This is a genomic window from Neobacillus sp., from assembly GCF_031988165.1.
GTDB classification, from domain to species: Bacteria; Bacillota; Bacilli; order Bacillales; family Cytobacillaceae; genus Neobacillus; species Neobacillus rhizosphaerae.
On record NZ_DALZYO010000002.1, the window covers coordinates 67,564 to 125,234 of the forward strand.

The window sequence follows — 57,671 nt, forward strand, 5'->3', positions numbered from 1 at the left end:
GAGCAGGTCTGGAGATTTTAGACATTATCTTACAGCCGCTAGCAGCAGGTGATTATGCCCTATCGAAGGATGAAAAAAATCTCGGTGTTGCCCTGATTGACATTGGCGGCGGGTCTACTTCTATAGCAATGTTTGAAGAAGGATTTTTGAAATCGACAAGCGTCATCCCAGTTGGTGGCGATCTTCTTACGAATGACCTTTCAAAGGTTCTACATACTTCAACCGAGGATGCCGAAAATATCAAGATAAAATATGGACATGCCTTCTATGACAATGCTTCAGAGGAGGAGTTCTTCAGTGTTCCAATTATCGGGAGCGACCAGCATCAGCAATTTAATCAGCTATATGTTTCCGAAATTATTGAAGCTAGAATGGAAGAAATTTTTGAATTAATCGCCCATGAAATGAAACGGTTAGGTGTGACTGATTTACCTGGTGGTTTTGTTTTAACAGGCGGAACGGCAAAAATGCAAGGTGTACTAGAGCTCGCACAGGATATTTTCCAAACTCCAGTCCGCATTGCGTCACCCGACTATATTGGTGTAAGAGAACCTCAATATACGACAGCGGTTGGCTTAATTAAATATGCTTACAAGAATGCTAGATTACCAGGGGGAACCATGAGCGGATCCTCTGCGGTATCAGAGCCAATCGAAAAAAGATTACCAAAGCAACATCAACCAAAAGCAAAGCCCGAAAAACATCCGGAAGAAAAGATGTCATCAAAAGTAAAAAAATTCCTTGGTTACTTTTTCGAATAAACTTCATCGAAAAGGAATATCGACGAATTAGGAGGATTTGTCATGTTAGAATTTGATACAAATTTAGATTCTCTTGCAACAATAAAAGTTATTGGAGTAGGTGGAGGCGGTAATAACGCGGTTAACCGAATGATTGAACATGGTGTTCAAGGTGTAGAATTTATCGCCGTTAATACAGATGCGCAAGCCTTAAATCTTTCAAAAGCAGAAGTGAAAATGCAGATTGGTGCGAAGCTGACTCGTGGTCTCGGGGCAGGGGCTAATCCAGAGGTTGGAAAAAAAGCTGCAGAAGAAAGTAAGGAACAAATTGAAGAAGCACTTCGTGGCGCAGATATGGTATTCGTAACAGCAGGTATGGGTGGTGGAACAGGCACGGGTGCTGCACCTGTTATTGCACAAATTGCCCGAGATTTAGGGGCATTAACAGTTGGTGTTGTCACACGCCCGTTTACGTTTGAAGGCAAAAAACGTTCAAACCAAGCATCTGGTGGTATCGGTTCCATGAAAGAAGCCGTTGATACGTTGATTGTCATTCCAAATGACCGCCTACTTGAAATCGTTGATAAAAGCACTCCAATGCTTGAAGCATTTCGTGAAGCAGACAATGTCCTCCGCCAAGGTGTTCAAGGTATTTCAGATTTAATTGCAACACCTGGATTAATTAACCTTGATTTCGCAGATGTAAAAACAATTATGTCTAATAAAGGATCTGCGCTAATGGGTATCGGAGTGGCTGCTGGTGAAAATCGTGCTACGGAAGCTGCCAAAAAGGCGATTAATTCTCCTTTATTGGAAACATCTATTGACGGGGCCCAAGGTGTGTTAATGAATATTACGGGCGGAACCAATTTAAGCCTTTATGAAGTCCAAGAAGCAGCGGATATCGTCGCAACTGCTACTGACCAAGAAGTAAACATGATTTTTGGCTCGGTTATTAATGAAAATCTTAAAGATGAAATCATCGTAACTGTAATTGCAACTGGTTTTAATGAAGAGGTTGCACAGCCTAAAGTAACTCGTCCTTCATTTGGACAAACGAAACCTCCTGTTGGCACTGTCAAAAGGGAGCACAAGCGTGAAGAAACTCCGCAAGAACCAGTACGGAACACGAATGTATCGCAAGAAGAGACGTTAGATATACCAACCTTCCTACGCAATCGTAATAGAAGAGGTTAAGAGACTTTACTGAAAAAGGCATGCTCCCATCGGGAGCATGCCTTTTTCAGTTTTGAGTTTTGAGACCATGTGACAAAATCCGTTGTGAATAGTGAAAATTTCTGTTTTTTTGAATACAGAAAGTGACACACTTCAGCCTCTTATCTACGTTATACTTTTTCCTAAACAGAAAAGAAAAGCGGAAGCGCAATAGTTAGCAGCAATAAAGGAGGAAGCAGATTGATAGTTTATTTGGATGTAATCTGGGCTCTTAATTTGTTATTTGATAGCCTTCTCCTTTATTTAACAGCTATTTTTCTAAAAAGAAGAATCAGGCTATGGAGAATACTTGCAGGGGGATTTATTGGTTCATTGATTATTTTATTATCGTTTACACCATTAAATGTCTATACAAGTCATCCAATTTCAAAACTTATCTGTTCAATCATGATGGTGTTCATAGCCTTCGGATATAAACGGTTGACTTTCTTTATTAAAGCTTTAATGACGTTTTATGTTTCTACTTTTTTAATTGGAGGAGCAATAATAGGGGCCCATTTTTTTATTCAATATGATTATGTGCTGACAATAAACGTACTAAAAGGATTTGGCGATCCTATTAGTTGGCTGTTCGTTTTTATTGGCTTTCCGATTGCCTGGCACTTTTCTAGAAAAAATGTAGAAAGAATGGAGATGACCAAAATTCAATTCGAACAAATCGTCAATGTGAGATTGAATATTGAGGGTGAAAGCTTGATTTTTAAAGGATTAGTGGATAGTGGGAATCAACTATATGATCCGTTGTCTAGGCTGCCAGTGATGTTTGTCTCAATAAAGAACGACATGGAAACGATCCCTGAACCAATTAGAAAGCTGGCTTCCGACCCTGAACCACTCTTAATGGGAAGCTTTGTATTCCCTGATGAATGGCAAAATAGGTTAAGAATTGTTCCATGTCGCGTGGTTGGACAAGAGCATCAGCTCATTGCTGCGATTAAACCCGATCTTATTTTAATCGAACATAACGGAACACAATATCTTTGTGAAAAGGGTCTTGTCTCCTTTACGATGCAGCAGCTATCGGTGGATGATGCATTTCAATGTATTGTTCATCCGAAAATGCTGACGGGTTCTAAGCGGCAAGGGGGGGCTGAGAAAGTGAGTTAATAATACTATACTCAGTAAAACATATTTTAGAAGGAGGAACATGCATGAAAAAATGGCGACTTCGCTTATCCTATTACTGGTATAAAATATTAATAAAAATGGGTCTGAAAACGGATGAAGTTTATTATATTGGCGGAAGCGAAGCTTTACCGCCTCCTTTAAGTAAAGAAGAAGAAGAGATATTATTAAAAAAACTGCCCGGCGGTGATAAGGCAGCAAGATCCATTTTAATTGAACGAAATCTCAGACTTGTTGTTTACATTGCCAGAAAGTTTGAGAATACTGGGATTAATATTGAGGATTTAATCAGCATTGGTACAATTGGATTAATTAAAGCTGTCAATACCTTTAACCCTGAGAAAAAAATAAAACTTGCTACATATGCCTCAAGATGTATCGAAAATGAAATACTCATGTACTTACGGCGAAACAATAAAATAAGATCTGAAGTGTCATTTGACGAACCGTTAAACATTGATTGGGATGGAAATGAACTATTATTATCTGATGTATTGGGAACGGACGAAGATATTATTACAAAGGACCTTGAAGCTAATGTGGACAGAAAACTCCTGACCAAGGCATTACATCAGTTGACAGATCGTGAAAAGCAGATCATGGAGCTCAGGTTCGGTCTGACAAATGGGGAAGAAAAAACACAGAAGGATGTCGCAGACATGCTGGGTATTTCTCAATCCTATATTTCACGTTTAGAAAAGAGAATCATAAAGAGATTACGGAAAGAATTTAATAAAATGGTCTAGAAAAGAAAATTTTTACCATCATAAAACCTAAGAATTTAGTGTCTTAATTACATTTTTCGACATTTATACACTTATCCTCGATTGGGACAAGTGCATATTTTTCCTTCTCAAGGAGATACTGTTTTTTGTACAGCAGCTCCTGTGAGGAGGGAAAAGGATTGACTCGTAATAAAGTTGAAATTTGCGGTGTGGATACATCAAAACTTCCTGTATTAAAAAACGAAGAAATGAGAATACTCTTCAGGCAAATGCAAGCGGGTGATATAACCGCCAGAGAAAAACTTGTCAACGGTAATTTACGCCTCGTATTAAGTGTCATTCAACGGTTTAACAACCGAGGAGAGTTTGTTGACGACCTGTTTCAGGTTGGCTGTATTGGACTAATGAAATCGATTGATAACTTTGATCTAGGTCAAAACGTAAAGTTTTCTACTTATGCGGTACCAATGATTATTGGAGAAATTCGAAGGTACTTACGTGATAATAACCCAATTCGCGTCTCTCGTTCCTTGAGGGACATCGCTTATAAGGCCCTTCAGGTTAGGGAACGATTAATGAGCGAAACCTCTCGTGAACCAACTGCTGAAGAGATTGCCAAGGTTTTAGAAGTGCCACATGAGGAAATTGTCTTCGCCTTAGATGCTATACAGGACCCAGTGTCCCTATTTGAGCCGATTTATAATGATGGCGGCGACCCTATTTATGTAATGGACCAATTAAGTGATGAGAAAAATAAAGATATCCATTGGATTGAAGAAATTGCTTTAAAAGAAGGAATGCGAAGATTAAATGAACGAGAAAAATTAATTTTACGAAAACGGTTTTTTCAAGGAAAAACGCAGATGGAAGTGGCGGATGAAATTGGCATCTCCCAGGCCCAGGTTTCACGTTTAGAAAAAGCAGCTATTAGGCAAATGAATAAAAATATTCAAAGTTAAAGAGGATATCTCAAAAGTGTTTGGCCCCTCTCTCTAGTGGTAAAGGGGTCAGACACTATCTTGAGATATCCTCTTTATTTTTTCTTTACTAATTTGACGAATGTTATCATATATTTCTAATAAATGTGACTGGGAGTGGTGTGTGTGGTCAAGATTTCCGAATTCCAAATAAAAGATGTTGTCAATGTATCGGATGGTAAACGTCTTGGAAATATTGGTGATATTGAGATTAACTTAACGACAGGAAAAATTGAAGCGGTCGTAATCTCCGGTAACGGTAGAGTCCTTGGTTTTTTTGGAAAGGATGAGGATATCGTAATTCCTTGGAAGAATATAATAAAAATTGGGCAGGATGTCATTTTGGTTAGGTATAAGGGTAGTGTAGAGAAAATAGTTGAAGAAGCAGAAGTTTGATAAATGCTATTTACGGTGACCATTTTTTCTTTTCATGTTAAACTAAAGAAAAAACATAAGAGGTATTGAAATGGAGCCCTTTGTTTTATTAAATCATTCTTATTTTACACTTGAAAGCTGGACCAAGTCATTTCCGGGATTGATCGCCGGATTTACAGCCAAATGTGGAGGAACGAGCAAAGGGAGTTTTGAGTCCCTGAATTTGGGCTTTCACGTTGGAGATGAAGTAAGTGCTGTTCGTTTAAATAGAGAAAAGGTTTCTGAGTTGCTAAATTTCCCGCTAAATTATTGGGTCGGAGCAGAACAAACACATGACATTGTTCTTAAAAAGATTACCAAAGCAGACCGAGGGATAGGTTCCGATTCCTATGAACATTCATTTAAAGGCACCGATGGTTTTTATACGAATGAAGAGGGCATCCTGCTAACGCTGTGCTTTGCCGACTGTGTCCCTCTTTTTTTTATTGCTCCCGAAAAAAAGATGATTGGAGCGGCCCATGCGGGATGGAAAGGAACAGTGGGGAAAATTGCTAACGAAATGATACAAGCATGGGGAAGGGAAGGCATTAAGCCTGAACAGATTTTTGTCGCAATTGGACCATCCATTTGTGAAAAATGTTATATCGTTGATGACCGTATAATTAACTTAGTTGAAAATACACTAGAAGATAACGAAATATTACCATATAATTTAATTAAAGATGATCAATATTCTTTAGATTTGCGAGAATTAAACAGGCAAATACTCTTGAAATCCGGTGTGCCGGATCAAAATATCCTTACTACAGGACTTTGCTCCAGCTGCAATCATGAGGAGTTTTTTTCGCATCGCCGTGATCAAGGTAAAACAGGAAGAATGGTAAGCGTTATTGGCTGGAAGGAGATTGCGAATCGTTTATGAGGGTAGCAGTAAAGCTTGAACACATTAATCAACAAATAAATGAGGCATGCCTTAAGGTAAATAGAAATCCTGACGAAGTGAAATTAATCGCTGTCACAAAATATGTAAGCATTGAAAGAGCATCTGAGGCGTTTGAAGCAGGGATAAAAAATCTTGGTGAGAACCGCGATGAAGGCCTCCTGGAAAAGTGGGAGGTTTTAGGGGACAAGCCTAACTGGCATTTTATCGGAACACTGCAAAAACGTAAGGTGAAAAATATTATTGATAAAGTTGAGTATATTCATTCTTTGGACAGGCTTTCACTTGCTGAAGAAATTAATAAACGTGCGGGCCACAAGATAAAATGTTTTGTACAAGTAAATGTCTCTCAGGAGGATACAAAGCATGGATTATCACCAAAAGAGACAATTGGATTTATTGAATCGCTTCGCCCTTTTGATAATATTAGCGTAGAAGGTTTAATGACAATGGCTCCGCTTACGAAAAATGAACAGGTGCTTCGTGATTGTTTTCGCAAATTAAGGGAACTTCGCGATCAAGTACAAGCCAGTAATTTAGATTTTGCCCCCTGCAGGGAACTGTCGATGGGAATGTCGGGAGATTTTCCAATTGCTATTGAAGAAGGGGCAACAATGGTAAGAATAGGTACAGCCCTCGTTGGTGAAGATGGTTAGGAGAGGAAAATATGACGATTAAATCGAAATTAAAAACATTTTTCTTTTTAGATGATGAATATAATGATAACAATGACGACCATGTAGTGGCGAATGAACCAGTAAAACAAAAGCTACCGCCAGTGAAAAGCAAAAATGTTGTCAGTCTGCAAAGTGTTCAAAAGACTTCAAATTCTACAAATCCATCAAAGGCTTCCAAGGTAATATTAGTAGAACCACGAGCCTATTCAGAGTCAACGGAAATTGCTGATCATTTAAAAAGTCGCCGAGCGGTAGTAGTAAATCTGCAGCGTATTGATAATGAGCAAGGCAGGCAAATTGTCGACTTTTTAAGCGGTGTAGTTTATGCACTTGGCGGAGATATTCAAAAGATTGGTTCAAGTATATTTTTATGTACTCCTGATAATGTAGAGGTGTCAGGGAATATTTCAGACCTTATTCCTGATTATGAAAATCAAACTACGAGGTGGTAGAATTTAATGAATTTAATTTTTGGTATTTTACAGCAAGTAATTACTATTTATTCATACGCATTAATTGTGTACATTTTAATGTCATGGTTTCCTAATGCTAGGGAATCCTCGATTGGTCAACTTTTGGGAAGAATTTGTGAACCATATTTGGAGCCATTTAGAAAAATCATTCCTCCAATTGGGATGATGGACATTTCTCCTATTGTTGCTTTCCTTGTTCTAAACTTAGCACGTAGTGGTTTAGACAAAGTTTCTCTTTGGCTCACATAAGATATTGAATTAGGTTGTGTATATATTAATGAACATTTATCAGCATTTCCGGCCTGAAGAACGGGAATTTATCGACCAAGTCTTGCAATGGAAGAATTATGTGGAGACACAATATACCCCTAAACTGACTGATTTTCTAGATCCAAGAGAACAGCATATTCTTAAAATGATAATTGGAGAAAATGGCGATGTAAACTTTCAACTTTTTGGCGGCAGTCTTAATGTTGAACGAAAAAGAGCATTGATTTATCCTGATTATTTGATAACAAATGAGGACGAATTTCAAATTAGTCTGTTTGAAATTAACTATCCAACCAAGTTTGTGACGATTGAACACCGTCAGGTTTTAGGGACGCTCATGTCTTTAGGGTTAAAGCGGGGGAAATTTGGTGACATTCTTATTAAGGATGGAAGAATACAATTTTTTGCTGCTAAGGAAGTCATTGAGTTTATTAAAAGCAATGTCGAATCAATAGGCAAGGCAGGCGTAAAATTAGTTGAAACGAGTTTAGGGGAAGCGATTTCTGCAAAAGAATTATGGGAAGAAAATGATTTAACAGTAACTTCTTTACGTCTGGATACTGTCATTTCTGGTATCTATCATATATCGCGGCAAAAATCGCAAACTTTTATTCAACAGGGATTAGTGAAAGTAAACTGGGCATTATCCGAAAACCCTGCGTTTCATTGTGAAATAAGTGACATGATTTCTGTTCGAGGTTATGGAAGAGCAAAAATTATTGGTATTGATGGAAAAACAAAGAAAGAAAAATGGAGAATTATCGTCGGAAAGCAAAAATAATTCAATTTATTGAAGGGTTTTCGAAAAACATGTCGAATATTTCCTTATACATATAGAAGTACAGACCGTATGGAGGTGGCATTAATGCCGTTAACGCCGTTAGATATTCATAATAAAGAGTTTAATAAAGGTTTTCGCGGGTACGATGAAGATGAAGTGAACGAATTTCTCGATCAAGTCATCAAGGATTATGAATTAGTACTTAGAGAAAAGAAAGAAATAGAAGAACGATTAAATGAAATGAAGGATCGCCTTGGCCATTTTGTGAATATTGAAGAGACACTCAACAAGTCAATCATCATTGCTCAAGAAGCTGGTGAAGACGTAAAACGTAATGCCCAAAAGGAAGCAAAACTAATAATTAAAGAAGCTGAGAAAAATGCAGACCGGATTGTCAACGAATCCCTTTCAAAAGCGAGAAAAATTGCACTTGAAATTGAGGATTTAAAGAAGCAGTCAAAGGTGTTCCGGACTCGTTTCAAAATGTTGATTGAAGCACAGCTTGATATGCTGAACACAGACGATTGGGATCATTTACTGGAGTATGAAGTGGATGCAACAGAATTAAAAATTCACGAAAAAGAAGATTCCTTAGCTTGACGTATTGGTATTATTTCGCATATAATTTTTTAATAAGTTAAATTAGATTGTCATGACTATGATAGGGACAGTACAATTTTTCTATTGTTTTCTTAAGCGAACTGGGGAGGGTGAGAGCCCGGTAAAGCAGAAAAATTGGAAAATCACCCTTGAGTTCCGGACCGAATTCCACTAATGGATAGTAGGCTCTGGCGTGTTATTCACGTTACGAATGGTAAAGAGGATAGTATGTTACATCGTACTATTTATCAGGGTGGTACCGCGGGAATTAAACCTTCTCGTCCCTATTTTGGGATGAGAGGGTTTTTTTATTTGCCGATAGGAAAGTATTACTTTCCCATCAGGCATAAATGCAATTACACCTCAGTCTTCGCCATCGGCGAGTTTTCTTTAGAAAAATGGTCATTCTGTTCAATAGCAAGATATACAGGAGGAAGAAAAAATGGAATACAAAGATACGTTACTAATGCCGCAAACGGAATTTCCAATGCGAGGAAACCTTCCGCAAAGAGAACCTGAGATTCAGGCTAAGTGGGAAGAAATGAATATTTATCAAAAGGTACAGGAACGTACTAGCGGACGCCCAATGTTTGTTTTGCATGATGGACCTCCTTATGCTAACGGGGATATCCATATGGGCCATGCACTTAATAAAATTTTAAAAGACATGATTGTCCGTTTTAAATCCATGAGCGGCTTCCATGCCCCATATGTTCCTGGCTGGGATACACACGGGTTGCCGATTGAACAAGCATTAACAAATAAAGGCGTCAAACGGAAAGAAATGACCGTGGCTGAATTCCGCGAGCTTTGTACCAAGTATGCCCTTGAGCAAATTGATAATCAGCGTTCGCAATTTAAACGTCTAGGTGTTCGCGCGGATTGGGAAAATCCATATATTACACTTAAACCGGAATATGAAGCACAGCAAATTAAAGTATTCGGTGAAATGGCGAAAAAGGGATATATTTATAAAGGTCTTAAGCCTGTTTATTGGTCTCCATCAAGTGAATCTGCACTTGCCGAGGCCGAGATTGAATATCAGGATAAACGCTCTGCATCCATCTATGTTGGCTTTAAGGTGAAAGACGGGAAGAGTGTTCTTGATACGGATACTCAAATTGTTATCTGGACAACAACCCCGTGGACGATTCCTGCAAACTTAGGAATTTCTGTTCATCCTGATCTTACTTATGTGGTTGTTTCAGTAAATAGTGATAAGTTCTTGGTTGCAGAAGCACTTTTAGAAGCAGTGACAAAAGAAATTGGCTGGGAAAATGTTGCTGTTGTTCAAAAGGTCAAAGGTATGGAATTAGAAAATATTGTAGCAGCACATCCATTATATGATCGTGATTCTTTAGTAATGTTAGGTGAACACGTTACTACTGACGCTGGAACAGGCTGCGTTCATACAGCTCCAGGACATGGGGAAGATGACTTCTATGTTGGTCAAAAATACGGTTTAGAAGTACTTTGTCCAGTTGATGATAAAGGTGTCATGACTAGTGAAGCACCGGGATTTGAAGGGTTATTTTACGATACAGCTAACAAACCGATTGTACAAGCGTTAGAAGAAGCTGGTGCACTGTTAAAGCTTTCGTTTATCACACACTCCTATCCACACGATTGGAGAACAAAGAAACCGGTTATTTACCGTGCGACAGCACAATGGTTCGCTTCGATTAAAGACTTTCGTAACGAACTGTTAGAAGCCGTAAAGGAAACGAAGTGGGTTCCGGCATGGGGCGAAACTCGTCTATTTAATATGGTGCGTGACCGTGGTGACTGGTGTATTTCTCGTCAGCGGGTCTGGGGTGTTCCAATTCCTGTTTTCTATGCAGAAAATGGTGAAGAAATCATTACCGATGAAACCATTAATCATGTGTCTGATTTATTCCGTGACAATGGATCAAATATATGGTTTGAACGAGAAGCAAAGGATTTGCTTCCTGAAGGGTTTACCCATCCAGGAAGTCCAAACGGAACATTTACAAAAGAAACCGATATTATGGATGTTTGGTTTGATTCTGGTTCCTCACATCAAGCCGTTTTACTTGAACGAGAGGATTTAGTTCGTCCAGCTGACCTTTATCTAGAAGGCTCTGACCAATATCGCGGCTGGTTTAACTCTTCGCTTTCAACAGCAGTTGCGGTAACAGGTAAAGCACCATACAAAGGTGTCCTAAGCCACGGATTTGCTTTAGATGGAGAAGGACGAAAAATGAGTAAATCATTAGGAAATACCGTCGTACCAGCGAAGGTCATGAATCAACTTGGTGCCGATATTTTACGCCTGTGGGTTGCTTCCGTTGATTATCAAGCGGATGTCCGTGTTTCCGATGCCATCTTAAAGCAGGTCGCCGAGGTATATCGTAAAATTCGTAATACCTTCCGATTCTTGCTCGGAAACTTAGCAGACTTTGATCCGGCAGTAAATAAAGTTGCTTATGAAAACCTACGTGAAGTTGATCAATTTATGCTCGTTAAATTGAATAAGTTGATTAAATATGTTCGTAATGCATACGAGAACTATGAGTTTGCAGGTATTTATCACGCGGTTAATAATTTCTGCACACTGGACCTTAGTGCTTTTTATCTTGATTTTGCAAAGGACGTTTTATATATTGAAGCGGTTGATCACCATGAGCGCCGTGCAATTCAAACTGTTCTGTATGAATCATTACTCGTCTTAACAAAATTGGTATCGCCAATTCTTTCTCATACGGCAGATGAAGTATGGAAATTCATTCCTGCTGTTAGAGAAAACAGTGTCCAATTAACTGACCTTCCAGAGTATCAAGAGCTTGCGGGTGCGAAAGCCCTAGAGGAAAAATGGACTGCATTCATGAAGCTTCGTGACGATATCTTAAAGGCATTGGAAGAAGCTAGAAATGAAAAAGTCATTGGGAAATCATTAACGGCAAAAGTTACCCTTTATGTTAATGATCAATCGAAGGCTCTTTTAGATTCGATTGAAGAAAATATGAAACAGTTATTTATCGTCTCAGGCTTTGAAGTGGCGGGCTCATACGATGAAGCACCTGAAAATGCGCTTAAATTAGAGACAGCAGCCATTGTTATTACAAAGGCTGAGGGTGAAACATGTGAACGCTGCTGGATTGTTACAACAGAAGTTGGTCAAGATGCAGAGCATAAAACCCTTTGCCCACGCTGCGCCGAAGTAATCAAAGAAAACTATTCACACTAGGCATAAGAAAAGCGCAAGCGCCCTGTTTAGCGGCGTATGGCCTGGAGCATTCCAACTGAGATAAAGGAAACACGAAGAGCCGTAAGGCGATTCGATGTTGACTTATCGTAGGGCGGAGTGCGAAGGACACTAGCCGCTAGGGCGCTGGAGCTGGACAATTCTCGAAGTCGAAAATTATTCTTTCTTATCGCATAAAAAAGTAGGCCCTGAGCTAATTGCTCAGGGTTTTTTCATTAATTATCCTCTTTCGTTAATTGTTGTTGATGATGTCAAATGTTTTCCCGTGTCAGCTATACGTTGCCGGATATAATAAGACAAATGACCTAACGGAGGTAATAGCACTATGAATGCCATGCAGGAAGAGCTGTTTTTGGAACTCCGTCAAACACAAAAAGAAATTGAACAATCATTAACAAACAAACAAAAGCAGGATTGGTTAACATCTATTTTGGAAGCAGAACTATCAGATGTTAAATCAGCTATTCAAAAATTAAAGGACGGAAATTTCGGGGAATGTGAAATTTCCGGTGAGCTATTACCAGAAGATTTATTAAAAATAATCCCTACAATAAAGTCGATAAAGGATTCGGGAAATTTAGGAAGCTATTACAAAAAGCCGATATCAACTTCTTATTTATAACGTTTGATTGTCGTTTTGTTAGTATGTATGCTAAAATGCTAAGAGAAAGAAAAGCGTAAGCGTCCGTATAGCGAGGTATACTAGTCGTTGGATGCTGTAGCTAGACAAAAGTCTAGGTGGATGTGGAGGTATTTCTTAGTGTTTTATTACTTAATTGCTCTTTTTGTTATCTTGTTAGATCAATTTACCAAATGGTTAATTGTAAACAATATGTTTTTTGGAGAAAGTATTCCGATTATTGATAATGTATTGTATATTACTTCACATCGCAATAGCGGAGCTGCATGGGGAATCCTGCAGGGGCAAATGTGGCTATTCTACGTAGTTACCATCATTGTGATATTCGCTATTATGTATTATATTCATAAAGCAGCAAAAGGTAAAAGGTTACTAGGTATATCTCTTGCTTTTATGCTTGGCGGAGCAATCGGAAATTTTATTGACCGCGTGTTTCGAAAAGAAGTTGTCGATTTTATACATACGTATATTTTTGGCTATAATTTTCCTGTTTTTAATATCGCGGATTCAGCTTTAGTAATCGGTGTAGTATTATTGATGATTCAGATGTTACTCGAAGAGAGAGCTTCAAAGGAGAAAACTTATGGAGAAAATGGACCACACCATTCTTGAAGACCAAAAAGGAGATCGAATTGATAAAGTGATCTCAGGTTTGGATGAAGAATGGTCGAGAACACAAGTGCAGCAATGGATTAAAGATGGTAATGTTCTTGTGAATGGACAAAAAGTTAAGACAAATTATAAATGTAGTTTGAAGGATCAAATTGAAATCACTATTCCCGACCCGGAAGAGTTAGATGTGATACCTGAAGAATTAAATTTGGAAATTTATTATGAGGACAAAGATGTTTTGGTTGTGAATAAACCAAGAGGCATGGTCGTTCATCCGGCACCAGGACATATGACGGGGACACTTGTTAACGGATTAATGGCGCACTGTAAAGACTTATCCGGTATTAATGGGGTGTTGAGGCCAGGGATTGTTCACCGGATAGATAAGGATACCTCGGGGTTATTAATGGTTGCGAAAAACGATATGGCTCATGAAAGCCTCGTCAACCAGTTAGTCGAGAAAACCGTCACCCGGAAATATTTAGCAATCGTTCACGGGGTGATTCCGCATGACTTTGGAACCATAGATGCCCCACTTGGCAGGGATACAAAGGACAGACAGAGCATGACAGTCGTTGATCATGGAAAACATGCCGTGACTCATTTTCATGTCATTGAACGCTTTAAAGACTTTACCTTTGTAGAATGTCAATTAGAAACGGGAAGAACTCATCAAATTCGTGTCCATATGAAATATATCGGTTACCCGCTTGCTGGGGATCCGAAATATGGACCGAAAAAAACACTGGATATTGATGGCCAGGCCTTGCATGCTGGTGTTCTTGGATTTATTCATCCAAGAACTAGTGAGTATTTAGAATTTGAAGCTCCACTTCCTGAAGATATCATCCGTTTGCTTGAGCACCTTCGAAAATAATCGTTGACGAAAGCAGAGATTTAAAGTAAGATGACTATAGTTAAATAAGCCCTTTAATTCGGTCCCGTGAGGCTGAGAAGGAAACGGTTAAAGATTAAGGCATTTATGCCTTATCTGTTAAATTAACATGTTAACCTCTCACCAAAACCGGTGAGAGGTTTTTTATTTTTAGAAAAGAAGGTGTAAAAGTGAACCAAAAAGCACTTGTCCTTGATGGGCAGGCAATCGGAAGGGCAATGTCCAGGATTGCCCATCAAATTATTGAAAGAAACAAAGGTATAGATGATTGCATTCTCGTCGGAATTCGCACGAGAGGCATCTATCTGGCAGAACGCCTAGCTGCTAAAATTAATGACATTGAGGGAAAGATGGTACCAGTTGGTGAAATAGATATTACCCTCTATCGCGACGATTTAACGAAAAAAACGGACAATCAAGAACCACTTGTGAAAGGTTCTGATATCCCGGTTGATATTAGTAATAAAAAAGTCATTCTTGTTGACGATGTATTATATACAGGCAGAACGGTGAGGGCAGGTCTTGACGCTCTCATGGATATTGGACGCCCCGCAGCCATTCAGCTAGCCGTCTTAGTGGACCGTGGCCATCGCGAGCTCCCGATAAGAGCTGATTATGTAGGAAAAAACATCCCAACATCAAGTGATGAAAAGATTGTTGTCGAGTTAACCGAAGTGGATAAATTTGACCAAGTTAGCATCTTTGAAAAATAAATAGCAGCCCTTTTAAATGCAGTCCCGTGAGGCTGACAAAGGGGAAAGAGCCGTTGGTTTTATAAAATGCGGCATTTTCTAAACCCTCTTTGTGCCTTCATGGGCAAAGAGGTTTTTTTTATATTAAAAATACGAAACATAAACTAAATATTATAAAAAACAGGGGAGATAAACATGAGCAACAAACCCATATTAGACGTAGAAGAGATTCCTAAATCAGGCCAATGGCTGACATTAAGCATACAGCATTTATTCTCCATGTTTGGGGCAACAATCCTTGTTCCCTACCTTGTCGGCTTAAGTCCGGCAATTGCACTAATCTCAAGTGGACTCGGTACGCTGGCATTTATATTAATTACAAAAGGGAAAGTACCGGCCTATCTCGGGTCGTCATTCGCTTATATTATCCCAATAAAACTTCTCAATGAAGCAGGGGGACCAGGGGCTGCAATGATTGGTACCTTTCTTGCAGGTTTTGTATACGGGATTATTGCTTTAATTATCAGTAAAGCAGGATATCGCTGGATTATGAACTTGCTACCACCAATTGTGGTTGGACCTGTGATCATTGTTATTGGCTTGTCCGTCGCACCAACAGCTGTGGGAATGGCGATGAATAATCCCGCTGGAAAATATAGTATGCTCCATTTCTCTGCAGCGCTGGTCACACTGGCTGCAACCATCATCTTCTCGATTTTTGCCAAAAAAATATTAAGCATTATCCCGATTTTAGCAGGAATTATCGTTGGATATCTCTACGCCTTAATGGTAGGAATCGTCGATTTTGAACCGGTAATGAAAGCGGATTGGTTGGAAATGCCGGAATTTGTTATTCCGTTTGTAAGCTATAAGGTGAAAATTACCTGGGACATTTTCTGGTTAATGGTACCAGTAGCGGTTGTAACCATATCTGAACATATCGGCCACCAATTAATCCTTAGTAAGGTCGTCGGTCGTGATTATATTAAAGAACCTGGCCTACATCGTTCGATTCTTGGGGACGGGACAGCAACACTGATTTCAGCCTTGGTTGGCGGTCCTCCAAAAACCACCTACGGCGAAAATATTGGTGTCCTAGCAATTACCCGCGTCTATAGTGTCTATGTACTAGCAGGTGCAGCTGTTTTAGCGGTCATCTTCGGATTTATTGGAAAAATAACAGCGTTAATCCAAACGATACCCACGCCAGTTATGGGCGGTGTCTCCATCCTGCTGTTCGGCATTATCGCTTCATCAGGATTAAGAATGTTAGTGGATAGTAAAATTGATTTTGATGATAAACGAAACCTGGTTATTTCATCCGTCATTCTAATTATCGGAATTGGTGGAGCCATCCTCAAGCTGCCATTTAAGGATATCCAAATTCAAGGGATGGCCTTAGCAGCGATTTTGGGGGTAGTGTTAAACCTCATACTTCCTGGCAGACAGTCAGTGAGTGAAGACATGTTTGAAGAGCAAACAAATGAAGGACAAAAAACAGCATAATAAAGAAACCTTTTAACTAAGTCCAGAGAGGCTTATAAGGGTGTAATACGTAACTAGATTTAGGATCTACTTCCTAACTTTGATAGTTTCGTAAATGTTTACACCCTGACTAATCGTCGGGGTGTTTTTTATTCAAAAATGAGAGGCGGGATGAAGGGTGTTAAATCATTTATTAACCACGAACGAATTAAAGGTTGAGGAGATTTATCAAATCTTAACAGATGCACAGGGTTTTGCAGATGGAATGAAATGGCGTCCGGAGGACCAATTATTTTCTGCCAACTTATTCTTTGAAGCAAGTACAAGAACGAAATGCAGCTTTGAAGTGGCCGAAAGAAGAATGGGATTGAGTGTTGTTCCGTTTGAGGTTCAAACATCGAGTGTTCAAAAGGGAGAGACCCTTTACGATACAGTAAAAACACTAGAAGCCATTGGCGTGAATACTATCGTTATTCGCCACGGGCAGGATCGTTACTTTGACGAACTAGTTGGTAAAGTTAATATCCCAATTATTAATGGAGGAGATGGATGCGGTCATCACCCGACACAGTCGCTTCTTGACCTTTTAACCATCTATCAAGAGTTCGGCCGATTTGAGGGCTTAAGAATCGCCATTATTGGAGATATCAGTCACAGCAGGGTGGCGCGTTCAAATGCAGATGCATTGACAAGATTAGGTGCAGATGTGGTTTTCTCTGGTCCGGAAGAATGGTTCGATAACCATAGTTTAAGCTCGTCAAGATTTAAACCTGTTGATCAAGCCGTTACAGAGGCGGATGTTGTCATGCTCCTTCGTGTTCAACATGAACGGCATCAAAAAAAAGGCAGCTTTACTGCAGCAGAATATCATAAACAATTTGGTCTTACCTTAGAGAGGGAAAAGCAAATGAAACCTCACAGCATTATTATGCATCCAGCTCCGGTAAATAGAAATGTAGAGATTGCTGATAGCCTAGTAGAATGCAAACGTTCAAGAATATTTAAGCAAATGGAAAATGGAGTATTTGTCAGAATGGCTGTTTTAAAGCGGTCAATCGAAAGCCTTAAAGGAGGATATAGTAATGAAAATTCTCATACAGAACGCCAGTTACATAGCATTTAATGGAGAAAATATCCAGTCTGATATATTAATAGAAAATGGAATTATTACCAAAATAGATAAAAAGATTGAAGCTGATGTTGACCGTAAAGTGGATGCAGCCGGGTTGTTGGTTTCACCTGGGTTTGTTGATCTACATGTCCATCTCCGAGAACCGGGCGGTGAAAAAAAGGAAACCATCGAAACAGGTACACTCGCTGCGGCTAAAGGCGGCTTTACAACAATCGCCGCAATGCCGAATACTAGACCGGTGCCTGACACCAAGGAACAACTCGAATGGCTCGGGCAGCGAATTCAAGAAACCGCTAGTGTCCGCGTTTTGCCTTATGCATCGATTACTACCAGACAGCTTGGCAAGGAATTGACAGACTTTGCGGGTCTAAAAGAGGCGGGCGCATTCGCCTTTACGGATGATGGTGTCGGCGTTCAGTCTGCCGAGATGATGCTTCGGGCCATGCGTAAAGCTGCAGGTGTTAATATGGCAATTGTTGCCCACTGTGAAGAAGATACACTGATTAATAAGGGCTGTGTTCATGAAGGAACATTCTCAGAAAATCACGGATTAAATGGGATTCCATCGGTTTGTGAGTCTGTCCAAATAGCAAGGGACGTCTTGCTTGCTGAAGCTTCCGGCTGTCATTATCATGTCTGCCATATCAGTACAAAGGAATCTGTCCGGGTGGTAAGAGATGCGAAACGGGCTGGCATTCATGTCACTGCAGAGGTTACACCGCATCATTTATTATTATCTGAAGATGATATTCCCAGTCTTGACGCGAATTACAAAATGAATCCACCGCTACGAGCCGCTGCTGACCGGGGTGCCCTTATTGAAGGACTTTTAGACGGAACAATTGATTTTATTGCAACCGATCATGCACCACATACAGCAGCAGAAAAAAGTGAAGGAATGGAATTAGCACCATTTGGAATTGTCGGATTAGAAACGGCCTTCCCATTGCTTTATACACATTTGGTTATGAAAAATATTATCACGCTTGAGCAATTAATTGAGTTTCTAACGAGAAAGCCAGCGGATGCCTTTGGACTTCCATATGGAAAAATAGATATTGGTGCGCAAGCTGACATCGTCCTCTTGAACTTGAAGGAAGAACGTTCAATCAATCCTGAAGAATTCCTTTCAAAAGGAAAAAACACACCGTTTGCTGGTTGGACATGTAAAGGCTGGCCAGAAATGACAATCGTAGCAGGGCAAATTGTATGGAAAAAGGGAGTGGTTACAGCATGAAAGCACAGCTAATTTTAGAAGATGGCACTGTTTTTATCGGTGATGGATTTGGAAGTTACGTTGATACCATCGGTGAAGTCGTCTTTAACACAGGAATGACAGGTTACCAGGAAATTCTTTCAGACCCATCCTATTGCGGGCAAATTGTGACGCTCACCTATCCGTTAATTGGAAATTATGGGATTAATCGCGATGATTTTGAATCGATTAATCCTGCAGTAAAAGGATTTATTGTAAAAGAAGCCTGTGACTTTCCGTCCAACTGGAGAAGCGAATTTACATTAGATGAATATTTTAAAATGAAAAAAATCCCCGGCATTGCCGGGATTGATACACGTAAATTGACAAGGATTATCCGTAAATACGGAACATTAAAGGGAGCCATTTGCAGCATTGATAACGATGCGAATGTAGTATTAAGCAAATTAAGGCAAACTAGACTCCCAATCGATCAGGTACGTCAGGTATCCACAAAAAATCCATATCCAAGTCCAGGACGCGGGAAAAGAATTGTCCTCGTTGATTTCGGTATGAAACACGGGATTTTACGGGAATTAAATTTGCGCGGATGTGACGTCGTTGTAGTTCCCTATCGTACAACCGCTGAGGAAATCCTTCAATTGCGACCTGATGGAATCATGCTCTCGAATGGACCTGGGGATCCAAAAGATGTCCCAGAAGCCATTCATATGATAAAAGAAGTACTAGGCATTATTCCGCTATTTGGAATTTGCCTCGGGCATCAATTATTTGCCCTTGCGTGCGGCGCAAACACCGAAAAAATGAAGTTTGGCCACCGCGGTTCAAACCATCCCGTTAAGGACTTGTCAACCGGAAAAATCGCAATCACATCGCAAAACCACGGCTATACGGTAGAAGCGGATTCGCTAAAAAATACACGTTTATCGATTACCCATCTTGCCTTAAATGACGGGACAGTTGAGGGACTGAAACATTTAGATTTCCCGGCTTTTACCGTTCAATACCATCCGGAAGCCTCACCAGGCCCAGAAGATGCAAACGGGTTATTTGAACAGTTTCTTGCGATGATTGAAACAAACAATAAGGAGGTTTCAGCACATGCCTAAACGTACAGATATAAACTCCATATTAGTAATTGGCTCCGGGCCGATTGTCATCGGTCAGGCAGCGGAATTTGACTATGCCGGCACCCAGGCATGTATCGCTCTGAAGGAAGAAGGATACCGTGTTATTCTCATCAACTCAAACCCAGCAACGATTATGACAGATACAGAGATTGCAGATAGGGTTTATATTGAACCATTAACCGTTGAATTTATTAATAGAATCATTCGCAAGGAACGTCCTGATGCACTTCTCGCTACTCTTGGCGGGCAAACTGGCCTTAATCTTGCTGTCGAGCTTTCCAAGTCAGGAGTTCTCGAAGAGTGTGAAGTTGAAATACTCGGAACAAAGCTGTCAGCTATTAAACAAGCGGAAGACCGCGAACTGTTTCGAAATTTAATGAATGAATTAAACGAACCCGTACCAGACAGTGAAATTATCCACGAATTAGCTGAAGCAAAGGCTTTTGTTGAGAAAATAGGATTCCCGGTCATAGTACGCCCGGCCTATACACTCGGAGGAACTGGCGGCGGGATCTGTCACAATCCCGATGAACTTGAGGAAATCGTAATGAGCGGCTTAAAGAACAGCCCTGTTCATCAATGCCTGCTTGAAAAAAGTATCGCCGGATTTAAAGAGATCGAATATGAGGTCATGCGCGACGGTAATGATAATGCCATTGTTGTTTGCAACATGGAAAACATCGACCCGGTTGGCGTCCATACAGGTGATTCGATTGTTGTTGCACCAAGTCAGACGCTAAGCGACAGAGAATATCAATTGCTACGGAATGTTTCGCTCAAAATCATTCGCGCTCTTGGCATTGAAGGGGGCTGTAATGTTCAGCTAGCCTTAGATCCCTACAGCTTTGAGTACTATATCATCGAAGTGAATCCAAGGGTCAGCCGTTCTTCGGCGCTCGCGTCTAAAGCAACAGGCTACCCAATCGCTAAGCTTGCTGCAAAAATCGCCGTAGGTTTAACACTTGATGAAATGCTCAACCCAGTCACGGGGAAAACATATGCCAGCTTTGAACCAGCTCTAGACTATATCGTTACAAAAATACCAAGATGGCCGTTTGATAAGTTTGAATCGGGGAACCGTTCGCTTGGGACACAAATGAAGGCAACCGGTGAAGTTATGGCGATTGGCCGGACGTTTGAAGAGTCATTGTTAAAAGCAATTCGTTCTCTTGAGGCTGGAGTCTACCATTTCGAATTGAATGGAGCCGGAGAAATTGATGACGAATTACTTGAGAAGCGTATTCGTAAAGCTGGAGATGAGCGGCTGTTTTACATCGCTGAGGCTTTAAAGCGGGGAACTAGTATTGAAACCATCCATCAATGGAGCCAAATCGACCTATTTTACCTAAAGAAAATGGAAGGGATTATTGAGCTGGAAACAAGGCTAATAGCGAATCCACTTCAAAAAGAAATTCTTTTAGAAGCAAAACAAAAAGGATTTACTGATATGAAAATTGCCGAGCTTTGGGGCAGGACGGAGACGGACCTATTCAACCTGCGTAAGGAGTCCGGTATAATCCCGGTTTACAAAATGGTCGATACTTGTGCCTCTGAGTTTGAATCCGAAACTCCTTATTACTACGGCACCTACGAGGAGGAAAACGAATCAATCGTATCAGGCAGGAAGAGTGTGGTCGTCCTCGGTTCCGGTCCAATCCGTATTGGTCAAGGCATCGAGTTTGATTATGCGACTGTCCATTCTGTCCAAGCGATTAAGGAAGCAGGCTATGAAGCGATTATTATTAACAACAATCCGGAAACAGTCTCAACTGATTTCAGTATTTCCGATAAGCTTTACTTCGAACCGCTTACAATAGAGGATGTTATGAGCATAATCGAGCTAGAAAATCCAATCGGGGTTGTTGTTCAATTTGGCGGTCAAACGGCCATTAACCTGGCTGCCAAGCTTGCTGAAAATGGAGTAAGAATTTTAGGAACAAGCTTAGAAGATTTAGATCGAGCTGAGAACAGGGACAAATTTGAACAAGCACTGGGACAGCTGAACATTCCGCAGCCGTTAGGAAAAACGGCTCTATCGGTAGAAGAAGCATGTGTGATTGCCAAAGAAATCGGCTTTCCAGTCCTCGTCCGCCCTTCGTATGTACTAGGTGGCCGGGCAATGGAAATTGTTTACCATCAAGAAGAACTCATTCATTATATGGAAAATGCGGTAAAAATTAATCCGGAACAACCTGTCTTGATTGACCGTTACTTAACAGGAAAAGAAATTGAAGTTGACGCCATCTGTGATGGAGAAAATGTATTGATACCGGGAATTATGGAGCATATTGAGCGGGCAGGAGTCCATTCAGGCGATTCGATTGCGGTTTATCCGCCACAAACCCTTTCAGAGGAAGTAAAACAAACGCTCGTTGAATACACAGAGAAAATGGCAAAAGGCTTAAACATTGTCGGGTTGCTGAACATTCAATATGTTTTAGCGGGGGAACAGGTATATGTCCTTGAGGTTAACCCGCGCTCAAGCCGCACAGTACCATTTTTAAGCAAAATAACCAATGTTCCAATGGCGAAAATTGCTACTAAAGCTATCCTTGGTATCACTATTGTTGATCAAGGCTACACACCAGGGCTTGTTCCTGAAAAAGATGGTGTCTATGTGAAGGTTCCGGTCTTCTCGTTTGCCAAGTTGAGAAGTGTTGATATAACGCTTGGGCCGGAAATGAAATCAACTGGTGAGGTAATGGGTAAGGATATTACCCTTGAAAAAGCTCTTTATAAAGGATTGGTTGCCTCCGGGATGAACATTCAAAAGTTTGGCACAGTATTGTTTACGGTTGCGGATAAAGATAAACAGGAAGCATTGAAGCTGGCAATACGCTTTTCTGCTAATGGCTATCGAATCATGGCAACGAGCGGGACTGCTGCAGTCTTAGAAACAGCGGGTCTTCCGGTTAAGATTGTCGGAAAAATTGGTTCCGAAGGGAAAACACTATTGGATGTCATTCATCATGGCGAAGCACAATTCATTATTAACACACTGACAAAGGGGAAGCAGCCGGAGCGAGATGGCTTTAGAATCCGCCGTGAAGCTGTTGAAAATGGGGTTCCATGTTTAACCTCATTGGATACAGCAGATGCCATTTTAAGAGTAATCGAATCGATGAATTTTTCTACAGAAGCGATGGGTTCAGCTAATAAGGAGGCAGTTCTGGTATGATTCAAAAAGAACTTTGCCCCATTATCAGTCAAACAGAAATCGCTGAAGATATTTTTGAATTAACCGTAAAAGCAGGATTGGTTAGTCAAATCAAAGCTCCAGGGCAATTTGTTCATATTAGGGCTGCCGCTGCCTTGGACCCGCTTTTGCGGAGACCAATCAGTATTTCCTCGTTTGATTATGAGCTAGAACAGTTTACCATGATTTATCGCAAAGAAGGCAAGGGGACTGCAAAACTGGCTGAAATGGAACCGGGGATGGAGCTTGACATTCTTGGCCCGTTAGGAAATGGTTTTCCTGTTGAAGAAATGGAAAGTGGGGAAACAGCGCTGCTTGTCGGTGGTGGAATTGGAGTTCCCCCCCTTTATGAATTATCCAAACAGCTGGTTGCTAAAGGGGTAAGGGTCATTCATGTGCTTGGTTTTCAAACGGAATCGGCTGTATTTTACGAACCGGAATTTTTGCAAAATGGTGAAACGTACGTGACAACAGTGGACGGCACTTATGGAGTAAAAGGGTATGTAACGGATGTAATCAAAAATTTATCTTTCGACTGCATCTATGCCTGTGGGCCAACCCTGATGTTAAAAGCGCTGGAACAACATTACTCAGAAAAACGGATGTATTTATCCTTAGAGGAACGAATGGGCTGCGGCATTGGCGCCTGCTTTGCCTGTGTCTGTCACAAGACGGATGATCCAACAGGAGTATCCTACAAAAAAGTTTGCAGTGACGGACCAGTGTTCCGTGCCGGGGAGGTAATCATATGAACCGTCTAAATGTGGATTTACCAGGATTAAACTTAAAAAATCCGATTATGCCGGCTTCAGGCTGTTTCGGGTTTGGTCGTGAGTACAGCCAGTTTTATGATTTAAGTAAGCTAGGGGCAATCATGATTAAAGCGACAACCGTTGAACCGAGATTTGGCAATCCAACCCCACGGGTCGCGGAAACAGACGCTGGAATGCTAAATGCCATTGGACTACAAAATCCGGGATTGGAAAAAGTTGTCTCCGAGGAACTTCCATGGCTGGAGCAATTCGATGTTCCCATCATTGCCAATGTTGCTGGTTCCTCAGAAGAAGATTATATTAGGGTGGCATGTGAACTATCGAAGGCATCAAACGTTCAAGCATTAGAATTAAATATATCCTGCCCGAACGTCAAAACAGGCGGAATCGCGTTTGGAACGATCCCAGAGGTTGCCAAGCAATTGACACGGAAGGTGAAAGAGGTTTCCGAGGTTCCTGTTTATGTAAAGCTATCGCCAAATGTCACAAATATCGTCGAGATGGCAAAGGCCGTAGAAGCAGGCGGTGCTGATGGCCTTACAATGATCAATACATTGGTCGGTATGAGACTAGATTTAAAAACAGGGAAGCCAATTTTAGCCAATCGAACTGGGGGTCTCTCGGGACCTGCGATTAAGCCGGTCGCCATTCGAATGATTTATGAGGTAAGCCAGGCGGTTTCGCTTCCGATTATCGGAATGGGCGGTGTTCAATCAGCTGAGGATGTCATCGAGTATTTTTTTGCAGGGGCAAGTGCCGTTGCGGTTGGAACAGCGAATTTCGTCGATCCACATGTCTGTCCAACCATTATTGAGAAACTACCGGAACTTTTAGAAAAATTAGGGTTCGAACACATCAGTGAATGTACAGGAAGGAGCTGGAAACAGCATGGATAACTCGCTTATCATCGCACTTGATTTTGCTAACAAAAGTGAAATTGACCGTTTCTTGACACCTTTTGAAGACAGAAAACTTTTTGTAAAAGTGGGTATGGAGCTTTTTTACCAAGAAGGCCCCTCAATCGTTCACTTGTTAAAAGAAAAAGGACATCATATATTTCTCGATCTAAAGCTTCATGATATTCCGAACACTGTGAAAAGTGCGATGAGGGGACTTGCAAGACTGGAATGCGATCTTGTCAATGTCCATGCTGCTGGAGGCAGAGAGATGATGGTAGCAGCGTTAGAAGGCTTAGAGGCTGGAACGACAGCAGGCCGGAAACGTCCCAATTGCATCGCCGTAACACAATTGACCAGCACTTCCCAAGAGCAAATGAACAATGAGCAGCTCATACCCGTATCATTGAATGAATCGGTACTTCATTATGCTTCTTTAGCAGATGATGCCGGTTTAGATGGAGTCGTATGCTCAGCTTGGGAATCCCAAGCTATTCATGCTAAAACAGGCAGTAACTTCTTATCCGTTTGCCCCGGAATCAGAATGGAGTCTGATCAAGTCGGTGACCAAAAACGTGTGGCAACGCCGGAATATGCAAAAGATGCGGGCGTAAGCGCGATTGTCGTTGGACGTTCGATTACACGGTCATCGGACCCGGTGAAAAGCTATGAACAATGGATGAAAGCTTGGAGAGGTGGACAACTATGAAACAGAAAATTGCTGAAAAATTATTAGAAATTAACGCCGTGGCATTAAGCCCAAAAGAGCTATTTACATGGGCATCTGGACTTAAATCTCCAATTTATTGTGATAATCGCCTGACTCTTTCTTATCCTAAAGTGAGAAGAGAGATTGCGGCAGGATTGCAAAAACTGATCGAAGAAAACTTTCCGGAAACAGAAGTAATTGCTGGTACGGCAACAGCGGGAATTCCTCATGCAGCCTGGGTTAGCGAACTTATGGACTTGCCGATGTGTTATGTTCGCTCCAAGGCCAAGGGCCACGGCAAGGGAAATCAAATCGAAGGAAAAGTGAATCAAGGACAGAGAGTTGTTGTTGTTGAAGATCTCATATCAACCGGCGGCAGTGTGATCACAGCAGTGCAAGCCTTAAGAGAAGCGGGCTGTGACGTGCTTGGGGTAGTGTCTATTTTTACATATGGGCTTGAAAAAGGAAGACAGCTTCTTGATGAAGCAGAAATTAACAGTTATTCGCTAACGGATTTTCCAACCTTAGTGGAAGCAGCCATTTCAAAAGGGTATGTGAGCGCAGGTGATCAGGAAAGTCTATTGCTATGGAGGGAAGACCCTGCTAATTGGAGTCAAAAAGAAACCTCAGCAAATTAGTCAAGTAGAGTGAAATCCCTTTTATAGGGATTCAGATTGTCGAGAAAGGGTTTATTTCTCGGCAATTTTTTATTTTGTCTGTACCTAAATTACCAATTTTAATTAATTCATTGTCCCTGGGATAGTAATTCGCCGATAAAATCTGAAATTCGCTGAGATATTTCCATATTCGCTTATAAATCATGTGGATTCGCTGATAAACCAAAAAAGAGGGTTTCCGAAATTTGGATGCCCTCTTTCCTTGTTATTTCTTCAATTTCAACACCAATTCCTCATCAGGTGTCACATAAACCGTCTGCTGATTATCATAAATGACAAATCCTGGCTTGGCCCCGCTAGGTTTTTTAACATAACGAACCTTGGTAAAATCTACAGGCACCGAGCTTGAATTGCGCGCCTTGCTGTAGTAAGCCGCTAAAACGGCTGCCTCCCTAATGGTTTCATCTGATGGTTCCTTACTGCGAATGACCACATGGGATCCAGGAATATCCTTCGTATGCAGCCAAATTTCATCTCTAGCTGCCAGTTTATTTGTTAAATAATCATTTTGCTTATTATTTTTTCCAACAATGATATCCGTACTGTCTGAGGCAATAAAGTGATCCAAAACCGGCTTCGCATTCTGCACTTTCTTTCCGTTTCTTTTCTGCCTTTCGCGGATATAGCCGCCCTCGACTAGTTCCTCCCGAATCTCTTGAATATCCTTCGGGGATGCAGCCTGTACCTGCTGCATTAAATTATCAAAATACTCGACTTCCTCACGAGCCTTGTCAATTTGTTCAACCACAACGGCTAAAGCATTCTTCGCTTTTTGGTATTTGGAAAAAAACTTTTGTGCATTTTCTGATGGTGTCTTTCTTGGGTCTAGAGGAATCACAATCATTCCACCAAATTCATCATAATAATTGAGAACCTCAATTTCCTTCATACCCTTTTTGGCTGCGTAAAGATTAGCAGTTAAAAGCTCACCGTGACGCTGATACTGCTCTGCCTTTTCCGCTTCCTTTAACGTATCCTTTAACTTTATAATTTTCTTTTCATTTTTTTCTTTCTCATTACTAATAAAGCGTTCGATATCATTTCCTTGCTGCTTGACCCTGTCACGTTCTGCTTTGCCGAAATAATACCGATCAACCATCTCGCTTAGAGTCGGAAAGTTTTTCATTTCTCCATTTAAATGCTCAAGGGGAAATAAATAAAACGATTCCTTTCCATTTGAAGACATAATTGAAGGAGAAATATTCCCTGAAGCTATTTTTTTTATTAAACGGACAAACGTCTCCGGCACGGTAGTGCGATTAGCTAGACCGCTTTGAAAAATAACTTCCTTAGCAAAGAGCGGTGAGGTCCCAGCGAACTGCTCAACTAATTGGCGGTCTATTTTTCCTGCATTAAAATCAATTTTTCTTAAAATATCATCTTCCCCCGCAGTAAACGGATTAAGCTTATGCTGTTCAGGAGGAGAAACGTATGGTTGTCCTGGCAATATCGCCCTATGGCTGTTCACGGCAAAGGAGATATGTTTAATACTATCAAGAATGACATTGCGTGTTTTATCGACCAAAACGATATTACTATGACGTCCCATAATTTCAATAATTAATTGTTTATAGCTAATATCGCCGAGTTCATTCCGACCTTTAATTTCAAAAATAATCATCCGATCATTTTCAATCTGATATAAATCCTCCAAAATGTAACCCTCAATATGCTTCCTGAGCAGCATACAAAACATCGGCGGTTCACTTGGATTATCATAAGCTTCATTCGTTAACTGTACCCTTGCATAACTTGGGTGTGCAGATAAAAGTAGCTTTTGATTGACTCCGTTTGCCCGGATGGTAAGAATCACTTCATTTTTATAGGGCTGATGTACTTTGTTAATCCGCCCGCCCTTTAAGGAACGAACAAGCTCATTAGCCATTGCTTTTGTAAATAAACCATCAAATGACATTAAAAACATCCTTTTCTTCAAACATATGTATTCATTATATCCTACTTAGCTAAAATCTGTCTTATTTTCCCCTGACAATAACGTTAATCATAGCATTTTTTGGGACGACCCTGAATAAGCTTACCTTAGAGAAAGTCTCTTATATTAAAGGGGGAAGTGAGATGGTCGGATGAAATTCCATGAAATGAAGATAGAACAAGTAGAAAAGGCCTTAGAAACCGACTTTTCTTCTGGGTTAACACAAGAAGAAGTAAAGAAGCGGATCAACCAGCATGGACTAAATGAATTGGACGAGGGAGAAAAGCAATCGGCTTTACTCTTATTTTTTAGTCAATTTAAAGATTTTATGGTTTTAGTGCTCCTTGCTGCCACCTTGATTTCCGGATTGCTTGGTGAGTATATTGATGCGATTGCCATTATCGCAATCGTCATCATTAATGGCTGTCTTGGTTATTACCAAGAACGTCGTGCGGAGAAATCTCTCCAAGCTTTGAAGGAATTATCTGCTCCCCAAGTTTCGGTCCTGAGAGAGGGAAAATGGTTTAAAGTTCCCTCAAAAGAAATTGTTATTGGTGATATTTTAAAGTTTTCCAGTGGCGACCGAATTGGCGCTGATGTCCGAGTCATTGAATCCAAAAGCTTAGAAATTGAAGAATCTGCACTAACAGGTGAGTCCGTTCCCGTTTCAAAGCATATAGATTGCTTAACAAATCCTAACCCGGGTATTGGTGATATGGAGAACATCGCCTTTATGGGTACGATGATAACGAGGGGAAGCGGTTTAGGAGTCGTGATTGCGACCGGAATGAAAACAGCAATGGGTCAAATTGCTGATTTACTTCAAAACGCAGAAACTCAAGACACTCCTCTACAGCGCCGCTTAGAGCAGTTGGGGAAAATATTAATTACTGTCGCCTTACTTTTAACCGTCCTGGTTGTAGTAGTCGGTGTTTTACGGGGTCATGAAATTTACGAGATGTTTTTAGCAGGTGTTTCACTTGCTGTAGCAGCGATACCTGAAGGGCTCCCAGCGATTGTTACCGTTGCCTTATCCCTTGGTGTTCAAAAAATGATCAAGAAAAATGCGATTGTCCGGAAGCTCCCGGCTGTTGAAACGCTTGGCTGTGCCTCCATTATTTGCTCTGACAAAACAGGAACGATGACACAAAATAAAATGACGGTTACCCATTTATGGAGCGGTGGAAAAACATGGACTGTCGATGGAGTTGGGTACAAGCCGCAGGGTAGTTTTTATCGAAACAAGCAAATGGTTTCCCCTAAGGATGAAAAAACCTTGCAGCAAATGCTGCTTTTTGGAATGTTATGTAACCATTCGGATTTAGTTATCAAGGATGATGATTTCATTCTTGACGGTGACCCAACAGAGGGGGCGCTGTTGGTTAGTGCGATGAAAGCAGGATTCCATCGCCCCAAATTATTAGATGAATTCATTATCGTTAATGAATTTCCATTTGATTCGGCAAGAAAAATGATGAGTATTCATGTGAAAGATAAGCAAGGCCGACATTTTATTGTTACTAAAGGTGCGCCAGACGTCATTTTAGGTATTAGTGAATCGATTCTTTGGGATGAACGAACGCAATTCTTAAATAAGCAAACACAATTCAAAGTTCAAGAAGCGATAGATGGTCTCGCTTCACAGGCACTTCGAACAATTGCGATTGCTTTTAAGCCAATTCCAGCAAGCACCATTATTTTAAGTGAACAGGAGGCAGAGAAAAAATTAACCTTTATTGGTGTCCAGGGAATGATTGACCCGCCGAGACCTGAAGTAAAGGAAGCAGTAAAGGAATGTAAGGAAGCAGGTATAAAAACGATAATGATTACTGGTGACCATGTAATAACCGCCAAAGCGATTGCATCCCAGTTAGGGATTTTAACGAAAAAAAGCAAGGTGCTTGATGGAAAAGCCTTATCTCAAATGTCAGTGGAAGAGCTGGAAGAAGTGGTCGATGATGTTTCAGTGTTTGCCAGAGTTTCACCAGAGCATAAGCTGAAGATCGTAAAAGCTTTACAAAACCAGGGACATATTGTAGCGATGACGGGTGATGGTGTTAATGATGCTCCGGCCATCAAGGCAGCAGATATCGGGGTGGCGATGGGAATCACCGGAACAGATGTCGCCAAAGAAGCATCGGCTCTTATCTTATTGGACGATAATTTTGCTACGATTAAGGCGGCGATTAAAGAGGGCAGGAACATCTATGAAAATATTCGTAAATTTGTCCGCTATTTACTGGCTTCAAATGTTGGAGAAATATTAGTGATGCTGTTTGCGATGCTTTTAGGACTGCCGTTGCCGCTTGTACCTATCCAAATTCTTTGGGTGAATTTGGTAACAGATGGGCTCCCGGCTATGGCTCTTGGTCTTGATCGTCCTGAAGAAAATGTGATGAAACGGAGGCCGAGAAGTCCTAATGAAGGTGTTTTTTCTCGCGGACTTGGGTGGAAGGTTATTTCAAGGGGATTCTTAATTGGTATCGTAACTTTGTTGGCCTTTATGATTGTTTACCAAAACAATAAAGCTCATCTGCCTTATGCACAAACCGTAGCTTTTGCCACCCTCGTCATGGCCCAGCTGATTCATGTGTTTGACTGTCGAAGTGAAAAATCAGTGCTGTCGAGAAACCCATTTGGAAATCAATACCTTGTTTGGGCAGTCCTTTCTTCGCTTGTGTTAATGCTTGTGGTTATTTACTATCCGCCACTACAGCCAGTTTTCCACACTCTGCCAATTGCGGCCAAAGACTGGCTCTTAATCGTTGGACTATCATCAATTCCAACTTTTTTACTAGCAGGATCATTTTTGTTAAGAAAAACAAAATAAAGTATGTTATAATCCAAAAGGTAATAGAATCCCTTCTATTGCCTTTTGTCTTTTTTATATAGTATAGAAAACCGATCATTTTTTCAAAGATTGGATGTGCGAGTGAATGGTTATTAGTATGACAGGCTTTGGAAGAGGAAAGACTGAATCGGATTCTTTCTCAGTTAATGTGGAAGTAAAAACAGTTAACCACCGTTTTTGCGAAATAAATATCCGAATGCCAAGACAGCTATTAAAAATAGAAGATAAAATGAAAAAGAAATTAAACCAGCATATCCGTCGTGGAAGGGCTGAGGTTTATGTAAGTGTTGAAGGTGAAGGTGTCGTTACCCGAAAAGTCCATGTAGATTGGAAGCTGGTTGAAGAATACTACCAATTCATCAAGCAGGCACGTGAAAAGTTTGGGATTGAAGGAACAATCACACTTCAGGATTTGCTTAATCGAACAGACCTTTTACATATAGAAGAAAGTGAAGCTGGCAATGAAGAGCTCGAGAATTTAGTTCTAACCGCAACGGAAGAAGCAGTGGTGTTGCTAAAACAAATGAGAATGGCTGAAGGGGAAGAAATAAAAAAAGATTTGCATGCTATTCTTTCGCAATTAGAAGCAAATCTATTTGAACTTCAGAGGTTTGCTCCGTTCGTTGTTCAATCATTTAAAGACCGTTTGACGAAGAGAATGCAGGAGTTTGTTAATGGGAAGATAGATGACACAAGGATTTTAACCGAAGTGGCTGTTTTTGCTGATAAAGCAGATATTAATGAAGAAATAACAAGATTAAAAAGCCACATTCAACAATTCATGCACACTATTAATGATCATGAACCTATTGGGAGAAAGCTTGATTTTCTTGTTCAAGAAATGAATAGAGAGGCAAACACCATCGGTTCCAAAGCAAATGATTCCAACATTGCGAAAAAGGTAGTCGAAATAAAAAGCTTACTTGAGAAACTGAAGGAACAAGTACAAAATATCGAATAGGACTTGTTTAGAAACTGTTTTAGTCGGTCAAAATATATTATTAATGATTGGATGAAGACCATGTCGATTAAATTGATTAATATTGGATTTGGAAATATCGTTTCTGCCAACCGAATTATTTCAATTGTCAGCCCTGAATCTGCCCCAATAAAGAGAATTATTCAAGATGCCCGTGACCGGGGATCTTTGATTGATGCTACATATGGAAGACGTACACGTGCTGTGATTGTCATGGATAGCGATCATGTCATCCTCTCGGCTGTACAGCCTGAAACGGTTGCCCATCGCTTAACAGACCGCGATGATACTATTGATGAAGGGTAGGATTTTTGAAAATGCAGGAAAAAGGATTGCTGATTGTACTTTCTGGGCCATCCGGGGTTGGAAAAGGAACAGTTCGAAAAGAGATTTTTTCTCATCCAGATACGGCGTTTGAATATTCGATTTCCATGACAACCCGTTTGCCACGCGAAGGGGAGATGGATGGAGTAGATTATTTCTTTAAGTCAAGAGAAGAGTTTGAAAAATTAATCAGACAAGGCAAGCTGTTAGAATATGCCGAATTTGTTGGAAACTATTATGGGACCCCTGTTGATTATGTGCGGCAAACCTTGGATGCGGGTAAAGATGTGTTTTTAGAAATTGAAGTAAAGGGTGCCCGCCAAGTTCGTGAAAAGTTTCCTGAAGGGTTATTTATCTTCCTTATGCCGCCAAGTCTAACCGAATTGAAAAATCGAATTGTAACAAGAGGTACCGAAACAGATGACATCATCCACAATCGAATGCTGTCTGCCCGTGAAGAAATTGAAATGATGGAATTATATGATTATGTTGTTGAAAATGACCAAGTCGATCTTGCCTGTGAACGCGTAAGAGCTATTGTTACAGCTGAACATTGCCGCAGGGAACGAGTCGAACATCGTTATAAAAAATTGTTGGAGGTTGAATAGAATGTTATATCCTTCTATTGATTCATTGCTTGAAAAAATTGATTCTAAATACTCACTGGTATCTGTTGCTGCGAAACGTGCTCGTGTGATGTCTCAGGTAAAAGATGAAAGGCTGCCAAAATATGTTTCCTATAAATATGTAGGAAAAGCATTAGAGGAAATTTATAGCGGTGAGCTGACATACCGGATTTCTAAAAAAGCAGAAGCATCTGCTGAATAATCGAAAATAGTAACCAACAGCTTGTAAATCATGAAAGAAGGTCTGACGACAAAGGAAAACTCCTTAAGTGTCAGCCTTTTTTATTTCAAGAAATTTTGTCGAATTCAGTAAGGAAAAAGATGAAATATTGATTCTGTTCAATCATAATAGGAGAAAAGAAAGAATGATCTAGAAATGGGGGATTCGGGTGACAGTAAAGGATAAGAAAATATTATTATGTGTTACCGGAGGAATAGCAGTTTATAAGGCAGCTGCCTTGACAAGTAAGCTTGCTCAAGCTGGAGCACATGTGAAAGTTATGTTGAGCGAATCTGCAGCTAAGTTCGTTACCCCGCTAACTTTTCAAGCATTAGCACGCAATGAAGTGTATACAGATACTTTTGATGAAAAAAATCCACAAGTAATTGCTCATATTGACCTTGCTGACTGGGCCGATTTAATTCTTGTCGCACCTGCAACCGCCAATACTATCGCAAAATTAGCGGGTGGAATTGCCGATAATATGATTACAACCACGCTGTTAGCTGCTACAGCCCCTGTTTGGGTTGCCCCTGCGATGAATGTACATATGTACGATCATCCAGCAGTAAAAAAGAATCTTTCCATATTAGCTGAATATGGATATCAATTCATCGAACCGAGTGAAGGTTGGCTTGCCTGCGGCTATGTTGGTAAAGGCCGCTTAGAGGAGCCAGAGAAAATAGTGGAGTTGATTCAAAAATTCTTCGGGAATAATGATGGAAAACATTTAAAGGGGAAAACAGTATTAATTACGGCAGGACCGACAAGGGAGAAAATTGACCCGGTCCGCTTCATTTCCAATCATTCAAGCGGTAAGATGGGATATGCCCTTGCAGAAGAGGCGAAAAGACAGGGCGCGCATGTGGTATTAGTTTCCGGCCCAGTTCAATTACAGGCCCCTTCCGGTGTGGATATTGTCAAGGTCGAGAGCGCAGAAGAAATGTACAGTGCAGTTTTGAGCTATTTTGATGGAGCAGATATCGTGATAAAAACGGCGGCAGTTGCCGATTATCGCCCCAAAATTGCCCATGATCATAAGGTGAAAAAACAGTCCGGAGACACGACAATAGAACTTGAAAGAACAAAAGATATCTTGTTTGAACTAGGACAACGAAAGAAGAAACAATTACTGATTGGTTTTGCAGCTGAAACAAATAATGTGGAAGAGTACGCAAGAAAAAAATTATTCGCAAAAAATGCTGATATGATTGTCGCTAATAATGTAAAAGCTGACGGGGCAGGGTTTGGCACCGATACAAATATTGTAACTCTGTTTAAGCCAAATGGGTCTATTACCAAATTACCGCTTATGACTAAAACAGCAGTAGCAGAAAAAATAATCGAAGAAATTACTTCGCTTTTGAAGGAAATGGGTAAAAATGGAGATTGCTAGTGTGATTGTTGATGTTCCGACAAAACAAACGGATAGGGCTTTCGATTATTTAATTCCAGATCAATGGAGGGAAACCATCCAACCAGGAATGAGAGTAATTGTTCCGTTTGGTCCAAGAAATATTCAAGGATTTGTCGTTGAGCTAAAAAAAAAATCTGAGTTAAAGCAGTTAAGAGAAATAATCGAGCCGATGGATCTTGAACCTGTTTTAAATCATGAATTACTAGCACTTGGGAACTGGCTGACGGAAACTACGCTCTGCTTTAAAATATTTGCCTTTCAAGTGATGCTTCCGGCCGCCTTAAAAGCGAAATATGAAAAGATGGTGAAACTGGCTCCAGGTGTGGGATTAGATTCACTGCCCTCCCCTCTTCGTGCATTTTTTTCAAAGGATGGAAAACTGGATTGGGCAGATGCCTTAAACCAAGGAATTGTTTCCTTGTTACAAAAGGAAACTGCAAAAGGTCATCTTGAAGTCAATTACATCGTTAAGGAAAAAGTTAAGAAAAAACAACGAAAATATATCCGTCCACACGTTCCCCTTGCTGCATTAAAGGAAGAAATGGAGCGATTACCAGCAAATGCTGATAAGCAAAAGCAGGTATTAAACTATTTTGTCGAACATTTTACTGCAGTTGAATTGAGGCAGCTAGTCGCTGAGGTAAACGCAACGGCTTCAACGGTTAAAGCTCTAGTTGGCAAAAAGCTTTTAGCTGAGGAGGAAATGGAAGTTTACCGCGACCCCTATGAGCATCGGACATTCGAACGAACGAAACCATTGCCTTTAACAAAGGATCAACAAACCACTATCGTGCCGATTTTAAATGCGCTTGAACAAAACCTGCACGAAGTATTTTTGCTTTATGGGGTAACGGGCAGTGGAAAAACGGAAATCTACTTGCAATCCATTCAAGAAGTAATTGAAAAAGGGCAGGAAGCGATCGTCCTAGTACCGGAAATCTCTCTTACCCCGCAGATGGTGAATCGTTTTAAAGGCAGGTTCGGAGATTTAGTCGCTGTTTTACACAGCGGTTTGTCAGCTGGAGAAAAATATGATGAGTGGCGCAAGATTCAACGGAAAGAAGTAAAAGTCGTCGTTGGAGCGAGATCAGCTATTTTTGCACCATTTGAGAACCTTGGTATTATTATTATTGATGAAGAGCACGAAACGAGTTATAAACAAGAAGAAATGCCACGGTATCATGCAAGGGATGTAGCGATTGAAAGGGCAAAAACCTACAGTTGCCCCGTTATACTTGGTAGTGCGACACCTTCACTTGAATCCTTTGCCAGAGCACAAAAAAAGGTGTATCACCTTTTATCACTGCCAAGTCGGATGAATAATCAACCTCTTCCAGCTGTTGAAATCATTGACATGCGCGAGGAACTCCGCGAAGGGAATCGGTCGATGTTTTCACGTAAGCTTTTCGAAATGCTCAAAGACCGCTTAGAAAAGCAGCAGCAATCTGTTTTATTTTTAAATAAACGCGGCCATTCATCGTTTGTTATGTGTCGTGATTGCGGTTATGTAATGAATTGTCCCAACTGCGACATCTCACTTACTTATCACCGCGTAAATGAGCAGATGAAATGTCATTATTGCGGTTATGAAAGCTTTGTTCCTAAGGTGTGTCCGGAGTGTTCGAGTGAATATATTCGCTATTTTGGAACGGGGACACAAAAGGTAGAGGATGAATTGGGGAAAATTCTTCCCGAAGCAAGGATCATTCGGATGGATGTTGATACAACCGGGCGAAAAGGGTCACACGAACGGCTGTTAAGGGATTTTCAAGATGGAAAAGCGGATATTCTTTTAGGGACGCAAATGATTGCAAAAGGACTGGATTTTCCTAATATCACCCTTGTTGGCGTGCTTTCAGCCGATACGATGCTGCATTTACCTGATTTCCGTGCGTCTGAAAAAACTTTTCAATTGCTAACACAAGTAAGCGGACGGGCAGGCCGTCATCAATTACCTGGTGAGGTTATTATTCAAACTTATACACCGGAACACTACAGCGTGGAACTTGCAGGAACACAAGACTATGACCTTTTTTATCAGAAGGAGATGATGATCCGAAAAACGCATCATTATCCACCGTTCTATTATCTATCACTTATTACAGTCAGTCATGATCAGTTATTAGCCGTTGTAACAGCCACCGAGAAAATCGTAAACTATGTCCGCTTACGATTGTCGGACGAAGCAGTGATTTTAGGACCTGCAGCTTCGCCGATACCTAGGATTAATAATAGATATCGTTATCAATGTCTGATAAAATACAAACGGGAACCGAACTTGACGGAAACATTAAAAACGATCCTTGATCAATACCAAAAGGATACGAAAAGTGGACTGCAGGTTTCAATCGATGTAAACCCGTTTATCTTAATGTAAACTGGGTGAAAATAATAAAAAAATAAAAGGACGCCTTTTACGACAATGGCATTAACGGAGGAACAGCTTTGGCGATACGAAAAATTGTAATTCATCCTGCCGAGATTCTTGAGCAGACATGTAAACCGGTGGAAAAATTTGATAAAAAACTTGCGAAAGTACTCGATGATATGTATGACACAATGATTGAATATGACGGAGTCGGACTTGCTGCTCCACAAATTGGACTAGATGCGCGCATCGCCATTGTTGATATTGATGATGAATTGGGAACAATCGAAATGGTTAACCCTCGTGTTATTAAAACGGAGGGTGAGCAAACAGGACCAGAGGGTTGTTTAAGCTTTCCTGACCTTTTCGGTGAAGTAACAAGACCAAATTTTGTGATGATTGAAGCTTATGACCGGAAAGGCAGAAAATACTCGCTTGAGGCAGAAGGTTTTCTTGCCAGGGCTATTCAACATGAAATCGATCATCTTGACGGGATTTTATTTACTACCAAGGTAACACGATACCTCGAAGAAGATGAGTTAAAAGGAGTAGAAAGTGAATGACGAAAATTGTATTTATGGGGACGCCTGATTTTTCCGTTCCGGTCTTAAGACAAATCATTGAGGACGGTTATCAGGTTATTGGCGTTGTCACTCAGCCAGATCGTCCGGTAGGAAGGAAAAAACTGTTAACACCGCCACCGGTTAAAGTGGAGGCATTGAAACATGGAATCCCCGTCTTTCAACCAGAAAAAATCTGTCAAGAAGAGGAGCTAGCAACCATTCTTTCCTTAAATCCAGACTTAATCGTTACGGCAGCCTTTGGACAAATTTTACCGAATCAGCTGTTAGAAGCTCCAAAGTACGGCTGTATTAATGTTCATGCCTCCCTGCTTCCAGAACTTCGCGGTGGTGCCCCGATTCATTACGCTATTATTCAAGGCAAACAAAAGACCGGTGTGACCATCATGTATATGGTCGAGAAATTAGATGCGGGCGATATTTTAACCAGTGTGGAGGTGCCAATTACAGACGAAGACAATGTTGGTACACTTCATGAAAAGTTAAGTGCAGCAGGGTCTAAGCTGTTAGCGGAAACCTTGCCGTTGCTGTTAGAAGGAAAACTTACTCCTAAGCCGCAAAACAATTCCGAAGCCACCTTTGCAGCAAACATTAAACGAGAGCAGGAAAAAATTGACTGGACTAAAACAGGTGAAGCCATTTATAACCATATTCGCGGATTAAACCCCTGGCCGGTTGCTTTTACAACTATGGATGGTCAGGTCATAAAAATATGGAATACTGAAAAAGTATCAGGGCTAAAGAGTCAAGAGCCAGGAACCATTTTAAAAATAGAATCAGATGGCTTTATAGTGAGTACAGGAAATGAAACGGCCATTAAAATCATCGAGCTTCAGCCTTCCGGGAAAACAAAAATGAAGTGTGAACAATTTTTACGAGGTGCCAGTTCGAAAATTTTATTAAGCAGTAGACTGGGAGAATAAAATGACATCAACGAAAAAAAATGTACGTGAAATTGCGTTGGACTTATTAACGACAATTGAGAAAAACCAATCATATAGCAATTTGCTTCTTAACACGACGATTGAAAAAAATGAATTGTCTTCAAAGGACGTTGGATTACTAACAGAATTGACGTATGGAACATTGCAAAGAAGAATGGCATTAGATTATTTTTTAGAGCCTTTTGTCAAAGAGAATAAAAAATTAGCCGATTGGATCCATCATTTACTTAGAGTAACACTCTATCAAATGGTTTATCTCGATCGAATTCCAGATAGAGCCGCCATTTACGAAGCAGTAGAAATTGCTAAAAGACGCGGGCATAAAGGGATTGCCAGTTTAGTAAATGGAGTGTTAAGAAGTATTCAGCGCGAAGGGCTTCGTTCATTAAATGACATTTCTGATCCGAACCAAAGGTTAGCTTTGGAAACAAGTCACCCTGAATGGCTTATTACAAGGTGGGTTAACCAATTTGGCTTTGATAAAACGAGAAAAATGTGTGAGATTAACTTAACAGCTCCCATGCAAACAGCTAGAGTAAATCTTACAAAAATTTCGAGAGATGAATGTATCGCACTTTTAGAAGAGGATGGTTTTCAAATCGAAAAAAGTCCTATCATACCTGAGGCGATAAGGTGTTTAAAGGGGAACTTAGCTTCCACAATAGCCTTTAAATATGGAATGTTTACGATTCAAGATGAAAGTTCGATGCTAGCTGCCTATGCATTAGGTGCCGTGCAAAACGAGTTCGTCCTTGATGCCTGTGCTGCCCCAGGGGGTAAGAGCACACATATTGCGGAAAAGATGGATAATACAGGTGAAGTGATATCGGTTGATCTTCATCAGCATAAAGTAAGATTAATCAACGATAATGCCCGACGTTTAGGGTTAGGAAATATAAAAACAAGCGTATCTGATTCTAGACATATACAAGAAAAGTTTAAGGTTGAATCATTTGATCGAATTCTCCTTGACGCCCCGTGCTCCGGCCTTGGAGTAATGAGGCGTAAGCCAGATATGAAATATACAAAAACAGAAAAGGACTTAGAACGTTTAAGTACTATTCAGCAAGATTTATTGACGTCAGTTGCTCCTTTATTGAAAAAGGGGGGCATCCTTGTCTATAGTACATGTACAGTAGATAAAGAGGAAAATGAACATACAGTAACGAAGTTTTTGGAAAATAATCCTGATTTTGAACCGGATTTATCTTTCAAACACAGGATGCCTGAAGCCATTCAACCATTAATATCTGGCTTTGACCTGCAAATATTCCCACAGGACTTTGGCTCGGATGGATTCTATATAGCGACCCTAAGAAAGAAGGTGTAACAGTTGGAACAATTAAATACAACTGAGACGAACACAACCCGAGACAAAAAGCTTCCCTCGATTTATTCGTTAGAACTACAAGCATTAAAGGATTGGCTTTCAGAGAATGGAGAAAAGCCGTTTCGTGCCGAGCAAATTTTCGATTGGCTTTATAAAAAAAGAATTACCTCTTTTGATGATATGAGTAATTTAGGTAAAGGATTGCGGGACAAACTTTCAAGTCACTATCAAATCACCACATTAAAGACGGTCATTCAGCAAACCTCTTCCGATGGAACTATCAAATTCTTATTTGAGCTTCATGATGGGTATTCAATTGAAACGGTGCTAATGCGCCACGAATATGGGAATTCCGTCTGTGTCACGACACAGGTAGGCTGCCGGATTGGATGTACTTTCTGTGCTTCCACACTTGGAGGCTTAAAACGGCACTTGGAAGCTGGGGAAATTGTTGCCCAAGTAGTCAATGTGCAACAGGCACTTGATGAAACAGATGAACGTGTTAGCTCAGTCGTTATCATGGGAATAGGGGAGCCGTTCGATAACTACGATAACATGTTAGCCTTTTTAAAAATAATTAATCATGAAAAAGCCCTTAATATCGGAGCGCGTCATATTACCGTTTCAACAAGTGGAATTGTCCCGAAAATTTATCAATTTGCTGATGAAAATACACAAATAAATTTTGCTATTTCACTACACGCACCGAATACCGAAATACGATCAAGATTAATGCCGATTAACAAAGCTTATAAACTTGATGACTTAATGAAAGCAGTGCGGTATTATATCGATAAGACAGGAAGACGTATTAGCTTTGAATATGGTCTTTTTGGCGGTGTGAATGATTCAACTGAACATGCAGAAGAATTAGCTGTTCTGTTAAATGGGATAAAATGTCACGTGAATCTTATTCCGGTTAACTATGTTCCTGAAAGGGACTATGTCAGGACACCAAGAGACAAAATTTTTGCTTTTGAAAAAACGCTGAAACAACGTGGTATTAATGTGACAATTCGCCGAGAGCACGGTCATGATATTGATGCAGCATGTGGACAACTTCGTGCAAAGGAGCGGAAAGAAGAGACGAGGTGACTTTTGTGAAGGCTGTTTATAAAACGGATCAAGGTAGAGTTCGCCAAAATAATGAGGATTGCGGCGGAACTTTTGTTAACCGGGATGGTCATCGCCTAGCCATTGTAGCAGATGGTATGGGCGGTCACAAGGCCGGTGATGTGGCTAGTAAAATGACCGTTTCCCACTTACAAGAAATGTGGGAGCAATCAGAAGGGATTCAAACAGCAGACGATGCTGAAAAATGGCTTAATACTCATATTATTCAAGTAAATAAATTGGTATTTGAACATGCCAATAACAACCCAGAATGTGATGGTATGGGAACTACTATTGAAGCGGTGATTACCACCAATCATTTTGCGACCATTGCCCATGTTGGCGACAGTCGCTGTTATATATTAAATGATATTGGGTTTCAGCAATTGACTGAAGATCATACACTAGTAAATGAATTAGTTCGAACGGGCCAAATAACAAGGGAGGATGCTGAGCATCATCCGAGGAAAAATGTTATTTTACGAGCATTAGGAACAGAGCCAGATGTGAGAATAGATACTAAAACTATTATGTTTGAGGATGGAGATATCCTGCTCCTATGTTCTGACGGATTGTCGAATAAAGTAAATGAAGAGCAAATGCATACTATTCTTCTTACTACTGAAGACTCACTGGAACAAAAGGCTACAACACTGATTAACTTAGCAAATGAAAATGGTGGAGAAGACAACATCACCCTTATCATACTAGAGTTTGATGAGAATATTGAAAGAGGGTGAAGATAAATGTTAATTGGGAAAAGAATTAGCGGCCGCTATAAGATTCTCGAGATGATTGGCGGAGGCGGTATGGCAAATGTCTACTTAGCCCATGATATGATTCTCGACCGTGATGTTGCCGTGAAAATGCTTCGCCTTGATTTTGCAAATGATGAAGAGTTCATACGGAGATTTCGTAGGGAAGCACAGTCAGCTACAAGTCTTGCTCATCCAAATATCGTTAATATTTATGATGTAGGCGAAGAAAATGACCTTTATTATATCGTAATGGAATTCGTCGATGGAATGACTCTAAAACAATACATACAACAAAAATCACCTTTACGAGTTGAAGAGGCCATCGGAATCATGAGGCAGCTGACTTCAGCGATTTCACATGCCCATCAAAACCATATCATCCATCGTGATATTAAGCCTCATAATATTTTGGTTGATAATGAGGGTAATGTGAAAATCACTGATTTTGGAATAGCCATGGCTTTAAGCGCAACCAGTATAACGCAAACAAATTCAGTACTTGGTTCAGTCCATTATTTATCTCCGGAGCAGGCTCGCGGCGGGATGGCCAATCGGAAATCTGATGTTTATTCGTTGGGGATTGTTATGTTCGAATTATTGACAGGTAGGCTTCCCTTCTCAGGGGAGTCGGCTGTATCGATTGCCTTAAAACATCTTCAATCGGAAACACCGTCATTAAGAAGATGGAATCCCAATATACCGCAAAGTGTTGAAAATATTGTTTTAAAAGCAACCGCAAAAGATCCCTTCCATCGTTATAATAGTGTCGATGAAATGGAAGAGGATTTACGAACAGCACTCGACATTGAAAGGATGAACGAACCGAAGTTTGTAATCCCCATTGATATTGAAGCAACCAAGGCCATTCCTGTAATAACAGATGACAGGCCGCTAAAAAACCTTGATGAGACATTAGTGCATAGTAATGAAAAGACCATGGGAAGCCCGAAAGCTCCTTCAAAAAATGGGAAGAGTAAAAAAGGGAAACGAAAAAAGTGGCCAATAGTATTAATATCTACCTTCTTGGTACTTGTCATTCTCGGAATATTATCTGTTACCGTTTTACCCGGATTATTAACTTCAAAGGATGTTAAAGTTCCAGATATAAGTGGAATGAATTTAGATGATGCCATTTCTAAGCTGAAACTTAAGGGATTAGAGGCAGGGAAAAAAGTCGATATAATTGATGATGAAGTCAAAAAAGGAAAAGTCATTAAGACCATCCCGGAAATTGGCAGCACGGTAAAGGAGAATTCGAAAATTACCATATACATTAGTTCAGGAAAAGAAAAATATGAACTAACTGATTATGTCGGGCTCCAATATGACGATGTCTTGGATTTATTAGAAAATAAACATTTTAAAGCTATTAAAAAAATTGAAAAAAATGATGATAGTGACCCGGGAACAATCCTAAGCCAAAATCCAGTGGTTGGTAAAAAGGTAATTCCTGAAGATACCAAATTAGAATTTGAAGTAAGTAAAGGACCAGAGAAATTTTTGTTAAAGGACTTAACTCTATACAATTTAAAAGGGGTTCAAGATTATGCTTCATTAGTTGGATTGACCCTTGATTCAACTCAAGAAAAATATGATGATAAGATTCCTGTCGGTAATGTCATATCTCAGTCCCCAGTACAAGGAACAGAAATGAAAAAAGGCGACAAGGTTACGGTCATTATTTCAAAAGGAAAAGAAGAAAAGCCGCCAAAAGAGGTTATCATAGATCTAACAATACCTTACGAACCGTCTGTTCCTGGGGAACCGGGCCAGAAACAAAAGGTTACCATTTACATTGAGGATATGAATCACAATATGACAGAACCTTGGGAAACTCCTTTTTATATTACTGAAAACACCAAGAAACAAATTAAATTATTTATCCCCTATGGCGGAAAAGCCGGATATAGAGTCATTCGTGATGACAAAGAAGTCATAATCGATGAAAATAAAAACTATTCAGATACAGAATAGTTCTACCTATGGGGAAAATATTGCATTCGAACAAAATTTTATAGAAAAAAATAAGACACGTGGTAAGTAATTGGGCAAGGAGTGTGACTATGCCTGAAGGAAAAATTGTCAAAGCATTAAGTGGTTTTTATTATGTTCTTCAAAATGAAGAAATGATCCAATGCCGAGGGAGAGGCGTTTTCCGGAAAAACAAAATAACCCCGCTTGTGGGTGATGAAGTCGTTTTTCAAGCTGAAAACGAACGGGAAGGTTATATTCTCGAAGTAAAAGAGCGGAAAAATGAATTAGTTCGCCCGCCAATTGCCAATGTTGATCAGGCCATTCTTGTGTTTTCAGCTGTAGAACCAGACTTCAGCACTGTACTATTGGATCGATTTCTTGTTTTGGTGGAATTTAATCAGATTGAACCCTTAATCTGTATTACCAAAATAGACTTAGCAACAAGTGATCATAAGTTAATGATTTCGGAATATGCCGAACAATATAAAGCAGCTGGTTATGAGGTAATACTAACATCTTCAGAAACAGAAGCCGGGATTGAACAATTATATCCACATGTGGAAAATAAAATCTCGGTTTTTGCGGGTCAATCAGGTGTGGGGAAGTCTTCTTTGTTGAATGTATTAAGACCGGACCTTGAATTAAAAACCAATGATATTTCTTCACATCTTGGCCGTGGAAAACATACAACCCGACATGTTGAGCTTATGAAAATTGGAAATGGCCTTATTGCAGATACACCTGGCTTTAGTTCGTTAGACTTCAATAATATTGAAACGGAAGATTTAACTTCCTGTTTTCCTGAATTACAAAAGGCGAGTGAGGATTGTAAATTTAGGGGCTGTTTACATGTGACTGAGCCAAAATGCGGTGTTAAACTGGCGGTAGAATCAGGTGGAATCCCTGCTTACCGCTATGAACATTATTTAGATTTTCTCCAGGAAATAAAAGATAGAAAGCCGAGGTATTAAGAATGGTGAAAATAGCACCTTCGATTCTTTCCGCCGATTTTTCAAAATTGGGTGAAGAGATTTTAGCAGTTGAAAAAGCGGGAGCTGACTACATTCATATTGATGTCATGGATGGTCACTTTGTACCCAATATTACGATTGGCCCGCTTATTGTGGAAGCTATTCGTCCGATTACAAAGCTGCCGCTGGATGTGCATTTGATGATCGAGAACCCTGATCAATATATTGAAGCATTTGCCAAGGCTGGAGCTGATTATATTACGGTTCATGTGGAAGCGTGCCGTCATCTCCACCGTACGATTCAAAACATTAAATCTTTTGGTATTAAGGCGGGAGTAGTATTAAATCCAGCCACGCCAGTAGAATCCATTCAACATATTGTTGGGGATATTGATATGGTGTTATTAATGTCAGTCAATCCTGGATTTGGCGGTCAAAAGTTCATTCCTGAGGTCCTTCCAAAAATAAGAAAAGTAAAAGAGATGGCTGAAGAAAAAGGGCTAGCTCTTGAGATTGAAATTGATGGCGGCGTAAATCAGGAAACCGCAAATCTGTGTATAGAAGCAGGTGCAAATGTACTGGTCGCAGGCTCAGCGATTTATAATCAACCTGATTACGCAAAAGCTATTTCGTTATTAAGAGATTAGAGAGTGAAAAGCCGGCTTGTTATGCCCGGCTTTTCGTTATTATACGGGGTGATGATAGATGATTATCAATATTGTTGCGGGTGGTCCAGCAGGCCTTCTTCCTGATTTAGCTGAATATAGAGAGGAAGGTGCAATCTGGATTGGTGTGGACCGTGGTGTCTATTACCTGTTAAAAAGGGATATAAAGCCACTCATTGCTTTTGGTGATTTCGATTCTGTTTCACAAGAAGAATTAACGTTGATTGAAGGTCATGTTGGAGAATTGAAACGTTATAAACCAGAAAAGAATGAAACGGATATGGAACTTGCCTTTAATTGGGCATTAGGGCAGAATCCAAGTATAGTCCGATTGTTTGGAGCAACTGGAGGCAGGCTCGATCATTTATTTGCCAATGTGCAGCTTTTGTATAACCCACTTAAAGAAAAAAAATCAGCCGCCATTTATTTAATAGACCGTCATAATACTGTCTTTTTAAAAGAACCAGGCACCTATACCATAAAAAATAATCCGGCTGAAAAATATATTTCCTTTGTTCCTTTAACATTAAATGTTACCAATCTCACACTGGAAGGCTTTAAATTTCCTTTGAAAAATCGTCATATTTCACTCGGCTCTACACTATGTATTAGTAATGAACTTATTAGTGATTATGGTACTTTTTCATTTTCCGAAGGCATATTAATAGTGATAAGAAGTAACGATTAATAGGCATGACTTTTTTGGTACTGATTTCGTTCGGTGGAATAAAATGTAAAGCGTACGAAAAAAGTTAATTTGAATATGCAGTGGGAGATTTGTGAGGAGGGACAGTATGAAATTCTATACAATTAAACTGCCGAAATTTTTAGGTGGACTTGTCCGAGCGATGATTGGTGCGTTTAAGAAAAACGAATAGAACGTTTATCCGTTGGCACCCATTATATTTGGGTGTTTTTTATTTTTTGATTGGGAAAGATAAAAAGTAAAAGAAAAAGCACCCTTATGAAGGATGCTTTGTTCTTAATTGTCAAGCTCTAACGCCAAACTGCAAGTGAACAAGATATTTGGCGCTACCGCTTTACTTATTATACGCGTTCAACTTTACCGGATCTTAACGCTCTTGCAGAAACCCAAACACGTTGAGGTTTTCCATCAACAAGAATACGTACTTTTTGTAAGTTAGCACCCCATGTACGTTTATTAGCGTTCATAGCGTGAGAACGTGCGTTACCAGTTGTTGTTTTTCTTCCAGTGATTACACATTTACGTGGCATAATGATTTCCCTCCTTAACTACCAAAAGCTTTATACAGCAATCTTTAAGATGCTTCATCTGGATATAGAAAATTGGCTTGACCAAATTTTCTAGTCTTGAGATACCTTAATAATTTATCATACAACTTATTTGAATGCAATAGTTGAATAAAAACCTTTCAAGAAAAATACCTTGACATAGGCAATATTAAAATGCGCTTTTTTTATTCAGGTAGGAATGACTTTCAATATTTGAGTGACTATAGTAAAATGACTGTAGTCAAGGAGCAATAATCCAAAGGGGGAACGATTCATGTCCATCGAATTAAAAACAAAGTACGGACAAATTGATATATCAAACGAAGTAATCGCTACCATTGCCGGAGGAGCGGCAATCGAATGTTATGGAATCGTAGGTATGGCCTCTAAGAATCAAATTAAAGACGGAATTACGGAAATACTACGAAGAGAAAATTTTACTCGAGGAGTAATTGTACGCCAGGAAAATGAGGCATTACATATTGATATGTACATAATTGTTAGTTATGGAACGAAAATTTCCGAAATTGCCCACAACGTGCAATCAAAAGTTAAATACACCCTCGATAAGACAGTTGGACTTGCCGTTGACTCGGTCAATATTTACGTTCAGGGAGTTCGTGTGACGAACCCGTAGTGAGGAGGAAGGTTTGTGTCAATAACAGCATTAGATGGAAAACGTTTTGCCGAGATGGTGATCCAGGGTGCCAACCATTTGGCTGCAAATGCAAAAATGGTGGATGCGCTCAACGTTTTTCCTGTGCCCGACGGTGATACTGGAACAAATATGAATTTATCAATGAGCTCCGGGGCAAAGGAAGTAAAAAATAATGTTCAGGAACATATTGGAAAAGTTGGAGTGGCTCTTTCCAAAGGCTTGTTGATGGGAGCACGCGGAAATTCAGGGGTCATTCTCTCCCAGTTATTTCGTGGATTTTCTAAGGCGGTTGAATCGAAAGCAAAAATTTCCGGTAAAGATTTTGCTCAGGCCTTTGAGGCTGGAGTGGAAACAGCTTATAAAGCTGTTATGAAGCCTGTAGAAGGAACGATTTTGACAGTCGCGAAGGATTCTGCAAAGAAAGGCGTTCAGGCTGCCCAAAATTCAAACGATATTATCGTGATTATGGAAGAAGTATTAAAGGAAGCAAAGGCTTCTTTAAAGCGTACCCCTGATTTACTACCGGTATTAAAAGAAGTTGGTGTCGTGGATAGCGGTGGACAGGGTCTTGTTATCGTTTATGAAGGCTTTCTCGCTGTCCTAAAGGGTGAAAATCTTCCAGAATCATCCGATCTACTACCTTCCATGTCTGAAATGGTAAGTGCTGAACATCATAAAAGTGTCCAAGGTCATATAAACACGGAAGATATTGAATTTGGATATTGTACGGAATTTATGGTGAGGTTTGAACAGAATAAAGTGGGCAAGCAGCCATTCAATGAAGAAGTATTTCGAAATGACCTAAGCAAATTAGGTGATTCATTATTGGTTATTGCGGATGAAGATGTGGCCAAGGTACATATCCATTCCGAGCAGCCTGGCGAAGTATTAACCTACGGCCAGCGTTACGGCAACTTAATTAATATGAAAATCGAAAACATGCGTCAGCAGCATTCTAATATTGTTGGTGAGACCCAAACTGCTTCAGAATCCCAACGCCCTGATTCTCTAAAGGAAGTACAGGAATATGGGATTGTCACGGTTTCGATGGGGGCAGGGATTGCCGATTTATTTAAAAGTATTGGGGCACATGCCGTTATTGAAGGCGGACAGACGATGAATCCAAGTACGGAGGATATTGTCAAAGCAGTAAAACAAGTAAATGCTAAAAAGGTATTTATTTTGCCAAATAATAAAAACATCATAATGGCTGCTGAGCAGGCTGCCGATGTTTCAGATGAAGAAATATACGTGATACCGTCCAAAACAGTCCCACAAGGGCTTTCAGCGCTATTAGCGTTTAATCCTATCGCAGATGTGTTGGTAAATGAAGCGGCGATGAAGGATGCATTAAACCATGTTAAGACTGGTCAAATTACTTTTGCTGTAAGAGATACTCAAATTGATGGTTTAGAAATCGAAAAAGATGATTTCATGGGCATTGCTGAAGGGAAAATAATCGTTAAAAACAAGGATAAAGGAAAAGTGGCGGAAGACCTCCTGTCTAAAATGTTAGATGAGGATTCCGAAATTTTAACGATTATTTATGGTAATGACGTTACAGAAGAAGAAGTCAAACATCTAACTGATTTTGTAGAAGAAAAGTTTTCTGATATTGAAATAGAAATCCATAATGGCCAGCAGCCACTTTATTCTTTTATCTTTTCAATTGAATAAGGAACCGCTAAAATGAGAAGGGGACCCCTAAGGTCGGGACCCTTCTTTTTTTATCTGCTTTAGGGGTGGAGCTCCGCTAAAACGAATCAAAATATCCATTTTGTGTGAAAAATATACATTTTCAATAAATTAAGTGAAGCTAAAGCTCTGCTCACACTATCTTTATTATGTTGACTGAAGAATAATAGTAATTATTTACATACAATGCATAAATGGATAAATTTGCACAAAGGGGAGGATCTGAGTGAAATATAGAAGCGTGTTTGATATCATTGGACCGGTTATGATTGGTCCATCAAGTTCACATACAGCAGGGGCAGCAAGAATAGGGAGAGTGGCCAGAAGCTTATTTGGCAGGGAGCCAAAATGGGCAAATATTTCTTTATACGGTTCGTTTGCAAAAACCTATAAGGGGCATGGGACGGATGTAGCAATCGTTGGAGGATTATTGGATTTTGATACTGACGACGTAAGAATCATTCATGCGATTGATATTGCCAATGAAAAAGGGATTAAGCTTCGATTTATTGAGGAGGATGCGATAACAGATCATCCGAACACTGCTAGAATTATTGTTGGCGACCATCATGGCGAGCTTGAATTAGTCGGAATTTCCATTGGCGGCGGGAAAATTGAAATTACTGAGCTTAATGGCTTTGAATTAAAGCTATCTGGAAATCATCCAGCGATTCTCGTTGTTCATAATGATCGCTTTGGAGCTATTGCAAGTGTTGCTAACACCTTGGCGAAAAACGAAATAAATATAGGGCATATGGAGGTTTCCCGTAAAGAAATCGGGAAACTAGCCTTAATGACGATTGAAGTCGATCAAAACATTGATGAACTAATTTTAGAAGAACTAGAAAAACTTCCTAATATATTAAAAGTTACCAAGATCGTTGATTAGTTTGAAAAGCGGATGCGCCTTATTGCTGAAGCTCGCAACACTAAAGAGGGGGAAGGTTTGTGTTTCGTAATGTAGCTGAATTAGTTGGACTCGCTAATAGTCAAAATAAAAAAATATCTGAAATCATGATTGAGCAGGAAGTAACTGTAACAGGGCGTTCCAGAGAAGATATAATGACTCTTATGAATCGCAATCTTACTGTGATGGAAGAAGCTGTTGAAAGAGGAATAAAAGGTGTTTCATCCCATTCGGGATTAACGGGTGGCGATGCGGTCCTTCTGCAAAAGTATATCGAAAAGGGCAATTTTTTAACAGGTGAAACGATTCTCGATGCCGTTAGTAAAGCAGTCGCAACAAATGAAGTAAATGCTGCGATGGGGACCATCTGTGCCACGCCGACGGCCGGGTCTGCCGGAGTCGTTCCAGGGACCTTGTTTGCAGTCCAAAAAAAGCTTAACCCATCGAGGGAGCAAATGATTTCATTTTTGTTTACGGCCGGGGCATTCGGATTCGTTGTCGCCAATAACGCTTCAATCTCTGGTGCTGCCGGTGGCTGCCAGGCAGAGGTTGGTTCGGCAGCGGGAATGGCAGCGGCTGCCATTGTGGAAATGGCAGGCGGCACCCCTGACCAATGTGCGGAAGCGATGGCGATTACATTAAAAAACATGCTTGGATTAGTTTGTGATCCTGTAGCCGGCCTTGTTGAGGTCCCGTGTGTGAAACGAAACGCTATGGGGGCAGCCAATGCCATGGTAGCAGCCGACATGGCGTTAGCAGGTATTACGAGCCGCATTCCATGTGATGAAGTCATTGATGCGATGTTTAAAATTGGCCAATCAATGCCAACAGCTCTAAAAGAAACAGCGCAAGGAGGGTTGGCGGCTACGCCGACAGGTCGTGAACTCCAAGCCAAGATCTTCGGTATACCGCTTAAAAATAGTGAATCCAAATCTTAATCAATCGCTAACCGCTATCAGGGGAATTGGGGAAGAGACTGCTGAATCTTTCGCGGAAATGAAAATTTTTACGATTCATGATTTATTGGAGTATTTTCCATATCGATATGAAGATTATCGCATCCGCGAAATGACGGACGTACAGCATGATGAGAAAGTGACAATCGAAGGGAAGGTTCATAGTGAGCCTTCTCTTGTCTATTATGGAAAAAAGAAATCTAAGCTGACTATCAGGCTTTTCGTCGGGTCTTACCTTATTAAAGTAGTCTTTTTTAATCAGCCCTATTTAAAAAATAAAATGATCATAAATGATACTATTACGGTAACAGGAAAATGGGATGCACATCGGCAAACCATTACGGCAAACGAAATGCAGGCAGGGCCTAACGCAAAAACTAATGATTTTGAACCAGTTTACTCATTAAGAGGCAAATTAACGACAAAAGGAATGAGGAAATTCATTAGTATTGCCTTTCAACAATATGGGCATGTCATTGAAGAAACACTTCCTGAAATCTTTATAAAAAAATACCGGCTCTTAAACAAACATGATGCAGTAAAAGCGATGCATTTTCCTGGGAACCAAGAGGATGTGAAGCAAGCGAGACGCCGTTTTGTTTATGAGGAATTTTTGTTGTTTCAATTAAAAATGCAAGCCTTGAGGAAATTTGAACGGGAGCATTCCCCAGGAATCCAACAAAACTATGATTTGGCCAAATTGAATGAGTTTATCAATCGTCTGCCATTTCCGTTAACAAATGCGCAAAAACGGGTGGTCAATGAAGTGTTAGCAGAACTTAAATCTCCGTTCCGTATGAATCGTCTTTTGCAAGGGGACGTTGGTTCCGGAAAAACAGTGGTGGCGGCAATTGGATTATATTCATCCGTGACTGCGGGTTTTCAAGGAGCTTTAATGGTACCTACAGAAATCTTAGCTGAGCAGCATGTCGAATCACTGAAAGTCTTACTTGAACCATTTGGTGTAAAGTGTGAGCTTTTAACTAGTTCTATCAAAGGGAAACAGAGACGCGAAATCCTCCAGGAATTAGCAGAAGGAAAAGTTGATATATTAATTGGTACACATGCCTTGATTCAGGATGAGGTTACTTTTAAAAGACTCGGTTTTGTCATAACTGACGAGCAGCACAGATTCGGTGTTGAGCAGCGTCGAGTATTGAGGGAAAAGGGAGAAAACCCTGATGTCCTGTTTATGACAGCGACACCAATTCCTAGGACACTGGCAATCACGGTTTTTGGTGAAATGGACGTCTCGATCATTGACGAGATGCCAGCTGGCAGAAAGTCGATTGAGACCTACTGGGCAAAGCCGGAAATGCTTGAGCGCGTGCTCGCCTTTGTCGAAAAAGAATTAGTCAAAGGTCATCAGGCCTATATCATTTGTCCACTCATTGAAGAATCGGACAAGCTTGATGTGCAAAATGCAATTGATGTGCATACCACGTTAACGCACTATTTTCAGAATCGCTATAAGGTCGGTCTCATGCATGGCCGCTTAAGTTCCGATGAAAAGGATTCGGTCATGAAAGAGTTTAGTACAAATGAAGTGCAAGTGCTTGTATCGACCACAGTTGTTGAGGTCGGTGTGAATGTGCCTAATGCCACGATGATGGTCATCTATGATGCGGAACGATTTGGACTATCACAGCTACATCAGCTCCGCGGTCGTGTTGGCCGTGGGAGTGATCAATCCTATTGTATTTTACTGGCAAGCCCAAAGTCGGAAGTTGGTCAAGAACGAATGAGGATCATGACAGAAACGAACGATGGCTTTATTTTAAGTGAAAAAGATTTAGAGTTAAGAGGACCGGGAGACTTTTTTGGAAAAAAACAAAGCGGAGTTCCAGAATTTAAGGTAGCCGATATGGTCCATGATTATCGAGCATTAGAAACTGCGAGGAATGATGCGGCTATGCTTATCCAGTCGGAAACTTTTTGGACAGCTCCCGACTATAAATACCTGAGAGAGCAACTAGAGGAATCGGGTGTTTTAGAGGGAGAGAAACTCGATTAAAGAGGAAAAGCAGAGAAGAGGAGAGAAATTTATCCTTGCAATCTGCTTTTTTAAATTTTATACTACTCTTAGTACCTAGTCATAATATCTCGGACGGTGTGAAATATGAAAAGAAGTAAAAAGGAACGCCAACAGTTGTTAAACATAACCATAAAAGAGAACCCTTTTATTACGGATGAAGACCTGGCAGAAAAATTTCAAGTGAGTGTCCAAACAATTCGTTTGGATAGGTTAGAATTATCGATTCCGGAACTACGTGAACGGATTAAAACGGTGGCCGAGAAACGGTTCGAGGATGAAGTTCGCTCCTTACCATTAGAAGAAGTCATTGGTGAAATTATTGATATAGAATTAGATCGTAGTGCCATTTCAATTTTGGATGTAAAACAAGAGCATGTCTTTAAACGAAATAATATAGCACGTGGTCATCATGTTTTTGCTCAGGCCAATTCCTTGGCTGTGGCCGTTATTAACGATGAATTAGCGCTGACTGCCAAAGCGAATATTCAATTTAAGCGTTCGGTAAAATTACATGAACGGGTTATCGCTAAAGCAAGGGTAATCAAAATTGATGAGGTTGTTGACAGAACGTTTGTCGAAGTGACAAGTTTTGTGAATAATGAGCTTGTTTTTACCGGAGAATTTGAAATGTACCGTTCGAATAACCGTTAAAGGATGAGGCAAATTGAAACTAGCAATTGACGCAATGGGCGGCGACAATGCCCCGAAAGAAATCGTCTTAGGTGCGATGAAAGCCGTAAATGCATTTTCTGATATACATATCACCCTAGTCGGGGATGAAAATAAAATTAAAGAAACGTTAACAGGTCATGAGCGGATTTCGGTTGTCCATACAACTGAGATCATTCTTGGAACCGATGAACCTGTTAGAGCAGTTCGTCGTAAGAAAAATGCCTCGATGGTACTGGCAGCACAGCAAGTTGCAGATGGATTAGCGGATGCCTGTATCTCTGCTGGTAATACAGGTGCATTAATGGCAGCCGGTCTTTTCGTTGTTGGTAGAATTGAAGGGATTGACCGACCTGCTTTAGCACCTACACTTCCAACTATTGGTGGTGAAGGGTTTCTGCTCCTTGATGTCGGAGCAAATGCTGATGCCAAGCCTGAGCATTTGCTGCAAAATGCAATAATGGGTTCCATCTACAGTGAACAGGTAAGAGGAATTGAGAAACCAAGAGTCGGACTTTTAAATATCGGCACCGAAGAAAAAAAAGGCAATGAACTGACAAGGCACGCCTTTGACTTATTAAAAAATACAAATTTGAATTTTGTCGGTAATGTTGAGGCACGGGATTTACTTGAAGGAGTTGCTGATGTTGTCGTTACCGATGGATTTACTGGAAATATGGTCTTAAAAACAATTGAAGGTACCGCTCTTTCCATGTTTAAAATGTTAAAGTTAGCTTTAATGAGCAACTTTAAGAGTAAATTAGCTGCTGCAGTGTTGAAACCAAATCTCATGACCTTGAAAAACACCATGGATTATTCAGAATATGGCGGCGCTGCCCTTTTTGGCTTAAAAGCACCTGTTATCAAGGCCCATGGATCTTCCAATGGTCAATCAATCTTCAGCGCCATCCGGCAAACAAGAGAAATGGTAAGTAATGATGTCGTTAGTTTAATAAAACAAACAGTTGAAAATGAAAATATTGTTAAAGTAGATCTTTAAAGGAGTGTTGAAATGAGTAAAATAGCATTTGTGTTTCCCGGACAAGGATCACAAGCGGTTGGAATGGGCAAAGAGTTAGCAGAAAAACACTCTGAGGTAATGGATTATTTTATTAAAGCAGACAAAACACTAGATGTACAGTTAAGTAAGCTTATTTTTGAAGGGCCAAAAGAAGAGTTGACATTAACCTTCAACACACAACCAGCGTTGTTAACGACAAGTATTGCTATTTTAGATTTTTTCCGGAAATCTGGAATTAATGCTGACTTTGTAGCGGGCCACAGTTTAGGTGAATATACCGCCCTTGTTGCTGCAGGAGCTCTTTCCTTTGAAGAAGGAGTATTTGCCGTTCGGAAGCGGGGAGAGTTTATGGAGAATGCGGTTCCTAATGGTGAAGGATCCATGGCTGCTGTTTTAGGTCTTGACCGTGATCCGCTTTCCGCAGTAACAAAGGAAGTAAATGACTCAGGTTTCCCTGTGTCTTTAGCTAATATAAATTGTCCTGGGCAGATAGTCATTTCCGGTTCGCGAAGTGGTGTTGAACTTGCAGGAGGAAAAGCAAAAGAAGTTGGGGCAAAAAGGGTCCTGCCTTTAGAAGTAAGTGGTCCATTCCATTCTCCATTAATGAAACCTGCCGCCGACCAGCTGCGAGAAGTGTTAGATGGTACAGATATGCATTATGCCAAAATACCGGTTATTGCAAATGTAACGGCAGAGCCAATCAGCTCAGCTTCTGAAATAAAGGATAAATTAATTGAACAACTCTATTCCCCTGTCTTATGGGAAGATTCTGTCCGAAAAATGATTGCTTTGGGTGTCGACACGTTTATTGAAATTGGTCCCGGAAAAGTTCTTTCCGGCTTAATCAAGAAAGTCGATAAAACAGTTAAAACGTATTCTGTATCGGATGAGGAAAGTGCTCTTGCGGTAGTAGATGCGCTTAAGGAGGAAGAACGATGATTTTAGCTGGAAAAGCTGCCCTTGTTACAGGTGCATCAAGAGGTATTGGTAGGGAAATTGCCTTGGAGCTGGCAAGACAAGGTGCTGATGTGGCCGTGAATTTTGCCGGCAGTGAAGCAAAGGCTAATGAAGTAGTCGATGAGATCAAAGCTCTGGGAAGAGAAGCCTTCGCAGTCAAATGTGACGTATCGAATGTCGTAGAAGTGACAGAGATGGTTAGAGAAGCGATTGATCGCTTTGGCAAGCTTGATATCCTAGTTAACAACGCTGGTATTACCAAGGATAATTTATTAATGAGAATGAAGGAAGAAGAATGGGATGATGTGATCAACATTAACCTTAAAGGTGTTTTCCTTTGCACAAAAGCTGTAACAAGACAAATGATGAAACAACGGGTTGGCCGCATCATTAATATCGCCTCAATTGTCGGGGTAAGTGGGAATCCGGGGCAAGCGAACTATGTCGCCGCAAAAGCTGGTGTCATCGGTTTAACCAAAACAACTGCTAAGGAGTTAGCTTCAAGAAATATTACTGTAAACGCGATTGCGCCAGGCTTTATTACCACTGATATGACAGATAAATTATCTGAAGATGTAAAAACGGAAATGCTAAAACAAATTCCTTTAGCAAGATTAGGAGAGCCAAAGGACATTGCGAAAATAACAGCATTTTTGGCATCAGATGACACATCGTATATTACAGGTCAGACGTTTCATGTTGACGGTGGCATGGTAATGTGAATTTAATTATTCTTTCATTTATTAATTGAAAGAAATACTCTATAATAGCTTGAGGGGAGGTGAACAAGCATGGCAGAGGTATTAGAACGTGTTACAAAAATCATCGTTGACCGTTTAGGTGTGGATGAGTCTCAAGTTAAGCTTGAAGCTTCATTTAAGGATGATCTTGGCGCTGATTCCCTTGACGTAGTTGAACTAGTAATGGAATTAGAAGATGAGTTCGATATGGAAATTTCTGACGACGATGCTGAAAACATTAGCACTGTTGGTGACGCTGTTAATTACATAAATAGCAGTAAGTAGTCTCGTTAGATTTATTCAAAAAAAGCTCCGTTTCCAAACGGGGCTTTCTTCCTGTATGATAGAACTTGGTAGAACTAAACTATCTGCCAAGTTTCTTTGCGTTTTCTGAGAAACTTTTTTAAACTCTTATTAGGTAAGTGTGTAAATAAAATGCAAGGTGGAGACTTTATGCGCAAGAATAGTAAAGAAAAAGAAATGTACAATCGCGCTAAAGAAAATCAATTCAAGGATTTTCAGAACCAAATAGGAATTACGATTGAAAATGAGAAATTATTAAAACAAGCTTTTACTCATTCATCCTATGTGAATGAGCATCGCAGAAAGCCTTTCGAAGATAATGAAAGACTTGAATTTTTAGGAGATGCCGTACTAGAGCTGACTGTTTCACAATTCCTCTTTAAAAAATATCCAACAATGACAGAAGGAGAATTGACGAAGCTGCGAGCAGCGATTGTTTGCGAACCATCACTTGTTTCTTTTGCAAACGAGCTAGAATTTGGAAAATTAATTTTGCTCGGCAAAGGGGAAGAGATGACGGGCGGAAGAGAGCGCCCGGCCTTACTTGCAGACGTATTTGAGGCGTTCATTGGGACTCTTTATTTAGATCAAGGAATTGAAAAAGTTATTGAATTCCTTGAAAAAGTCGTCTTTCCTAAAATAAATGCAGGTGCTTTTTCTCATGTGATGGATTTCAAAAGCCAATTACAGGAACTTATTCAAAGGGATGGAACAGGTCCACTTGAATATCGTGTTCTACAAGAAAAAGGACCAGCACATAATAAGGAGTTTGTTTCCAAAGTTTCCTTAAACGAAAAAGAACTAGGAGTGGGAACGGGGAAATCAAAGAAAGAAGCGGAACAGCATGCTGCCCAAATGGCGCTGGGCGTATTAAAAGCAAGAACAACCTAGATTCAACAAATATTTTAAGAGGAGAAATCCCGGGCATTATAGGGAGGATAAATAAATGTTTTTAAAACGGTTGGACATTATTGGTTTTAAATCTTTCGCTGACCGCATCGGCGTTGATTTTGTTCCTGGAGTAACGGCCGTCGTTGGCCCAAATGGCAGCGGCAAAAGTAATATTACTGATGCAATCCGCTGGGTACTGGGGGAACAGTCGGCTAAATCTCTTAGAGGCAGTAAAATGGAAGATATCATTTTTGCCGGCAGTGATACCAGAAAAGCGCTTAACTTTGCCGAGGTAATACTCACATTGGACAATCAAGATCAAGGATTAGGAAT

The 57,671-nt window shown here is 40.3% G+C and carries 57 protein-coding genes and 1 other annotated feature (1 of these 58 running past the window's edge); of the genes, 55 read left to right on the plus strand and 2 right to left on the minus strand.

The features are described from left to right. The 26 genes from ftsA to pyrE form a co-directional block, all read left to right on the plus strand. Positions 1-761, plus strand: a 761-nt coding sequence (ftsA, locus tag RTR43_RS01745; protein WP_312469210.1) for a cell division protein FtsA, incomplete at its 5' end; no start/stop codon positions are given. 42 nt (positions 762-803) lie between these two features. Further along, positions 804-1,937, plus strand: a complete 1,134-nt coding sequence (gene ftsZ / locus RTR43_RS01750; protein WP_312469211.1) for a cell division protein FtsZ — start codon at positions 804-806, stop codon at positions 1,935-1,937. Positions 1,938-2,156: 219 nt separating this feature from the next. Next, positions 2,157-3,083 (plus strand): sigma-E processing peptidase SpoIIGA, encoded by a 927-nt coding sequence (gene spoIIGA / locus RTR43_RS01755; RefSeq protein WP_312469212.1) that lies wholly within the window; start codon positions 2,157-2,159, stop codon positions 3,081-3,083. A gap of 44 nt (positions 3,084-3,127) precedes the next feature. After that, the gene (gene sigE, locus RTR43_RS01760; protein WP_248733666.1) at positions 3,128-3,847 is read left to right on the plus strand and encodes an RNA polymerase sporulation sigma factor SigE; all 720 of its coding nucleotides are present in this window, start codon (positions 3,128-3,130) and stop codon (positions 3,845-3,847) included. Between the two features lie 158 nt (positions 3,848-4,005). Then, positions 4,006-4,785 (plus strand): RNA polymerase sporulation sigma factor SigG, encoded by a 780-nt coding sequence (sigG, locus tag RTR43_RS01765; protein ID WP_248733665.1) that lies wholly within the window; start codon positions 4,006-4,008, stop codon positions 4,783-4,785. 144 nt (positions 4,786-4,929) lie between these two features. Next, positions 4,930-5,199, plus strand: coding sequence for a YlmC/YmxH family sporulation protein (locus RTR43_RS01770; protein WP_312469214.1), 270 nt, complete (start codon positions 4,930-4,932; stop codon positions 5,197-5,199). A 70-nt stretch (positions 5,200-5,269) separates the two neighbouring features. Next, the gene (gene pgeF, locus RTR43_RS01775) at positions 5,270-6,100 is read left to right on the plus strand and encodes a peptidoglycan editing factor PgeF (RefSeq protein WP_312469216.1); all 831 of its coding nucleotides are present in this window, start codon (positions 5,270-5,272) and stop codon (positions 6,098-6,100) included. After that, positions 6,097-6,774 (plus strand): YggS family pyridoxal phosphate-dependent enzyme, encoded by a 678-nt coding sequence (locus RTR43_RS01780; RefSeq protein ID WP_312469218.1) that lies wholly within the window; start codon positions 6,097-6,099, stop codon positions 6,772-6,774. The genes pgeF and RTR43_RS01780 overlap by 4 nt, the downstream gene beginning before the upstream one ends. Positions 6,775-6,785: 11 nt before the next feature. Further along, positions 6,786-7,247, plus strand: coding sequence for a cell division protein SepF (locus tag RTR43_RS01785; protein ID WP_312469220.1), 462 nt, complete (start codon positions 6,786-6,788; stop codon positions 7,245-7,247). A 6-nt stretch (positions 7,248-7,253) separates the two neighbouring features. Continuing rightward, positions 7,254-7,517: a YggT family protein gene (locus tag RTR43_RS01790; RefSeq protein WP_312469221.1), complete on the plus strand. Its 264-nt coding sequence runs from the start codon at positions 7,254-7,256 to the stop codon at positions 7,515-7,517. A gap of 28 nt (positions 7,518-7,545) precedes the next feature. Beyond that, positions 7,546-8,319 (plus strand): YlmH family RNA-binding protein, encoded by a 774-nt coding sequence (locus RTR43_RS01795; protein WP_312469222.1) that lies wholly within the window; start codon positions 7,546-7,548, stop codon positions 8,317-8,319. Between the two features lie 84 nt (positions 8,320-8,403). Continuing rightward, entirely contained in the window at positions 8,404-8,919 is a 516-nt protein-coding gene (locus RTR43_RS01800) for a DivIVA domain-containing protein (RefSeq protein ID WP_312469223.1), read from the plus strand. A gap of 49 nt (positions 8,920-8,968) precedes the next feature. Beyond that, positions 8,969-9,208, plus strand: a binding site (T-box leader). 153 nt (positions 9,209-9,361) lie between these two features. Beyond that, positions 9,362-12,127, plus strand: coding sequence for an isoleucine--tRNA ligase (gene ileS, locus RTR43_RS01805; RefSeq protein WP_312469224.1), 2,766 nt, complete (start codon positions 9,362-9,364; stop codon positions 12,125-12,127). A 343-nt stretch (positions 12,128-12,470) separates the two neighbouring features. Further along, positions 12,471-12,767, plus strand: a complete 297-nt coding sequence (locus tag RTR43_RS01810) for a hypothetical protein (RefSeq protein WP_312469225.1) — start codon at positions 12,471-12,473, stop codon at positions 12,765-12,767. A 120-nt stretch (positions 12,768-12,887) separates the two neighbouring features. Next, the gene (lspA, locus tag RTR43_RS01815; RefSeq protein WP_312469227.1) at positions 12,888-13,397 is read left to right on the plus strand and encodes a signal peptidase II; all 510 of its coding nucleotides are present in this window, start codon (positions 12,888-12,890) and stop codon (positions 13,395-13,397) included. After that, positions 13,369-14,274 (plus strand): RluA family pseudouridine synthase, encoded by a 906-nt coding sequence (locus RTR43_RS01820; RefSeq protein WP_312469228.1) that lies wholly within the window; start codon positions 13,369-13,371, stop codon positions 14,272-14,274. Before lspA ends, RTR43_RS01820 begins: the two co-directional genes overlap by 29 nt. 188 nt (positions 14,275-14,462) lie before the next feature. Then, complete coding sequence (gene pyrR / locus RTR43_RS01825) at positions 14,463-15,005, plus strand: bifunctional pyr operon transcriptional regulator/uracil phosphoribosyltransferase PyrR (RefSeq protein WP_312469229.1); 543 nt, start codon at positions 14,463-14,465, stop codon at positions 15,003-15,005. A 174-nt stretch (positions 15,006-15,179) separates the two neighbouring features. Beyond that, a complete protein-coding gene (locus RTR43_RS01830) occupies positions 15,180-16,490 on the plus strand; it encodes a solute carrier family 23 protein (protein WP_312469231.1) in 1,311 nt (436 codons plus the stop codon). 157 nt (positions 16,491-16,647) lie between these two features. Continuing rightward, complete coding sequence (locus RTR43_RS01835; protein ID WP_312469233.1) at positions 16,648-17,592, plus strand: aspartate carbamoyltransferase catalytic subunit; 945 nt, start codon at positions 16,648-16,650, stop codon at positions 17,590-17,592. Continuing rightward, positions 17,552-18,838: a dihydroorotase gene (locus tag RTR43_RS01840; protein ID WP_312469234.1), complete on the plus strand. Its 1,287-nt coding sequence runs from the start codon at positions 17,552-17,554 to the stop codon at positions 18,836-18,838. Before RTR43_RS01835 ends, RTR43_RS01840 begins: the two co-directional genes overlap by 41 nt. Beyond that, the gene (locus RTR43_RS01845; protein WP_312469235.1) at positions 18,835-19,926 is read left to right on the plus strand and encodes a carbamoyl phosphate synthase small subunit; all 1,092 of its coding nucleotides are present in this window, start codon (positions 18,835-18,837) and stop codon (positions 19,924-19,926) included. Before RTR43_RS01840 ends, RTR43_RS01845 begins: the two co-directional genes overlap by 4 nt. After that, positions 19,919-23,125 (plus strand): carbamoyl-phosphate synthase large subunit, encoded by a 3,207-nt coding sequence (carB, locus tag RTR43_RS01850; RefSeq protein WP_312469236.1) that lies wholly within the window; start codon positions 19,919-19,921, stop codon positions 23,123-23,125. The genes RTR43_RS01845 and carB overlap by 8 nt, the downstream gene beginning before the upstream one ends. Beyond that, positions 23,122-23,895 carry a dihydroorotate dehydrogenase electron transfer subunit gene (locus tag RTR43_RS01855; protein ID WP_312469237.1) on the plus strand — a complete coding sequence of 258 codons (774 nt, stop codon included), beginning with the start codon at positions 23,122-23,124 and terminating at the stop codon, positions 23,893-23,895. The genes carB and RTR43_RS01855 overlap by 4 nt, the downstream gene beginning before the upstream one ends. After that, positions 23,892-24,812, plus strand: a complete 921-nt coding sequence (locus RTR43_RS01860; protein ID WP_312469239.1) for a dihydroorotate dehydrogenase — start codon at positions 23,892-23,894, stop codon at positions 24,810-24,812. The genes RTR43_RS01855 and RTR43_RS01860 overlap by 4 nt, the downstream gene beginning before the upstream one ends. Next, a complete protein-coding gene (gene pyrF / locus RTR43_RS01865; protein ID WP_312469240.1) occupies positions 24,805-25,521 on the plus strand; it encodes an orotidine-5'-phosphate decarboxylase in 717 nt (238 codons plus the stop codon). The genes RTR43_RS01860 and pyrF overlap by 8 nt, the downstream gene beginning before the upstream one ends. Beyond that, complete coding sequence (gene pyrE / locus RTR43_RS01870) at positions 25,518-26,159, plus strand: orotate phosphoribosyltransferase (protein WP_312469241.1); 642 nt, start codon at positions 25,518-25,520, stop codon at positions 26,157-26,159. The genes pyrF and pyrE overlap by 4 nt, the downstream gene beginning before the upstream one ends. A gap of 244 nt (positions 26,160-26,403) precedes the next feature. Here the strand turns inward: pyrE and RTR43_RS01875 are convergent, their stop codons facing one another. Continuing rightward, on the minus strand, positions 26,404-28,113 hold the full coding sequence (locus RTR43_RS01875) for an Rqc2 family fibronectin-binding protein (RefSeq protein ID WP_312469242.1): 1,710 nt from the start codon (positions 28,111-28,113) through the stop codon (positions 26,404-26,406). Positions 28,114-28,282: 169 nt separating this feature from the next. Here RTR43_RS01875 and RTR43_RS01880 point away from each other — a divergent pair, with 169 nt between their 5' ends. From RTR43_RS01880 to spoVM, 17 genes are all read left to right on the plus strand, one after another. Next, positions 28,283-30,961 carry a calcium-translocating P-type ATPase, SERCA-type gene (locus RTR43_RS01880; protein ID WP_312469243.1) on the plus strand — a complete coding sequence of 893 codons (2,679 nt, stop codon included), beginning with the start codon at positions 28,283-28,285 and terminating at the stop codon, positions 30,959-30,961. A gap of 106 nt (positions 30,962-31,067) precedes the next feature. Then, positions 31,068-31,943, plus strand: coding sequence for a YicC/YloC family endoribonuclease (locus RTR43_RS01885; protein WP_312469244.1), 876 nt, complete (start codon positions 31,068-31,070; stop codon positions 31,941-31,943). A 60-nt stretch (positions 31,944-32,003) separates the two neighbouring features. Further along, entirely contained in the window at positions 32,004-32,267 is a 264-nt protein-coding gene (remA, locus tag RTR43_RS01890) for an extracellular matrix/biofilm regulator RemA (protein WP_024030186.1), read from the plus strand. An 11-nt stretch (positions 32,268-32,278) separates the two neighbouring features. Next, the gene (gmk, locus tag RTR43_RS01895) at positions 32,279-32,893 is read left to right on the plus strand and encodes a guanylate kinase (RefSeq protein WP_312469245.1); all 615 of its coding nucleotides are present in this window, start codon (positions 32,279-32,281) and stop codon (positions 32,891-32,893) included. Position 32,894: 1 nt separating this feature from the next. Further along, complete coding sequence (rpoZ, locus tag RTR43_RS01900; RefSeq protein WP_312469246.1) at positions 32,895-33,113, plus strand: DNA-directed RNA polymerase subunit omega; 219 nt, start codon at positions 32,895-32,897, stop codon at positions 33,111-33,113. 187 nt (positions 33,114-33,300) lie between these two features. Then, a complete protein-coding gene (gene coaBC / locus RTR43_RS01905; RefSeq protein ID WP_312469247.1) occupies positions 33,301-34,527 on the plus strand; it encodes a bifunctional phosphopantothenoylcysteine decarboxylase/phosphopantothenate--cysteine ligase CoaBC in 1,227 nt (408 codons plus the stop codon). Next, the gene (gene priA, locus RTR43_RS01910; protein WP_312469248.1) at positions 34,514-36,925 is read left to right on the plus strand and encodes a primosomal protein N'; all 2,412 of its coding nucleotides are present in this window, start codon (positions 34,514-34,516) and stop codon (positions 36,923-36,925) included. The genes coaBC and priA overlap by 14 nt, the downstream gene beginning before the upstream one ends. A 68-nt stretch (positions 36,926-36,993) precedes the next feature. Further along, positions 36,994-37,479: a peptide deformylase gene (def, locus tag RTR43_RS01915; RefSeq protein WP_312469249.1), complete on the plus strand. Its 486-nt coding sequence runs from the start codon at positions 36,994-36,996 to the stop codon at positions 37,477-37,479. Next, a complete protein-coding gene (gene fmt, locus RTR43_RS01920) occupies positions 37,476-38,420 on the plus strand; it encodes a methionyl-tRNA formyltransferase (RefSeq protein ID WP_312469251.1) in 945 nt (314 codons plus the stop codon). Before def ends, fmt begins: the two co-directional genes overlap by 4 nt. 1 nt (position 38,421) lies before the next feature. Continuing rightward, a complete protein-coding gene (rsmB, locus tag RTR43_RS01925; protein ID WP_312469252.1) occupies positions 38,422-39,771 on the plus strand; it encodes a 16S rRNA (cytosine(967)-C(5))-methyltransferase RsmB in 1,350 nt (449 codons plus the stop codon). 3 nt (positions 39,772-39,774) lie between these two features. After that, on the plus strand, positions 39,775-40,866 hold the full coding sequence (rlmN, locus tag RTR43_RS01930) for a dual-specificity RNA methyltransferase RlmN (protein WP_312469253.1): 1,092 nt from the start codon (positions 39,775-39,777) through the stop codon (positions 40,864-40,866). 5 nt (positions 40,867-40,871) lie between these two features. Then, complete coding sequence (locus RTR43_RS01935) at positions 40,872-41,624, plus strand: Stp1/IreP family PP2C-type Ser/Thr phosphatase (protein ID WP_312469254.1); 753 nt, start codon at positions 40,872-40,874, stop codon at positions 41,622-41,624. A gap of 6 nt (positions 41,625-41,630) precedes the next feature. Beyond that, the gene (pknB, locus tag RTR43_RS01940; RefSeq protein ID WP_312469255.1) at positions 41,631-43,616 is read left to right on the plus strand and encodes a Stk1 family PASTA domain-containing Ser/Thr kinase; all 1,986 of its coding nucleotides are present in this window, start codon (positions 41,631-41,633) and stop codon (positions 43,614-43,616) included. A gap of 89 nt (positions 43,617-43,705) precedes the next feature. Beyond that, on the plus strand, positions 43,706-44,587 hold the full coding sequence (gene rsgA / locus RTR43_RS01945; RefSeq protein ID WP_312469256.1) for a ribosome small subunit-dependent GTPase A: 882 nt from the start codon (positions 43,706-43,708) through the stop codon (positions 44,585-44,587). 2 nt (positions 44,588-44,589) lie between these two features. Further along, positions 44,590-45,234, plus strand: a complete 645-nt coding sequence (rpe, locus tag RTR43_RS01950; protein WP_248733630.1) for a ribulose-phosphate 3-epimerase — start codon at positions 44,590-44,592, stop codon at positions 45,232-45,234. Positions 45,235-45,292: 58 nt separating this feature from the next. Then, complete coding sequence (locus RTR43_RS01955; RefSeq protein ID WP_312469257.1) at positions 45,293-45,940, plus strand: thiamine diphosphokinase; 648 nt, start codon at positions 45,293-45,295, stop codon at positions 45,938-45,940. A gap of 106 nt (positions 45,941-46,046) precedes the next feature. Further along, on the plus strand, positions 46,047-46,130 hold the full coding sequence (gene spoVM, locus RTR43_RS01960) for a stage V sporulation protein SpoVM (protein WP_035445740.1): 84 nt from the start codon (positions 46,047-46,049) through the stop codon (positions 46,128-46,130). 169 nt (positions 46,131-46,299) lie between these two features. Here the strand turns inward: spoVM and rpmB are convergent, their stop codons facing one another. Beyond that, positions 46,300-46,488: a 50S ribosomal protein L28 gene (gene rpmB / locus RTR43_RS01965; protein ID WP_248733628.1), complete on the minus strand. Its 189-nt coding sequence runs from the start codon at positions 46,486-46,488 to the stop codon at positions 46,300-46,302. Positions 46,489-46,780: 292 nt separating this feature from the next. Between rpmB and RTR43_RS01970 the strand changes: the two genes are divergently transcribed. The 12 genes from RTR43_RS01970 to smc form a co-directional block, all read left to right on the plus strand. Then, the gene (locus tag RTR43_RS01970; RefSeq protein WP_024030202.1) at positions 46,781-47,143 is read left to right on the plus strand and encodes an Asp23/Gls24 family envelope stress response protein; all 363 of its coding nucleotides are present in this window, start codon (positions 46,781-46,783) and stop codon (positions 47,141-47,143) included. Between the two features lie 15 nt (positions 47,144-47,158). Beyond that, the gene (locus tag RTR43_RS01975) at positions 47,159-48,841 is read left to right on the plus strand and encodes a DAK2 domain-containing protein (protein ID WP_312469258.1); all 1,683 of its coding nucleotides are present in this window, start codon (positions 47,159-47,161) and stop codon (positions 48,839-48,841) included. Positions 48,842-49,085: 244 nt separating this feature from the next. Beyond that, complete coding sequence (gene sdaAB, locus RTR43_RS01980) at positions 49,086-49,748, plus strand: L-serine ammonia-lyase, iron-sulfur-dependent subunit beta (protein WP_312469259.1); 663 nt, start codon at positions 49,086-49,088, stop codon at positions 49,746-49,748. Between the two features lie 59 nt (positions 49,749-49,807). Then, positions 49,808-50,704, plus strand: a complete 897-nt coding sequence (gene sdaAA / locus RTR43_RS01985; protein WP_312469260.1) for an L-serine ammonia-lyase, iron-sulfur-dependent, subunit alpha — start codon at positions 49,808-49,810, stop codon at positions 50,702-50,704. Next, positions 50,688-52,736, plus strand: a complete 2,049-nt coding sequence (gene recG / locus RTR43_RS01990; protein ID WP_312469261.1) for an ATP-dependent DNA helicase RecG — start codon at positions 50,688-50,690, stop codon at positions 52,734-52,736. Before sdaAA ends, recG begins: the two co-directional genes overlap by 17 nt. A gap of 105 nt (positions 52,737-52,841) precedes the next feature. Then, positions 52,842-53,408, plus strand: a complete 567-nt coding sequence (gene fapR, locus RTR43_RS01995) for a transcription factor FapR (protein ID WP_312469262.1) — start codon at positions 52,842-52,844, stop codon at positions 53,406-53,408. Between the two features lie 13 nt (positions 53,409-53,421). After that, positions 53,422-54,426, plus strand: a complete 1,005-nt coding sequence (plsX, locus tag RTR43_RS02000) for a phosphate acyltransferase PlsX (protein WP_312469263.1) — start codon at positions 53,422-53,424, stop codon at positions 54,424-54,426. Between the two features lie 12 nt (positions 54,427-54,438). Next, a complete protein-coding gene (gene fabD / locus RTR43_RS02005; protein ID WP_312469264.1) occupies positions 54,439-55,386 on the plus strand; it encodes an ACP S-malonyltransferase in 948 nt (315 codons plus the stop codon). Next, a complete protein-coding gene (gene fabG / locus RTR43_RS02010; protein WP_312469265.1) occupies positions 55,383-56,126 on the plus strand; it encodes a 3-oxoacyl-[acyl-carrier-protein] reductase in 744 nt (247 codons plus the stop codon). The genes fabD and fabG overlap by 4 nt, the downstream gene beginning before the upstream one ends. A 69-nt stretch (positions 56,127-56,195) precedes the next feature. Beyond that, a complete protein-coding gene (locus RTR43_RS02015) occupies positions 56,196-56,429 on the plus strand; it encodes an acyl carrier protein (RefSeq protein ID WP_248733619.1) in 234 nt (77 codons plus the stop codon). Positions 56,430-56,597: 168 nt separating this feature from the next. Next, entirely contained in the window at positions 56,598-57,338 is a 741-nt protein-coding gene (gene rnc / locus RTR43_RS02020) for a ribonuclease III (RefSeq protein ID WP_312469267.1), read from the plus strand. Between the two features lie 55 nt (positions 57,339-57,393). After that, positions 57,394-57,671, plus strand: the 5' end (the start) of a protein-coding gene (gene smc / locus RTR43_RS02025; protein WP_312469269.1) for a chromosome segregation protein SMC. 3,289 nt of this gene lie beyond the right edge of the window; 278 of the gene's 3,567 nt are visible here — the first part of the coding sequence; its start codon is at positions 57,394-57,396; its stop codon lies off the right edge, out of view.

What these genes read in the sequence shown, in the direction of transcription:
- RTR43_RS01830 (WP_312469231.1), top strand. Translation starts at nt 15,180, where the DNA reads ATGAGCAACAAACCCATATTAGACGTAGAAGAGATTCCTAAATCAGGC.
- RTR43_RS01800 (WP_312469223.1), top strand. Translation starts at nt 8,404, where the DNA reads ATGCCGTTAACGCCGTTAGATATTCATAATAAAGAGTTTAATAAAGGT.
- pyrF (WP_312469240.1), top strand. Translation starts at nt 24,805, where the DNA reads ATGGATAACTCGCTTATCATCGCACTTGATTTTGCTAACAAAAGTGAA.
- RTR43_RS01845 (WP_312469235.1), top strand. Translation starts at nt 18,835, where the DNA reads ATGAAAGCACAGCTAATTTTAGAAGATGGCACTGTTTTTATCGGTGAT.
- RTR43_RS02015 (WP_248733619.1), top strand. Translation starts at nt 56,196, where the DNA reads ATGGCAGAGGTATTAGAACGTGTTACAAAAATCATCGTTGACCGTTTA.
- rsgA (WP_312469256.1), top strand. Translation starts at nt 43,706, where the DNA reads ATGCCTGAAGGAAAAATTGTCAAAGCATTAAGTGGTTTTTATTATGTT.
- fabD (WP_312469264.1), top strand. Translation starts at nt 54,439, where the DNA reads ATGAGTAAAATAGCATTTGTGTTTCCCGGACAAGGATCACAAGCGGTT.
- RTR43_RS01820 (WP_312469228.1), top strand. Translation starts at nt 13,369, where the DNA reads ATGGAGAAAATGGACCACACCATTCTTGAAGACCAAAAAGGAGATCGA.
- ftsZ (WP_312469211.1), top strand. Translation starts at nt 804, where the DNA reads ATGTTAGAATTTGATACAAATTTAGATTCTCTTGCAACAATAAAAGTT.
- rpmB (WP_248733628.1), bottom strand. Translation starts at nt 46,488, where the DNA reads ATGCCACGTAAATGTGTAATCACTGGAAGAAAAACAACAACTGGTAAC.
- remA (WP_024030186.1), top strand. Translation starts at nt 32,004, where the DNA reads ATGTCGATTAAATTGATTAATATTGGATTTGGAAATATCGTTTCTGCC.
- rnc (WP_312469267.1), top strand. Translation starts at nt 56,598, where the DNA reads ATGCGCAAGAATAGTAAAGAAAAAGAAATGTACAATCGCGCTAAAGAA.
- RTR43_RS01955 (WP_312469257.1), top strand. Translation starts at nt 45,293, where the DNA reads ATGATTATCAATATTGTTGCGGGTGGTCCAGCAGGCCTTCTTCCTGAT.
- RTR43_RS01855 (WP_312469237.1), top strand. Translation starts at nt 23,122, where the DNA reads ATGATTCAAAAAGAACTTTGCCCCATTATCAGTCAAACAGAAATCGCT.
- rpoZ (WP_312469246.1), top strand. Translation starts at nt 32,895, where the DNA reads ATGTTATATCCTTCTATTGATTCATTGCTTGAAAAAATTGATTCTAAA.
- gmk (WP_312469245.1), top strand. Translation starts at nt 32,279, where the DNA reads ATGCAGGAAAAAGGATTGCTGATTGTACTTTCTGGGCCATCCGGGGTT.
- spoVM (WP_035445740.1), top strand. Translation starts at nt 46,047, where the DNA reads ATGAAATTCTATACAATTAAACTGCCGAAATTTTTAGGTGGACTTGTC.
- RTR43_RS01970 (WP_024030202.1), top strand. Translation starts at nt 46,781, where the DNA reads ATGTCCATCGAATTAAAAACAAAGTACGGACAAATTGATATATCAAAC.
- fmt (WP_312469251.1), top strand. Translation starts at nt 37,476, where the DNA reads ATGACGAAAATTGTATTTATGGGGACGCCTGATTTTTCCGTTCCGGTC.
- lspA (WP_312469227.1), top strand. Translation starts at nt 12,888, where the DNA reads ATGTGGAGGTATTTCTTAGTGTTTTATTACTTAATTGCTCTTTTTGTT.
- pgeF (WP_312469216.1), top strand. Translation starts at nt 5,270, where the DNA reads ATGGAGCCCTTTGTTTTATTAAATCATTCTTATTTTACACTTGAAAGC.
- pknB (WP_312469255.1), top strand. Translation starts at nt 41,631, where the DNA reads ATGTTAATTGGGAAAAGAATTAGCGGCCGCTATAAGATTCTCGAGATG.
- RTR43_RS01795 (WP_312469222.1), top strand. Translation starts at nt 7,546, where the DNA reads ATGAACATTTATCAGCATTTCCGGCCTGAAGAACGGGAATTTATCGAC.
- ileS (WP_312469224.1), top strand. Translation starts at nt 9,362, where the DNA reads ATGGAATACAAAGATACGTTACTAATGCCGCAAACGGAATTTCCAATG.
- carB (WP_312469236.1), top strand. Translation starts at nt 19,919, where the DNA reads ATGCCTAAACGTACAGATATAAACTCCATATTAGTAATTGGCTCCGGG.
- RTR43_RS01790 (WP_312469221.1), top strand. Translation starts at nt 7,254, where the DNA reads ATGAATTTAATTTTTGGTATTTTACAGCAAGTAATTACTATTTATTCA.
- fapR (WP_312469262.1), top strand. Translation starts at nt 52,842, where the DNA reads ATGAAAAGAAGTAAAAAGGAACGCCAACAGTTGTTAAACATAACCATA.
- fabG (WP_312469265.1), top strand. Translation starts at nt 55,383, where the DNA reads ATGATTTTAGCTGGAAAAGCTGCCCTTGTTACAGGTGCATCAAGAGGT.
- RTR43_RS01860 (WP_312469239.1), top strand. Translation starts at nt 23,892, where the DNA reads ATGAACCGTCTAAATGTGGATTTACCAGGATTAAACTTAAAAAATCCG.
- RTR43_RS01810 (WP_312469225.1), top strand. Translation starts at nt 12,471, where the DNA reads ATGAATGCCATGCAGGAAGAGCTGTTTTTGGAACTCCGTCAAACACAA.
- rsmB (WP_312469252.1), top strand. Translation starts at nt 38,422, where the DNA reads ATGACATCAACGAAAAAAAATGTACGTGAAATTGCGTTGGACTTATTA.
- pyrE (WP_312469241.1), top strand. Translation starts at nt 25,518, where the DNA reads ATGAAACAGAAAATTGCTGAAAAATTATTAGAAATTAACGCCGTGGCA.
- RTR43_RS01885 (WP_312469244.1), top strand. Translation starts at nt 31,068, where the DNA reads ATGGTTATTAGTATGACAGGCTTTGGAAGAGGAAAGACTGAATCGGAT.
- rpe (WP_248733630.1), top strand. Translation starts at nt 44,590, where the DNA reads ATGGTGAAAATAGCACCTTCGATTCTTTCCGCCGATTTTTCAAAATTG.
- RTR43_RS01880 (WP_312469243.1), top strand. Translation starts at nt 28,283, where the DNA reads ATGAAATTCCATGAAATGAAGATAGAACAAGTAGAAAAGGCCTTAGAA.
- RTR43_RS01875 (WP_312469242.1), bottom strand. Translation starts at nt 28,113, where the DNA reads ATGTCATTTGATGGTTTATTTACAAAAGCAATGGCTAATGAGCTTGTT.
- priA (WP_312469248.1), top strand. Translation starts at nt 34,514, where the DNA reads ATGGAGATTGCTAGTGTGATTGTTGATGTTCCGACAAAACAAACGGAT.
- RTR43_RS01780 (WP_312469218.1), top strand. Translation starts at nt 6,097, where the DNA reads ATGAGGGTAGCAGTAAAGCTTGAACACATTAATCAACAAATAAATGAG.
- RTR43_RS01840 (WP_312469234.1), top strand. Translation starts at nt 17,552, where the DNA reads ATGAAAATTCTCATACAGAACGCCAGTTACATAGCATTTAATGGAGAA.
- RTR43_RS01785 (WP_312469220.1), top strand. Translation starts at nt 6,786, where the DNA reads ATGACGATTAAATCGAAATTAAAAACATTTTTCTTTTTAGATGATGAA.
- sigE (WP_248733666.1), top strand. Translation starts at nt 3,128, where the DNA reads ATGAAAAAATGGCGACTTCGCTTATCCTATTACTGGTATAAAATATTA.